The 57,671-nt window shown below is 59.7% G+C and carries 45 protein-coding genes, 4 tRNA genes, 1 pseudogene and 1 riboswitch; of the genes and pseudogenes, 21 read left to right on the top strand and 29 right to left on the bottom strand.

What is annotated here, in order from left to right; genetic code table 11:
• Together AC1RTP_RS25920 and AC1RTP_RS25925 are read left to right on the top strand one after the other, a co-directional pair.
• Nucleotides 1–1,320, top strand: a 1,320-nt coding sequence (locus tag AC1RTP_RS25920; protein ID WP_498611528.1) for a S8 family serine peptidase, incomplete at its 5' end; no start/stop codon positions are given.
• Nucleotides 1,321–1,589: 269 nt separating this feature from the next.
• A riboswitch (cyclic di-GMP riboswitch) is annotated at nucleotides 1,590–1,679 on the top strand.
• A gap of 104 nt (nucleotides 1,680–1,783) precedes the next feature.
• Nucleotides 1,784–3,571 carry a S8 family serine peptidase gene (locus AC1RTP_RS25925; protein ID WP_498611529.1) on the top strand — a complete coding sequence of 596 codons (1,788 nt, stop codon included), beginning with the start codon at nucleotides 1,784–1,786 and terminating at the stop codon, nucleotides 3,569–3,571.
• An 84-nt stretch (nucleotides 3,572–3,655) separates the two neighbouring features.
• On the opposite strand, the gene AC1RTP_RS25930 is transcribed toward AC1RTP_RS25925, so the two are convergent.
• Nucleotides 3,656–4,555, bottom strand: a complete 900-nt coding sequence (locus tag AC1RTP_RS25930) for a PEP-CTERM sorting domain-containing protein (protein WP_498611530.1) — start codon at nucleotides 4,553–4,555, stop codon at nucleotides 3,656–3,658.
• Between the two features lie 233 nt (nucleotides 4,556–4,788).
• Here AC1RTP_RS25930 and AC1RTP_RS25935 point away from each other — a divergent pair, with 233 nt between their 5' ends.
• The 8 genes from AC1RTP_RS25935 (at nucleotide 4,789) to AC1RTP_RS25970 (ending at nucleotide 10,822) form a co-directional block, all read left to right on the top strand.
• Nucleotides 4,789–6,252, top strand: coding sequence for a protein adenylyltransferase SelO (locus tag AC1RTP_RS25935; protein ID WP_498611531.1), 1,464 nt, complete (start codon nucleotides 4,789–4,791; stop codon nucleotides 6,250–6,252).
• Between the two features lie 9 nt (nucleotides 6,253–6,261).
• Nucleotides 6,262–6,657: a peptide-methionine (R)-S-oxide reductase MsrB gene (gene msrB, locus AC1RTP_RS25940; RefSeq protein WP_498611532.1), complete on the top strand. Its 396-nt coding sequence runs from the start codon at nucleotides 6,262–6,264 to the stop codon at nucleotides 6,655–6,657.
• Nucleotides 6,658–6,662: 5 nt separating this feature from the next.
• Nucleotides 6,663–7,292, top strand: coding sequence for a septation protein A (locus tag AC1RTP_RS25945; protein WP_498611533.1), 630 nt, complete (start codon nucleotides 6,663–6,665; stop codon nucleotides 7,290–7,292).
• Nucleotides 7,289–7,561, top strand: coding sequence for a BolA family protein (locus tag AC1RTP_RS25950; protein ID WP_498611534.1), 273 nt, complete (start codon nucleotides 7,289–7,291; stop codon nucleotides 7,559–7,561). Before AC1RTP_RS25945 ends, AC1RTP_RS25950 begins: the two co-directional genes overlap by 4 nt.
• A 124-nt stretch (nucleotides 7,562–7,685) precedes the next feature.
• Entirely contained in the window at nucleotides 7,686–8,465 is a 780-nt protein-coding gene (locus AC1RTP_RS25955; protein ID WP_498611535.1) for a peptidylprolyl isomerase, read from the top strand.
• Nucleotides 8,466–8,529: 64 nt separating this feature from the next.
• Entirely contained in the window at nucleotides 8,530–9,306 is a 777-nt protein-coding gene (locus AC1RTP_RS25960; RefSeq protein ID WP_498611536.1) for a peptidylprolyl isomerase, read from the top strand.
• A gap of 47 nt (nucleotides 9,307–9,353) precedes the next feature.
• Nucleotides 9,354–10,013, top strand: coding sequence for a DNA alkylation repair protein (locus AC1RTP_RS25965; RefSeq protein WP_498611537.1), 660 nt, complete (start codon nucleotides 9,354–9,356; stop codon nucleotides 10,011–10,013).
• A 128-nt stretch (nucleotides 10,014–10,141) separates the two neighbouring features.
• Nucleotides 10,142–10,822 carry a hypothetical protein gene (locus AC1RTP_RS25970; RefSeq protein WP_498611538.1) on the top strand — a complete coding sequence of 227 codons (681 nt, stop codon included), beginning with the start codon at nucleotides 10,142–10,144 and terminating at the stop codon, nucleotides 10,820–10,822.
• A gap of 9 nt (nucleotides 10,823–10,831) precedes the next feature.
• Here the strand turns inward: AC1RTP_RS25970 and purL are convergent, their stop codons facing one another.
• Nucleotides 10,832–14,875 (bottom strand): phosphoribosylformylglycinamidine synthase, encoded by a 4,044-nt coding sequence (purL, locus tag AC1RTP_RS25975; RefSeq protein WP_498611539.1) that lies wholly within the window; start codon nucleotides 14,873–14,875, stop codon nucleotides 10,832–10,834.
• A 207-nt stretch (nucleotides 14,876–15,082) separates the two neighbouring features.
• Between purL and AC1RTP_RS25980 the strand changes: the two genes are divergently transcribed.
• Both AC1RTP_RS25980 and AC1RTP_RS25985 read left to right on the top strand, forming a co-directional pair.
• A complete protein-coding gene (locus tag AC1RTP_RS25980; protein WP_498611540.1) occupies nucleotides 15,083–16,693 on the top strand; it encodes a response regulator in 1,611 nt (536 codons plus the stop codon).
• Between the two features lie 12 nt (nucleotides 16,694–16,705).
• Nucleotides 16,706–18,343, top strand: a complete 1,638-nt coding sequence (locus AC1RTP_RS25985) for a tetratricopeptide repeat protein (RefSeq protein WP_498611541.1) — start codon at nucleotides 16,706–16,708, stop codon at nucleotides 18,341–18,343.
• On the opposite strand, the gene AC1RTP_RS25990 is transcribed toward AC1RTP_RS25985, so the two are convergent.
• Entirely contained in the window at nucleotides 18,340–21,939 is a 3,600-nt protein-coding gene (locus AC1RTP_RS25990) for a hydantoinase B/oxoprolinase family protein (RefSeq protein WP_498611542.1), read from the bottom strand. The genes AC1RTP_RS25985 and AC1RTP_RS25990 overlap by 4 nt on opposite strands.
• Nucleotides 21,940–21,993: 54 nt before the next feature.
• Here AC1RTP_RS25990 and AC1RTP_RS25995 point away from each other — a divergent pair, with 54 nt between their 5' ends.
• Nucleotides 21,994–23,517: an NAD(P)H-hydrate dehydratase gene (locus AC1RTP_RS25995; RefSeq protein WP_498611543.1), complete on the top strand. Its 1,524-nt coding sequence runs from the start codon at nucleotides 21,994–21,996 to the stop codon at nucleotides 23,515–23,517.
• Here the strand turns inward: AC1RTP_RS25995 and AC1RTP_RS26000 are convergent.
• Nucleotides 23,514–24,212, bottom strand: coding sequence for an ABC transporter ATP-binding protein (locus AC1RTP_RS26000; protein ID WP_498611544.1), 699 nt, complete (start codon nucleotides 24,210–24,212; stop codon nucleotides 23,514–23,516). The genes AC1RTP_RS25995 and AC1RTP_RS26000 overlap by 4 nt on opposite strands.
• Here AC1RTP_RS26000 and AC1RTP_RS26005 point away from each other — a divergent pair.
• Together AC1RTP_RS26005 and mnmH are read left to right on the top strand one after the other, a co-directional pair.
• Nucleotides 24,211–24,846, top strand: coding sequence for an arylesterase (locus AC1RTP_RS26005; protein WP_498611545.1), 636 nt, complete (start codon nucleotides 24,211–24,213; stop codon nucleotides 24,844–24,846). The two genes, AC1RTP_RS26000 and AC1RTP_RS26005, sit on opposite strands and share 2 nt — an antisense overlap.
• Nucleotides 24,843–25,898 (top strand): tRNA 2-selenouridine(34) synthase MnmH, encoded by a 1,056-nt coding sequence (gene mnmH, locus AC1RTP_RS26010; protein WP_498611546.1) that lies wholly within the window; start codon nucleotides 24,843–24,845, stop codon nucleotides 25,896–25,898. The genes AC1RTP_RS26005 and mnmH overlap by 4 nt, the downstream gene beginning before the upstream one ends.
• 53 nt (nucleotides 25,899–25,951) lie before the next feature.
• Here the strand turns inward: mnmH and AC1RTP_RS26015 are convergent, their stop codons facing one another.
• The 12 genes from AC1RTP_RS26015 to AC1RTP_RS26070 all read right to left on the bottom strand — a co-directional run bounded on the left by AC1RTP_RS26015 (nucleotide 25,952) and on the right by AC1RTP_RS26070 (nucleotide 39,337).
• Nucleotides 25,952–27,853: a SurA N-terminal domain-containing protein gene (locus tag AC1RTP_RS26015; RefSeq protein WP_498611547.1), complete on the bottom strand. Its 1,902-nt coding sequence runs from the start codon at nucleotides 27,851–27,853 to the stop codon at nucleotides 25,952–25,954.
• A 125-nt stretch (nucleotides 27,854–27,978) separates the two neighbouring features.
• A tRNA-Asp gene (locus AC1RTP_RS26020) sits at nucleotides 27,979–28,055 on the bottom strand.
• Between the two features lie 23 nt (nucleotides 28,056–28,078).
• Nucleotides 28,079–28,155 (bottom strand) — tRNA-Asp (locus AC1RTP_RS26025).
• A gap of 38 nt (nucleotides 28,156–28,193) precedes the next feature.
• Nucleotides 28,194–28,269 (bottom strand) — tRNA-Val (locus AC1RTP_RS26030).
• 41 nt (nucleotides 28,270–28,310) lie between these two features.
• Entirely contained in the window at nucleotides 28,311–28,583 is a 273-nt protein-coding gene (locus tag AC1RTP_RS26035) for a non-specific DNA-binding protein Hbs (RefSeq protein WP_055927923.1), read from the bottom strand.
• Between the two features lie 165 nt (nucleotides 28,584–28,748).
• Nucleotides 28,749–31,157, bottom strand: a complete 2,409-nt coding sequence (lon, locus tag AC1RTP_RS26040) for an endopeptidase La (protein WP_498611548.1) — start codon at nucleotides 31,155–31,157, stop codon at nucleotides 28,749–28,751.
• 247 nt (nucleotides 31,158–31,404) lie between these two features.
• Nucleotides 31,405–32,673, bottom strand: coding sequence for an ATP-dependent Clp protease ATP-binding subunit ClpX (gene clpX, locus AC1RTP_RS26045; protein WP_498611549.1), 1,269 nt, complete (start codon nucleotides 32,671–32,673; stop codon nucleotides 31,405–31,407).
• A gap of 134 nt (nucleotides 32,674–32,807) precedes the next feature.
• Entirely contained in the window at nucleotides 32,808–33,425 is a 618-nt protein-coding gene (gene clpP, locus AC1RTP_RS26050) for an ATP-dependent Clp endopeptidase proteolytic subunit ClpP (protein WP_057263569.1), read from the bottom strand.
• A gap of 58 nt (nucleotides 33,426–33,483) precedes the next feature.
• Nucleotides 33,484–34,821: a trigger factor gene (gene tig, locus AC1RTP_RS26055; protein ID WP_498611550.1), complete on the bottom strand. Its 1,338-nt coding sequence runs from the start codon at nucleotides 34,819–34,821 to the stop codon at nucleotides 33,484–33,486.
• Nucleotides 34,822–34,855: 34 nt separating this feature from the next.
• Nucleotides 34,856–34,942 (bottom strand) — tRNA-Leu (locus AC1RTP_RS26060).
• 217 nt (nucleotides 34,943–35,159) lie between these two features.
• The gene (locus AC1RTP_RS26065; RefSeq protein ID WP_498611551.1) at nucleotides 35,160–38,267 is read right to left on the bottom strand and encodes an efflux RND transporter permease subunit; all 3,108 of its coding nucleotides are present in this window, start codon (nucleotides 38,265–38,267) and stop codon (nucleotides 35,160–35,162) included.
• Nucleotides 38,264–39,337 carry an efflux RND transporter periplasmic adaptor subunit gene (locus AC1RTP_RS26070; protein WP_498611552.1) on the bottom strand — a complete coding sequence of 358 codons (1,074 nt, stop codon included), beginning with the start codon at nucleotides 39,335–39,337 and terminating at the stop codon, nucleotides 38,264–38,266. The genes AC1RTP_RS26065 and AC1RTP_RS26070 overlap by 4 nt, the downstream gene beginning before the upstream one ends.
• A 163-nt stretch (nucleotides 39,338–39,500) precedes the next feature.
• Here AC1RTP_RS26070 and hpnC point away from each other — a divergent pair, with 163 nt between their 5' ends.
• The 5 genes from hpnC (at nucleotide 39,501) to AC1RTP_RS26095 (ending at nucleotide 44,284) form a co-directional block, all read left to right on the top strand.
• Nucleotides 39,501–40,325: a squalene synthase HpnC gene (gene hpnC, locus AC1RTP_RS26075; RefSeq protein ID WP_498611553.1), complete on the top strand. Its 825-nt coding sequence runs from the start codon at nucleotides 39,501–39,503 to the stop codon at nucleotides 40,323–40,325.
• Between the two features lie 38 nt (nucleotides 40,326–40,363).
• Nucleotides 40,364–41,197, top strand: a complete 834-nt coding sequence (gene hpnD / locus AC1RTP_RS26080; protein ID WP_498611554.1) for a presqualene diphosphate synthase HpnD — start codon at nucleotides 40,364–40,366, stop codon at nucleotides 41,195–41,197.
• Entirely contained in the window at nucleotides 41,190–42,536 is a 1,347-nt protein-coding gene (hpnE, locus tag AC1RTP_RS26085; protein WP_498611555.1) for a hydroxysqualene dehydroxylase HpnE, read from the top strand. Before hpnD ends, hpnE begins: the two co-directional genes overlap by 8 nt.
• Before the next feature lie 135 nt (nucleotides 42,537–42,671).
• Nucleotides 42,672–43,457, top strand: coding sequence for a DUF1700 domain-containing protein (locus tag AC1RTP_RS26090; protein WP_498611556.1), 786 nt, complete (start codon nucleotides 42,672–42,674; stop codon nucleotides 43,455–43,457).
• 11 nt (nucleotides 43,458–43,468) lie between these two features.
• The gene (locus AC1RTP_RS26095; protein WP_498611557.1) at nucleotides 43,469–44,284 is read left to right on the top strand and encodes a head GIN domain-containing protein; all 816 of its coding nucleotides are present in this window, start codon (nucleotides 43,469–43,471) and stop codon (nucleotides 44,282–44,284) included.
• Here AC1RTP_RS26095 and AC1RTP_RS26100 read toward each other — a convergent pair.
• The 9 genes from AC1RTP_RS26100 to kbl form a co-directional block, all read right to left on the bottom strand.
• A complete protein-coding gene (locus tag AC1RTP_RS26100) occupies nucleotides 44,258–45,478 on the bottom strand; it encodes a TIGR03862 family flavoprotein (RefSeq protein ID WP_498611558.1) in 1,221 nt (406 codons plus the stop codon). The two genes, AC1RTP_RS26095 and AC1RTP_RS26100, sit on opposite strands and share 27 nt — an antisense overlap.
• On the bottom strand, nucleotides 45,451–47,430 hold the full coding sequence (locus tag AC1RTP_RS26105) for a putative bifunctional diguanylate cyclase/phosphodiesterase (RefSeq protein ID WP_498611559.1): 1,980 nt from the start codon (nucleotides 47,428–47,430) through the stop codon (nucleotides 45,451–45,453). Before AC1RTP_RS26105 ends, AC1RTP_RS26100 begins: the two co-directional genes overlap by 28 nt.
• Before the next feature lie 4 nt (nucleotides 47,431–47,434).
• Nucleotides 47,435–48,253, bottom strand: a complete 819-nt coding sequence (locus AC1RTP_RS26110) for a substrate-binding domain-containing protein (RefSeq protein ID WP_498611560.1) — start codon at nucleotides 48,251–48,253, stop codon at nucleotides 47,435–47,437.
• Between the two features lie 168 nt (nucleotides 48,254–48,421).
• On the bottom strand, nucleotides 48,422–48,676 hold the full coding sequence (gene moaD / locus AC1RTP_RS26115) for a molybdopterin converting factor subunit 1 (RefSeq protein ID WP_498611561.1): 255 nt from the start codon (nucleotides 48,674–48,676) through the stop codon (nucleotides 48,422–48,424).
• 1 nt (nucleotide 48,677) lies between these two features.
• Entirely contained in the window at nucleotides 48,678–49,874 is a 1,197-nt protein-coding gene (locus AC1RTP_RS26120) for a molybdopterin molybdotransferase MoeA (RefSeq protein ID WP_498611562.1), read from the bottom strand.
• Between the two features lie 9 nt (nucleotides 49,875–49,883).
• Entirely contained in the window at nucleotides 49,884–51,359 is a 1,476-nt protein-coding gene (gene thrC, locus AC1RTP_RS26125) for a threonine synthase (RefSeq protein ID WP_498611563.1), read from the bottom strand.
• Nucleotides 51,360–51,559: 200 nt separating this feature from the next.
• Nucleotides 51,560–52,939, bottom strand: a complete 1,380-nt coding sequence (locus AC1RTP_RS26130) for an L-serine ammonia-lyase (protein ID WP_498611564.1) — start codon at nucleotides 52,937–52,939, stop codon at nucleotides 51,560–51,562.
• Between the two features lie 27 nt (nucleotides 52,940–52,966).
• The gene (locus AC1RTP_RS26135; RefSeq protein ID WP_498611565.1) at nucleotides 52,967–53,929 is read right to left on the bottom strand and encodes an NAD-dependent epimerase/dehydratase family protein; all 963 of its coding nucleotides are present in this window, start codon (nucleotides 53,927–53,929) and stop codon (nucleotides 52,967–52,969) included.
• Nucleotides 53,930–53,948: 19 nt separating this feature from the next.
• Nucleotides 53,949–55,151, bottom strand: a complete 1,203-nt coding sequence (gene kbl, locus AC1RTP_RS26140; protein ID WP_498611566.1) for a glycine C-acetyltransferase — start codon at nucleotides 55,149–55,151, stop codon at nucleotides 53,949–53,951.
• A 114-nt stretch (nucleotides 55,152–55,265) separates the two neighbouring features.
• Here kbl and AC1RTP_RS26145 point away from each other — a divergent pair, with 114 nt between their 5' ends.
• Nucleotides 55,266–55,841 carry a helix-turn-helix domain-containing protein gene (locus tag AC1RTP_RS26145; protein WP_498611567.1) on the top strand — a complete coding sequence of 192 codons (576 nt, stop codon included), beginning with the start codon at nucleotides 55,266–55,268 and terminating at the stop codon, nucleotides 55,839–55,841.
• Nucleotides 55,842–55,844: 3 nt separating this feature from the next.
• On the opposite strand, the gene AC1RTP_RS26150 is transcribed toward AC1RTP_RS26145, so the two are convergent.
• The 4 genes and pseudogenes from AC1RTP_RS26150 to AC1RTP_RS26165 all read right to left on the bottom strand — a co-directional run bounded on the left by AC1RTP_RS26150 (nucleotide 55,845) and on the right by AC1RTP_RS26165 (nucleotide 57,614).
• A complete protein-coding gene (locus tag AC1RTP_RS26150; RefSeq protein WP_498611599.1) occupies nucleotides 55,845–56,273 on the bottom strand; it encodes a GFA family protein in 429 nt (142 codons plus the stop codon).
• Nucleotides 56,253–56,621: pseudogene (locus AC1RTP_RS26155) on the bottom strand (VOC family protein); the annotation flags it as partial. The pseudogene AC1RTP_RS26155 and the gene AC1RTP_RS26150, both read right to left, overlap by 21 nt.
• Nucleotides 56,621–57,055 (bottom strand): GNAT family N-acetyltransferase, encoded by a 435-nt coding sequence (locus AC1RTP_RS26160; RefSeq protein ID WP_498611568.1) that lies wholly within the window; start codon nucleotides 57,053–57,055, stop codon nucleotides 56,621–56,623. The gene AC1RTP_RS26160 and the pseudogene AC1RTP_RS26155, both read right to left, overlap by 1 nt.
• Before the next feature lie 10 nt (nucleotides 57,056–57,065).
• The gene (locus AC1RTP_RS26165; protein ID WP_498611569.1) at nucleotides 57,066–57,614 is read right to left on the bottom strand and encodes a hypothetical protein; all 549 of its coding nucleotides are present in this window, start codon (nucleotides 57,612–57,614) and stop codon (nucleotides 57,066–57,068) included.
• Between the last annotated feature and the right edge of the window lie 57 nt (nucleotides 57,615–57,671).

Below are 57,671 nucleotides of genomic sequence, written 5' to 3' on the forward strand. Positions count from 1 at the left end.
ACCCACCCGGACCTGGCGCCAAACCTGGTCGCTGGCTTTAACGTCGCCGACAACAACACCAACACCAGCGACCTGTGTGGCCACGGCACCGAAGTCGCCGGCAGCGCTGGCGCCGTCATCAACAACGCCGTCGGCGTGAGCGGTATCGCCGGTGGCGCCAAGATCATGCCGGTGCGTATCGCTACCCTGGTCAACGGCGCTTGCTACGGCTACTACTCGACCATCGCCAGCGGCGTGACCTACGCAGCCGACCATGGCGCCCGTATCGCCAACATCAGCTACGCCGGCGTGCCAACCAGCTCGGCCGTGATCAGCGCCGCGAACTACATGAAGAGCAAGGGCGGCCTGGTGTTCGTCGCTGCCGGCAACTTCAACCGCGATGAAGGCTACACCCCGACCGATTCCATGATTGCCGTCTCGGGCACCGACAATAATGACAACCGTGCCAGCTGGTCCAGCTACGGCGCCTTTGTTTCCCTGTCGGCGCCAGGCACCGGTATCTACAGCACCATCGCCGGCGGCGGCTACGGCGGCGTCAGCGGCACCTCCATCTCCAGCCCGGTTGCCGCAGCAGTGGGCGCCCTGGTGATGGCAGCCAACCCAACCCTGACCTCGGCCCAGGTGCAAAACATCCTGTTCACCACCGCGACCGACCTGGGCGCCGCCGGCCGTGACCCATACTTCGGCTACGGCCGTGTCAACGCCGCCGCTGCCGTGGCTGCTGCCAAGGCCATGCCTGCCGCCGACACCACCAAGCCAACCGTCGCCATTGCCAACCCAGTGGGCGGCGCCACCGTCTCCGGCCTGGTGTCGATCGGCGTGAACGCCGCCGACAATGTGGGCGTGTCCCGCGTCGACCTGAAAGTCAACGGCACCGTGGTCGCTTCCGATGCCGCCGGTCCTTACACCTTCAGCTGGGATTCCACCGGTGTCGCCAACGGCATGAACAACCTGGTGGCGATCGCTTATGACGCCGCCGGCAATGTCGCCACCTCCTCCACCGTGCAAGTGAACGTGGCCAACGCCGTCCAGCCGCCAGTGGCCGACACCACCGCTCCCGTCGTTGCCATCGCCAACCCAGGCTCCGGCGCCGTCTCCGGCAACGTGGCGGTGAACGTGAGCGCTTCGGACAACAACGGCTCCGCCGGCATCAGCATGAGCGTCTACATCGACGGCCAGCTGAAGGCATCGGGTTCGGGCTCCTCCATGTCTTACACCTGGAACTCGCGCAAGGCCAGCGCCGGCACCCATACCATCCAGGCGGTCGCCCGCGATGCAGCCGGCAACACCTCCACCACCAGCGTGCAAGTAACCCGCTGATTAACTCAGAACCCTGTTTTAGCCCGGCTTCGGCCGGGCTTTTTTATTATCGATTAGAAATAATAATTAATACCGCGCCAAATGAAAATTGATTAATAACAATTGCTGCGCGCCATTAGTTAACTCTTTGATTTGACTGAATATTATTATTCGCTACAATCTTGCAAGCCAACTTTGCATAAACGCTCAGATTGATTTGTATCAGGATGTAATTTACGGGCAAATTCATTTGCCATGCGGTAAATCGGAAATTATTATCGTGACCTGATGTCTGACAAAGGCAAACCGCGCGAAAGCACGGGACGCAAAGTCAACGGTCTACCGACGCCCAAAGCGTCTATGACGGCTGGACTGCCAGATACACAGGTGACCCTGAAGTCCCCTGTGTGCTCTTCAACCACTCTTTGCGGGGTGGCCGGCAGTCCCTTTTTTTGAAACTTTGAAAAAACAGGACTAGCCCTGAATGAAGAACTCCACCTGCATCGCCCTCATCCTCGCCGCTGCAACTCCACTGGCCTTCGCAGCCCCAGGCAACACGGCAAATGAATTTGCGCCCGGCCGTATTCTGGTCGAACCGCTCGCCGGCCTGACTGCCGATGAATTTGCCAAGGATCTCAAGATCCACGGCGCTGGCAAGGCACGCAAGCTCGGCCAGAGCAATATCCACGTCATCGACGTGCCGCATGGCTCCGAAAAAGCTATCGCCAACAAGTTGAAACACAACCCGCATTTCAAGTACGCAGAACTGGACCAGCGTGTCGAGATTGCGGCGACCAGCAATGACCCATACCTGGGCAGCGAATGGCACATCAACAAGATCGGCGCGAATACCGCCTGGGACAAGTCGCAAGGCGCCGGCGTGACCATTGCCATCCTGGACTCAGGTGTCGACGCCTCGCACCCGGACCTGGCGCCGCACCTTGTCGCAGGCTATAACATTGCCGACAACAACAGCAACACCAGCGATATCTGCGGCCATGGCACCGAAGTGGCCGGCGCTGCTGCCGCCACCATGAACAATGGCGTAGGCGTCGCAGGCGTTGCCGGCGGCGCGAAGATCATGCCGGTGCGTATCGCCACACTGGTCAACGGCGCTTGCTACGGCTACTACTCCACCATCGCCAGCGGCGTGACCTACGCAGCTGACCACGGCGCCCGTATCGCCAACATCAGCTATGCCGGTGTGCCAACCAGCTCGGCCGTGATCAGCGCAGCGAACTATATGAAGAGCAAGGGCGGCCTGGTGTTCGTCGCCGCCGGCAACTTCAACCGCAATGAAGGGTACACCCCGACCGACTCCATGATTGCCGTGTCGGGCACCGACAATAATGACAACCGCGCCAGCTGGTCCAGCTACGGCACCTTTGTATCGCTGGCGGCGCCGGGTACCGGCATCTACAGCACCATCAAAGGCGGCGGTTACGGCGGCGTCAGCGGCACTTCCATTGCCAGCCCGGTTGCTGCAGCAGTGGGCGCCCTGGTAATGGCGGCGAACCCATCGCTGAGCGCTAGCCAGGTGCAGAACATCCTGTTCAGCACTGCTGTCGACTTGGGCAGCGCTGGCCGCGACATTTACTTCGGCTATGGCCGTGTGAACGCAGCAGCCGCAGTTGCAGCAGCCGGTGGCAAGACCACTACCACCCCGACTACTCCGACTACGCCGTCCGACACAACCAAACCGACCGTCGCGATCGCTAGCCCAAGCGCAAGCAGCACCGTTTCCAGCACCGCGACCGTGACTGTGAACGCGTCGGACAACGTCGGTGTTACCCGGGTTGACCTGAAAGTTGGCAGTACCGTGATTGCTTCGGACACGGCTGCGCCTTACAGCTTCGCCTGGGATACCAAAGGTGTGGCGAATGGCATGGCAACATTGACCGCCATCGCTTACGATGCGGCCGGCAACGTGCAATCGTCGTCGCCTGTTTCGGTGAACGTGGCCAACACCACAACCTCGACCACCCCGGGCGCTGATACTTCTGCACCGTCTGTCCGCGTAACCAATCCAGTTTCTGGCGGCGCCGTGAGCGGCAACGTGACCGTGACTGTCAACTCGTCCGACAACAGCGGCGCTGCCGGCATCACCAACACCCTGTCGATCGATAACGTGGTGGTGGCAACCGGGACCGGTTCGACCCTTTCCTACGTGTGGAATACCACCAGCATCGCGACCGGCAAGCACATCGTATCCGCCACCGCGCGTGACAAGGCCGGCAATGCCTCAACCTGGGCAGTGAGCGTTACCCGTTAAGGAGCGCCCCCCAAAAGGAAATGCCGTTCAGCGTTGACTGAACGGCATTTTTTCTACACGACTCTCAATCGGAGGGAGGCTTCTTTAAGACAGCTTCCTGCGTTTATAAGCCAGGCCAAAGAGGCCGGTGGCCAGTAGTGCCAGGGTACCCGGTTCAGGAATAGTCTGTGGAGGGCCGCCGCATGGGTTTTGCGGAGTAGGAATGCATTCCCCGTTAATCGGAGCGCCCTTGATATAAGTCCACTCTTCGTAACCGTCGTTATTCGGATACCGGTTTGGATCGAGGTTGGCGCTGGTGCCAAGCCGCGAATACAGATAGATGAAGGCGCCATTCTTCATGGCGTCTGTAGTCAGGCCCATGGAAGCGAAGATCGGATCAAAGGCGGTCGCAGGGATGTCCAGCGTCATGTCACCGGTACCACTACCGCTGTTCAGGTTGTAGTTAAGGTTCACGGTATTGTTTTGACCGCCGGCATCCAGCTGGTACACCAAACTGCCGAGTCCAGAGATAATGCCGCCTTGGGTCGCGGCAGGAGCGCCATTATTTACATTTGCGGTGGTGGACAGGAAGACCTGTACCTCGTCCAGGCTATGGAATGGATCTTTCGAGGTTTGATTGATGTCCAGCAGGAAGCGCATGACAGATACGCCATTTACCGTAACGAAGCCAACTTGACCAACGGTAATCTCGTGATTGAATGTATCCGAGCTATCATTGTTGTAGACGTTATTAGCCGTCGTGTTGTAGCCCTGAACCAGTGTTTCGTTCGTCGAGATGCGAACAAATGACTGGATCACGCCACTACCGGTTGGCTGGGTGAAGTTTTGCGTATATGTAGCGCCACCGATCGTCCCGCCAATCGGACTGTTCTGGTTGGGCGGTGCTGCGGTCAAGTCCAGCGTCGTGTCCGCAAGTGCTGCGCCACTAAACGACAATGCCAACAAACCTGCGATTGTCCCCAACGATTTCTTTACGATTTTCATGGCACCCCCTGCCTGGTTGTTGTACGCAAGTTGATGCATTAAGCGTGCCCAAGTTTTACTAACGAATGGAATCAAGCAGTTAACCTCAGCCATATTGACTGCGCATGCAAATACTGTAAAAATTTCCGACAGAAATCCAATTTAAATCAAGCACTTAACGATTCTTAAGGGATACTTAGGTTGCCTTGCGGCCAGCACCGAAGCCCTATACGCTGCGCTACAATGCAGCTGATATGACTGCAGCCACTTTTCCATTCGAGAATTCCTTCGCCGGCCTTCCGCCCGCATTCTATACACGTTTGATGCCGACCCCGCTGCCAGCGCCGCACCTGGTCGCAGTGAGTCCGTCAGCTGCACGACTGATCGGTCTTGATCCGGGCGACCTGTCCAGTGAGGCCGCAATCGCCACCCTGGTTGGCAACCGCGTTGCTGAGCTCTCTCAGCCGTTGGCCGCCGTATATTCAGGCCACCAGTTCGGGGTTTGGGCTGGACAACTGGGCGACGGACGCGCGATCCTGTTAGGCGATATTGCTAGCGCCGAAGGCCCGATGGAGCTCCAGCTCAAAGGCGCCGGCATGACGCCCTACTCCCGCATGGGCGATGGCCGCGCAGTACTGCGCTCATCAATCCGCGAGTTCCTGTGCTCCGAAGCGATGCACGGCCTCGGCATTCCGACGACGCGGGCTTTGTCTGTTGTGGCTTCAGACCAAGGTGTAGTGCGCGAATCGATTGAGACGGCAGCCGTCGTTGTGCGCATGGCGCCAACCTTCATCCGCTTCGGCTCGTTTGAACACTGGTACTACAACCGCAAGCAAGAAGAGCTTAAGCAGCTAGCCGATTACGTCATCGACCGTTTCTACCCAAGCCTGCGCGACGAAGAAAATCCATACGCGGCCTTGCTGGAAGAAGTCACCCGCCGCACCGCGCGCATGATTGCGCACTGGCAGGCAGTCGGCTTCATGCATGGCGTTATGAATACTGACAATATGTCGATCCTGGGCCAGACCCTCGACTACGGCCCATTTGGCTTCATGGATGGTTTCGACGCCAACCATATCTGTAACCACAGCGACGATCACGGCCGCTATTCCTATTCCAACCAGCCGCAGATCGGCCACTGGAACTGCTACGCCCTGGCGCAAGCCCTGCTCCCGCTGATTGGTGAAGTTGAACTGACGCAGGAAGCACTTGACGTGTATCAGCCTGAGTTCGCTCGCCACATTGACCAGCTCTTGCACGCCAAGCTTGGTTTGAACACCAGCCAGGAAGGTGATCGCGAGTTGCTGGACGCCCTGTTTGCGGTGTTGCAGTCCAATCACACCGACTTCACGATCTTCTTCCGCCGCCTCAGCGGCCTGCATGCCGCGGGACCAGAGGGCGACGAGCCCTTGCGCGACCTGTTCATCGACCGCCCAGCCTTCGACCAATGGGCAGAAGGCTACCGTGCGCGCCTGCGCGCAGAAAACAGCGACGATGCGGCGCGCAAGCTTGCGATGGATCAGGTCAATCCCAAGTATGTGCTGCGAAACTATATGGCACAGGTCGCCATTGAAAAGGCGCAGAATAAGGACTTCTCCGAAGTCGAGCGCCTGCTGGCCGTGCTCGAACGGCCGTTCGACGAACAGCCGGAAAATGAACAATACGCAGGCTTCCCGCCAGACTGGTCGAACCAGCTGTCGGTCAGCTGCTCATCTTGAGAGAAGAACATGGATAAAGTAGTCAAGACCGACGTTGAGTGGCGCGAGCAACTCGACCCGATGGAATACCAGGTCACGCGCCACGCAGCGACTGAGCGCGCTTTCACTGGAAAATTCTGGGACCATCACGAGCACGGCATTTACACCTGCGTGTGCTGCAACACGCCTTTGTTCGAATCGGATGCCAAATTCGATTCCGGCTGCGGCTGGCCAAGTTACTTCAAAGCGCTCGACCCGGCAAATGTCATCGAGAAAACGGACCGCTCGCATGGTATGCTGCGCACCGAAATCATCTGTGCAGTCTGTGACGCCCACCTGGGCCACGTCTTCCCGGATGGTCCGCCGCCGACCGGACTGCGCTATTGCATTAATTCGGCTTCGCTGCGCTTCGAACCAAAGCCCTGATTAATATGAAGATCCTTTTCGACTTATTCCCGCTAATCCTTTTCTTCGCCAGCTATAAACTTGCCCGCGGTGACCAGGAGGCAGCGCAAGCAATGCTGAACAACCTGCTCGGCAACATTGTGCCCGGCGGCGCGATTCCAGCTTCGCAAGCGCCCATTATCCTGGCGACCATTGTCGGTATTGTCGCAACGGCGGCCCAGGTCCTTTACCTGCTGGCGCGCCGCAGGAAAGTCGATGGGGTGTTGTGGGTGTCTCTTGCCGTGTTCGTTATTTTCGGCGGCATGACGATCTATTTCCACGACGATAACTTCATCAAGTGGAAGCCGACGATCATCTATTGGGCAATGGCCACGGCCATGCTGGTTGCTTACCGATTCTTCGACAAGAACCTGATTCGGGCAGCCATGGAGAAACAAGTTCAGCTGCCAGAGCATGTCTGGATCCGCCTGCACTTTATGTGGCTGACTTTTTGGCTGGTGCTGGGTTTCGTTAACCTCTTTGTCGCGTTTGTGCTCTTCAAATCGGACAATGACGCCTGGGTCAATTTCAAATTCTTTGGCGTTACGGGCTTGATGCTGGTCTTCTTTATTGTCCAGGGCATTTACCTTTCTAAACATATTAAAGATGAAGTATGAGTGATCCCCGTATTTCCAAAATTCGTGAACGCCTGCTAGCATCGCTGGCGCCATTAGAAATCGTGCTGGAAGATGAGTCGGCGATGCATGCCGGCCATGCCGGCGCCGCATCCGGTGGCGGTCATTACCGACTCAAGATTGTCTCCGCTAAATTCGAGGGTTTGAAACTCGTCATGCGCCATCGTCTGGTGTATGATTCCGTGCACGATATGATGCATAAAGAAATTCATGCATTGGCCATTACCGCATTGGCACCGTCCGAAGTATGATAGGCGCGGAGTTTTTGGGAAATCATCAAAGAAGAACCTCGATCGTTGAATAGTAGAGACATCTCGGCGAACAGCCCCAAAATCCCCGCACTTCAGTAAACTTTCCCGTTAGGAATATATCTAAATGACTTTCAAGCCAGCCCGCTTGCTGCTCGCACTTATCGCCGTTGCTGCCGCTCCAGTATTTGCCCAGAACGCTGCTGTCGTTAATGGCAAAGCCATCCCGTCCGCTAAGGTTGACGCCCTGGTCAAGCAAGTCGTTGCACAAGGCCAACAGCAAGACACCCCACAACTGCGCGACATGATCAAGAAGTCCCTGATTGGCCGCGAAGTCATGATTCAGGAAGCAGAAAAGCAAGGCCTGTCCAAGAACAAGGAAGTGACCGCTGCCCTGGACCAAGCTCGTCAGGACATCATGCTGCAAGCCCTGGCCGGTGAATTCATCAAGAAGAATCCGATCAGCGATGCCGAAATCAAGGCCGCCTATGACCGCGCCGTTGCTGAAGAAGGCGACAAGGAATACCACGTACGCCACATCCTGGTGGAAACCGAGAAAGAAGCTAACGAGATCATCGCTAAGCTGAAAGGCGGCGCCAAGTTTGAAGACCTGGCAAAGAACTCCAAGGACACCGGTTCCGCTGCCAACGGCGGCGACCTGGACTGGGGTACTCCAAAGAATTTCCCTAAAGTCTTCGCGGACGCTTTCACCACCCTGCAAAAAGGCCAGGTTACCGAGAAGGCAGTTCAGACCCCAAGCGGCTTCCACGTGATCAAGGTCGACGATACCCGTCCAGTCAAGCTGCCTAGCCTGGAAGAAGTAAAGAAAAACATCGCTGATTCGCTGGTACGCGAGAAACTGCAGGCCTACCAGGAAGCCCTGGTTAAGAAAGCCAAAGTACAATAATCCTTCACGGACCCGATCCGGCGCCCATGCGGCGCCGGATTTATTTTAACTAAGGAATTACTCGATGAAATTCAAACCAGCCACCCTGCTGTTGGCTCTGATCGCAGTTGCTGCAACCCCTGCTTTCTCCCAAAACGTCGCTACCGTGAACGGCAAAGCCATCCCAGCCGCCCAAATGGACGCAGCTCTCAAACAAGCCGCCGCCCAAGGCCAGCCGGATTCGCCGCAGCTGCGCGAAATGATCAAGAAGTCCCTGATCGGTCGCGAAGTGCTGCTGCAGGAAGCCACCAAGCAAGGCGTTGCCGCCAACAAGGACGTCAAGGAAGCGCTGGAACAATCGCGCCAGGAAATCATCATTCGCGCCCTGCTGGTCGACTACGTGAAAAAGAATCCAGTGAGCGACGCTGAGATCAAGGCCGCGTACGACCAGTTCAAAGCCGGCAAAGGCGAGAAGGAATACCACGCGCGCCACATCCTGGTGAAGACCGAGAAAGAAGCGACCGACATCATCGCCAAGCTGAAAGGCGGCGCCAAGTTTGAAGAACTGGCAAAGGCCTCGCAAGACCCAGGCTCTGCTGCTAACGGCGGCGACCTGGACTGGGCAGCCCCAGGCAACTACGTGAAGCCATTCTCTGACGCAATGGTTGCACTGAAAGACGGCCAAGTCACCGACAAGCCAGTGCAATCGCAATTCGGCTACCACGTGATCAAGCTGGAAGGCACGCGCGCTGCCAAGGTTCCGACACTGGAAGAGATCAAATCCCAGATCGCTGAATCCCTGACCCAGCGTAAAGTTGCGGCTTACCGCGACCAGCTGGTTGCTAAGGCAAAAGTGCAATAATTCCGGGCATTCGCCTGCGAGAGCGCCCTGCGGGGCGCTTTTTTTATATGACCACGACCAAACACTTCATCGCGACCCTTGTCCCGTTGGCCGACGCCGATCGCGCCCCGGCCATGCGCGCCTATATGCGCGACCAGTTCCTTTTCCTCGGCATCGCCACACCGGCCCGTCGCGAAGCCGTCAGACCGCTGCTGCGTTCGTTTAAAGGTGCTTCCGCTGGCGAACTACTGGGCCAGGCCGGCGAGCTATGGGAGCAGACTGAGCGGGAATATCAATACGCTGCCATCGATTTGTTGGCGGCGCACTGGAAGCAGCTGTCCGCCGCTGATTTGCCCCTGCTGCAAGAGCTCGTGCTGCGCAAATCCTGGTGGGATTCAGTCGATGGCTTGGCTGGCGTTGTCGGCGATGTGTTGCGTTTCGAACACCATGGAATGGACGATGCGTTGAATCACAGCGATTTCTGGATGCGCCGTATCGCCCTGCTCCATCAATTAGGCTGGCGCCGGAAAACCGATGAAACCCGGCTTTTTGAATATTCACTTTCGCTTGGCCATGAAAATGAATTTTTCATTCAAAAAGCAATTGGCTGGGCATTGCGGGATTATGCGCGGCACGCCCCGAATAATGTCGCTCAATTTATAAATGAAAATAAGACCCGTTTGTCGAAGCTGAGTGTTCGAGAGGCGGGTAAGCACCTCTCACTCTAGTCTCAAGCCGAGTGCTGGCTTGTTCATGCCAACTTGGAGCACGAGAAAAAACAACAACGATAAAGCGCACAATTGCCGCTCTTTTTGTGCTCAAGTTAAAATCGTGACAACTAAAAGGAGGCTGGTAAATGAATCAACTCGCATTACGGAAGTTAATCCTCTGCGGCGCATTTATTACCGTGACGCCCGCAATGGCAGGCGTCATCGCGACTTTTGATGATCTGCCTTCGCCGCCGGCACTCGACAGCGCGTCAGGCTTGCAGTGGACCAATGGCGCGGATGGCCTTGTCTATCACGGCATCACCTGGGATAGCCGCTTCGGCGTAGTTGGCGACCAGTATCGCGTTGGCGGCCCCGGCGGCCCGCTCTTCGGCATTCCCCATTCCGGGCATTACTTCGTATCCAACGCCGATGGTTCGAGCGGCATGACGATCACCACGGACAAAGTGCTGACCGGCGCCTGGTTCGGGCGCAACCAATATTACGGCTTTGGAGAAGGCGGTGCGGACCAGGTGACCATCGTGGCGCTGAATGGCGCTGCTGAATTGGCATCTGTGATGTTTGACTTGCCGGAAAGCCATCCGGGCCTGCCGGAACCGCTCTCCTTTGTCGATACCAGCATCTTTGGTACCGTGGGTGCCATTACCGGATACCGCATTGACCGGCGTGAACTCGGCCAGCAGAACGGAAACTGGGTCGCCGACGACTTCACGTTCGCCGATGCGACCCAGGTGCCGGCCCCGGGCGGGACCGTCTTGATGCTGGGCGGCCTGGCTGCTTTGTTCGCAGCCCGCCGCCGTCGCGCTTAGTCCAGCCGATTAGCCGATGAACTTGCGCGCGTTGCCCCACATACGCGCCCAAGGCGATTCCTCGCCCCAGCCGTCCGGATGCCAGGAGTTCTGCACGGTACGGGATACGCGCTCAGGGTGCGGCATCATCACGGTGAAGCGGCCGTCAGCGGTGGTGACCGAGGTCAGGCCGCGCGGCGAACCGTTCGGGTTGTACGGATAGGCTTCGGTTGCGCCACCCTTGTTGTCGATGAAGCGAAGCGCGCCGATTGCCTGGTCGATATTGCCGGTCTGGCTGAAGTCGGCAAAGCCTTCGCCGTGCGCAATCGCGATCGGGGTCTGGGTGCCGGCCATGCCTTGCAGGAAGATCGAAGGCGAATCCAGCACTTCCACCATCGAGAAGCGTGCTTCGAACTTCTCGGACTTGTTGGTGGTGAACTTCGGCCATGCATGGGCGCCTGGAATCAGCGATTTCAGGTTCGACATCATCTGGCAACCGTTGCAAATACCCAGGCCGAAGGTGTCGGTGCGATGGAAGAACTTCTGGAACTGCTCAGCCATTTCCGGGTTGAACAGGATGGACTTGGCCCAGCCTTCGCCCGCACCCAGCACGTCGCCGTAGGAGAAGCCGCCCACCGCGATAATGCCCTGGAAATCGTCCAGCGAAACGCGGCGCGCGATCAGGTCGCTCATGTGCACGTCGACCGCTGCAAAGCCGGCGCGGTGCATTGCCCATGCGGTTTCAATGTGGGAGTTGACGCCCTGCTCGCGCAGGATCGCCACGCGAGGACGCACGCCGGTCGCCAGGAACGGCGCAGCGATGTTCTCAGCCATGTCGAAGCTGACCTTCGGCTGCATGCCTGGATCGGTTTCGTCCAGCAGGCGGTCGTATTCGGCATCGGCAGTGGCTGGATTCTCACGCACGCGGGAGATGCGCCAGCTAGTTTCGCTCCACAGGCGGTGCAGTTCGGCACGTGGCTTGGAGTAGATGATCTTGGCGTCGCGGGTGAACTCAACCACGCCGCGGTCGTTCAGCTTACCGAGGATGTGGCTGCACGCACCCAGGTTGAAGCTACGCAGCACGTCCATGACGGCCGATTTCTCGTCGGCGCGCACCTGGATCACGGCGCCCAGTTCTTCGTTGAACAGTGCGGACAGGGTCAGCTCATTGCGGCGCTCTGCCACCTGGCCGGCCCAGTTCTTGGCGTCGCCATGGTCCATGGTGCCTTCTTCGCCCAGGGTCAGCATGTCCAGGTTGACGGACAGGCCGGCGCGGCCGGCGAAAGCCATTTCCACCAGGGTGGCGTACAGGCCGCCGTCCGAACGGTCGTGGTAAGCCAGGATCTTGCCGTCTTTGTTCAGCTGCTGGATGGCGTTGAAGAAGCCTTTCAGGTCTTCCGGCGAATCCACATCCGGAGCTACATTGCCCAGTTGGCCCATGACTTGCGCCAAGGCGGATGCGCCCATACGGTTCTTGCCGCGGCCCAGGTCAATCACGATCAGCGAGGTTTCGCCCAGGTCGGTGCGGATTTGCGGGGTCAGCGACTTGCGTACGTCGTACACCGGCGAGAAGCCGGAAACGATCAGGGAAACCGGCGAAACAACCGCCTTGTCCGCGCCCTCGTCTTTCCAGGTGGTGCGCATGGACAGGGAATCCTTGCCGACCGGAATCGAAAGGCCCAGCGCCGGGCACAGTTCCATGCCGACCGCTTTCACGGTGTCGAACAGGGCTGCATCCTGGCCTGGTTGGCCGCAGGCAGCCATCCAGTTCGCCGACAGCTTGATGTCGGAAATATCGTTGATTGGCGCGGCGGCCATATTGGTGACGGTCTCGCCCACTGCCATGCGGCCGGAAGCCGGTGCGTCGATCACGGCCAGCGGAGTACGCTCGCCCATCGACATTGCCTCGCCCACGTAACCGTCGTAGCTCAGGGTGGTCACGGCGCAGTCGGCCACTGGCACCTGCCATGGACCAACCATCTGGTCGCGCACGGACATGCCGCCAACCGAACGGTCGCCGATGGTGATCAGGAAGCTCTTGTCGGCCACGGTAGGCAGCAGCAGCACGCGCTTGGCGGCTTCTTCCAGTTCGATGCCGGTCAGGTCGATCGCTGGCAGGTCGTTCTGCACGTGCTTCACGTCGCGGTGCATCTTAGGCGGTTTGCCAAGCAGGACTTCCATCGGCATATCGACCGGGTTGTTGCCCATTTCCTGGTCAATCACCTTCAACTGGCGCTCTTCGGTTGCCACGCCGACGACGGCGAATGGGCAACGCTCGCGTTCGCACAGCGCCTGGAACAACGCCAGGTCGCTTGGGGCGATGGCCAGGACGTAACGTTCCTGCGATTCATTGGACCAGATTTCTTTCGGGGCCATGCCGGACTCTTCCAGCGGAACTTTGCGCAGGTCGAAAATCGCGCCGCGCTTGGCGTCGTTGGTGATTTCCGGGAAAGCGTTGGACAGGCCGCCCGCACCCACGTCGTGAATCGAAATGATCGGGTTCTTGTCAGCCAGTTGCCAGCAGCCGTTGATGACTTCCTGGGCACGGCGCTCCATCTCTGGATTGCCGCGCTGGACGGAGTCGAAGTCCAGGTCCGCGGTGTTGGTGCCGGTCGCCATCGACGAAGCGGCCGAACCGCCCATGCCGATGCGCATGCCAGGACCGCCCAGCTGGATCAGCAGGCTGCCGACCGGGATGTCATTCTTGTGAGTGTGCGAGCCCGAGATATTGCCGATACCGCCGGCGATCATGATCGGCTTGTGATAGCCCATCACGGTGTCTTTGCCGCCGGCGAATTGCTGGCCGATGTTCTGCTCGTAAGTACGGAAGTAACCGCCCAGCACGCAACGGCCGAATTCATTGGAGAACGCGGCGCCGCCCAGCGGGCCGTCAATCATGATCTGCAGCGGCGAAGCGATACGCTCCGGCTTGCCGTACACCTGGCTTTCGTCGCGCTTGCCGACCGGAGCGGTCACGTTGGCGGCGTTTTCCCATGGCTGGACTGCGCCCGGGATCATCAGGTTGGACACGGTGAAGCCGGTCAGGCCTGCTTTTGGCTTGGAGCCGCGGCCGGTTGCGCCTTCGTCGCGGATTTCGCCGCCCGCGCCAGTGGAGGCGCCTGGGAATGGGGAAATCGCGGTCGGGTGGTTGTGGGTCTCCACCTTCATCAAGGTGTGCACCAGCTCGGTGGTAGGCGCGTATTCCTGGCCTTCGCGCGGGTAGAAACGGGTAACTTCAGCGCCTTCGATGATCGACGAGTTGTCCGAGTAGGCTACAACGGTGCCGCGCGGGTTCTTCTCGTGCGTGTTCTTGATCATCTTGAACAGCGACTTGTCCTGCGCCACGCCGTCGATGGTCCAGTCGGCGTTGAAGATCTTGTGGCGGCAGTGCTCCGAGTTCGCCTGGGCGAACATCATCAGCTCAACGTCGGTCGGGTTGCGCTTGGCGTTGGTGAAGGCTTCCAGCAGGTAGTCGATCTCGTCGTCCGACATCGCCAGGCCCAGGTCGGTATTCGCCTTTTCCAGCGCCATGCGGCCAGCACCCATCACGTCGATCGATTCCAGCGGCTTGGCTTCCAGGCTTGAGAACAGGCCGGCAGCCTGGTCCGGGTGGCGCAGCACCGACTCGGTCATGCGGTCGTGCAGCAGCGCCGCCACAGCTTGCGCCTGTTCGCTGTCCAGCTTTTTGGCTGCGCCGAGGCCTGTGCCCAGGATGCCGCCTTTCAGGTTGATGCGGTACGCAACGCCACGCTCAACGCGGTGGATATGCGCCATGCCGCAGTTGTGCACGATATCGGTGGCCTTGGAAGCCCACGGCGAAATGGTGCCGAAGCGAGGAATGACGACAAACTCTTCCACTACACCGTCAGCCTGCTCAGGCAGGGCCGGCTCGCCGTAGGTCAGCAGGCCGTTCATGCGGTTCAGGTCGTCTTGGGACAGCGCCGAGGCGGAGTCGACAAAGTGAATAAAGCGGGCTTGAACCGACGTGATCGACGGCAGAACTGCTTGAAGCTGGCTGAGGAGGCGTTGGCTACGGAAGGAAGACAGGGCGTTGGAACCCGGCAGAATCAACATAGTGGGGGCGTGAAGAATGCAGCGTAGCTGCGGTTTAAAGGAATACTGTGCACGAGCTGAATGGTCCTGCTGTATTTCGATTTGCCGACATTATACTTGTTTCGGGCACCACTTCCCACCCTTACGTGATTGGTTTGAAAGCAACATTTATAGCTTTTGCCCCCGTTTCCGCCTGTATTTTGTGCGGCCATGCGGTATTCTCGGTAAATGCACGAATATAGCGGCCTTTACGTCCTGATAATTGATCCCAACCAGCATATGCGCAGCGGCCTGCATAATATGCTGGGCCAGTTGGGAATCACCCGCATCGAGCATGGCGTCAGCGCAGCCACTGCCATCCGCCACCTCGAAAAGAAGGCGTTCGACCTGGTGCTGTGCGAATACGACTTGGGCAGTGACCAAGGCCAGGATGGGCAGCAGCTGCTGGAAGACCTGCGGCTCCACAAACTGATCTCCCCTTCCACCATCTTCATCATGCTGACCACGGAAGGCGTCTACAGCAAGGTGGTCAGCGCCGCCGAACTGACCCCTACCGACTATATCCTCAAGCCATTTACGGTCGAAGTGCTGGCCCAGCGCATTGCGCGCGCCGTTGACCGCCGCGCCGCCCTGCTCCCGGTGCACCAGGCGGTGGAACAAGGCCGTCTGCGTGGAGCGATCCTGGCCAGCGAGGTGGCGGGCGCCGCGAATCCTCGCTATGCTACCGAATGCACGCGGCTGCGGGCCGAGGCGCATACGGCGCTAGGCGAGGTCGCGCAGGCGGAAATCCTGTACCGCGAAATCCTGGCCATCCGCCCCCTCGGCTGGGCCCAGCTTGGGCTGGCGCGCTGCCAATACCAGCAAGCGTCGTATCACGATGCACTGGAAACGCTGCAGGGCCTGGTCGACGACAATCCCAAATTCATGGCGGCCTACGACCTGATGGCGCGGACCCATGAGGCAATCGGGCAGATTTCCGAGGCGCGCGCCGCGCTGGAGGCAGCGGTCGCCATCTCGCCCCATATGGTGCGGCGCCTGCGCCACCTGGGCCAGGTGGCGCTCGCCGGCGGCGATATTGAGGCGGCCGAAAAGAGCTTCAAACAAGTCGTCGCCAAGTCCAAATATTCTGAGTTCCGCGATCCGGAAGACCATGTGAACCTGGTTCGAACCCTGGTCCAGAAAGGCGATGCGGCCGGCGCGGCCAATGCCTTGCGCGACCTGGAGCGCTCAGCGCGCAGCGGTGCGGAGACCGACGCCTGTAAAGCTTATTCCGCAGCCTTGCTGCAGGAACTGAACGGAAACTCCGATGCAGCGCACTCGGAACTGGCCAACGCCGTGCGCGCCGCCGCCGACGCCAAGACTCTTTCCAGCGGCCTGAAACTGGGACTTGCGGAAAACTGCCTGCAACAAGGCATGGACGAACAAGGCATGCAATTGCTGGACGGCCTCGCCGGCGATCCAGCCAGTGGCCTTAGTGAATCCGACCTTACGGCAGTCTATGAGCGCGCAGGCCGCGCGGAACTGGCGGCAAGTGAGGGTGACAGCGTGGAACGCTACCTCGATGGCCTGGTAAGGCAAGCGGCCGCGCGCAGCGGCCAGGGCGACCAGCGCGGCGCAATCCAGGTGCTGCAAGTGGCTGTACGCCGCCGTCCGGAGAACGCAGGCCTGATTTCCGCCCTCGCCTCGGCAATCCTGCGCCTGATGCTCGATAGCGGCTGGGAAGCAGCCCTGGGCGAGCAATGTGCAACCCTGCTGGTGCGCATGCGCAAGGCCGACCCTCAACATCCGATGCTGGCTGCGCTATCATCACAATATGTCACCCTGCGGGGCAAACAATAAGAGACGAAGTCAATGCAATCGTATAGCGAACTGTCGGTCCTGATCATCGACCCCAACCCGGCCATGCGGGGCAACCTGCACAATATGCTGAACCAGGCCTCGATCACACGCATCGAGTATGCCGTCAGCTCGGGCACCGCAATCCGCCAGCTGACCAACAAGCGTTTCGACGTGATCCTGTGCGAATACGACCTTGGCAGCGGCAGCGAGGACAGCGGCCAGGATGGCCAGCAGTTGCTGGAGGACCTGCGCCATAACAAGCTGATCGACCGATCAACCATCTTCATCATGCTGACTTCGGAGGCGGTGCAGACCAAGGTGATCGGCGCCGCCGAACTGACGCCAACCGATTACGTGCTGAAGCCCTTCACTGTCGACGCGCTGATGCTGCGTATCGGCCGCGCCGTGGAACGCCGCGCCGTGTTCTTGCCCATCTACCAGTTGATCGCACAAGGCCAGCAACGCGAAGCCATCACCGCCGCGCACGAAGCGGAGCGCAACAATCCGCGCTATGCGACCGAATTTGCACGTTTGCGCGCCGAACTGCATTACGAACTGGGCGAATTGGGCGAAGCGGAGCTGATCTACCAGGCCACGATCATTGGCCGGCCAATGGGCTGGGCGCAACTGGGATTGGCGCGCTGCCAATTTGGCCTGGAACGCTATGGCGATGCCATGTCGACCCTGGAACGCCTGTTGGAGAGCAATCCCAATATGATGGGTGCCTATGATTTGCTGGCCCGTTCCTACCAGGCGTTGGGGCAATCGCAGCAAGCCAAGAAAATCCTGGAAGATGCCGTGGCGATCTCGCCCAATATGGTCGGGCGCTTGCGCCACCTGGGTGAGGTAGCCTATGGCACAGGCGACATCACAGCGGCCGAAAAAGCCTTCCGCCAGGTCGTGAGCAAGGCCCGCTATTCCGAGTTCCGCGATCCCGAAGATCACGTGAACCTGGTGCGCACATTGGTGCGCAAGGGCGATGTTACCCAGGCGTCCGGCGTAATCCGCGACATGGAACGCACGCTGCGCTCGAGTGCCAACACGGAGGTCTGCAAGCACATTTCGTCCGCCATGCTGCTGGACGTGACCGGCCATGCGACGGAAGCGGCCTCCGAATTATCAAATGCCGTGACGGCGGTCGGCATGGCGCGCGGCCTGTCGAACAGCCTGCGTATCGGCTTGGTGAACTCCTGCCTCAAGCATCGCCTGGACAAGGACGCCGCCGATGTCGTCATGCATATGATGAATGACAATGAAAAGCCGATCACGATGGAGGAAGCGGTAGGCGTGTTCGAGAAGGCTGGCCGCCACGACCTCGCGCGCGGCGTCGGTGAGAAAATCGACGGCGTCATGCAGGAATTGGTGACCGAGGCCGAAGCCATGGCGCGCCAGGGCGATCACCGTGCGGCAGTGGCGACCTTGCACCAGGCGCTGCGCCGTACGCCCGGCAACCTCAAAGTGCTCTATCCCGCGGTACAGGCCATCCTCCGCCAGCTCGACGAATTGGGATGGGAGGCGCCATTGGGCGACCAGGCGGCAACCCTGATCGACCGCATCCGCAACCTGGACGCTGGCAGCCCGGAGCTGGACGCCCTGATGAAACAATATTCGGGCACCCAGCGCAAGTACGGTATTTCGACAACGGCTTAAGCGCCAAAGCCGCCGCCGCCCGGCGTTTCGATTACGAACACATCACCGGGCTGCATAGTGGTTTTTCCAATGTGGCCCAGTTGCTCGCTGCTGCCGTCCGCGCGCAGCACCGTGTTTCGGCCCAGCGCGCCCGCCTGCCCGCCCGCCATGCCGAACGGGGCATGAATACGGTTGTTGGACAAGATCGCCGCCGTCATCGCCTCCAGGAAGCGCACCTTGCGCACACCGCCATTGCCGCCATGCCAGTGGCCTCCGCCGCCGGAACCTTTGCGGATCTCATAGCTTTCCAGCCGCACGGGGAAGCGGAATTCCAGGATTTCCGGGTCGGTAAGACGCGAGTTAGTCATATTGGTCTGTACGACATCGGTCCCGTTGAACCCTTCTCCAGCACCCGAGCCGCCGCTGATCGTTTCGTAATACTGGTACTTGGCGTTCCCGAAGGTGAAGTTATTCATTGTGCCTTGCGAAGCCCCCTGCACTCCCAGCGCGCCATACAGCGCATTGGTGATGCAGGTTGAAGTCTCCACATTGCCCGACACCACCGATGCAGGATAGTGCGGGTTCAGCATGGAGCCGGGTGGAATGATCACATGCAGCGGTTTCAGGCAGCCCGCGTTGAGCGGAATATCGTCGTTGACCAGGGTGCGGAACACATAGAGTACCGCCGCCATGCACACGGCGGATGGTGCGTTGAAGTTGTTATCCAGCTGGCCGGAGGTGCCGCTGAAATCGATCTCCGCGCTACGCTCGGCGGCGTTGACGCGCACCGCAACGTTGATGACGGCGCCATTATCAAGCTTGATTTCATAGCTGCCGTTACGCAGGGCGCTGATGACGCGGCGCACAGCTTCTTCAGCATTGTCTTGTACGTGGCCCATGTAGGCGCGTACAACGTCCAGGCCGAAATGCGCCACCATTTTGCGCAGTTCTTCCACGCCTTTCTGGTTGGCGGCCACTTGGGCGCGGAAATCGGCCATGTTCTGGTCGGGATTGCGCGCCGGGTAGCGCGCGCTGGCCAGCAAAGCGCGGGCTTCCGCGTCGCGCAACTGGCTGCCAGCGGCGCCGTCGACCAGCTTGAAATTGTTGATCAGGACGCCTTCTTCCTCGATCGTTCGGGAGTCGGGCGGCATCGAGCCTGGCGTGCTGCCGCCAATATCGGCATGGTGGCCGCGCGAGCCAACGTAGAACAGGATTTCCTGCCCCGCCTCGTCGAACACTGGCGTGATCACTGTGACATCCGGCAGGTGCGTGCCACCGTTGTACGGGTCGTTCAGCATGTAAACGTCGCCTGGATGCATGCTGCCGGCGTTTTCACGCATGACGGTTTTGATGCTCTCGCCCATGGAGCCAAGGTGCACCGGCATATGCGGGGCGTTGGCGATCAGGTTGCCTTCGGCGTCGAAGATTGCGCAGCTGAAGTCCAGGCGCTCCTTGATGTTGACCGAATACGCAGTATTCTGCAGGCGCAGGCCCATTTGCTCTGCGATCGACATGAACAGGTTGTTGAAGATCTCCAGCATCACCGGATCGGCCGTGGTGCCAATGGCGCGGCGTGCCGTGAGCGCTTCAATACGCGTCAGCACCAGATGGTCTTGCGGGGTCACTTCTGCCTGCCAGCCCGGTTCGACAATTGTGGTCGCGTTGGCTTCGGCGATGATGGCCGGGCCTTTGATAATGTCGCCAATGCGTGTGGTATCGCGCTTGAACAGGCCAGTGTCGTGCCATTGGCCGGCGCTGTACATGCGCACGGTTTGCGTCGGCGCCAATGGAGCATGGCGGGGCGCCTGTTGCGGAGCACCTTCTGGCGGCGCGTCGGACTTCCCGATGGCCTCCACGGAGACCGCTTCCACGATCAATGCCTTGGCGGGCATCAGGAAGGAGAAACGCTTACGATAAGCGGCCTCGAACTGGGCCTTCATGTTCTCGATGGTGTCGAAGAGGACGATCAGCGCCGAATCAGTGCCTTCATAACGCAGGTGCGCGCGGCGCACAACGCTGATTCGTTCATCGGCGACGGCTTGCGCGTGCAAGTCCGCCACTGCATGCCGGCCAAGCTCCAGCAAGCGCGCCTCCAGCGTCGCCAGCGCTTGCGGCGCCAGGCGAATTTCGACGGCACTTTCGCGCATAGCTGTCTGGTCCGCCAGGCCCATGCCGTATGCCGACAACACGCCGGCCAAGGAATGGATGAACACCGTTTTCATGCCCAAGGCATCAGCAACCAGGCAAGCGTGCTGGCCGCCCGCGCCGCCAAAGCTGGTCAATGCGTATTCGGTCACGTCGTGGCCGCGCTGAACGGAAATCTGCTTGATCGCGTTGGCCATGTTGCCGACGGCGATTTCAATAAAACCTTCCGCCACTTGCTCGGGCGAAGATGGCGCGCCAGTCGCAGCTTCGATTTCAGCCGCCATGGCGCTGAATTGCTGCTGCACTGTCGCGGCGTCGAGCGCTTGCGCGCCGTCGCTGCCGAACAGCTTGGGGAAGAATCCGGGCTGGATCTTGCCCAGCATGACGTTGCAATCGGTGACAGCCAACGGTCCGCCGCGGCGATAGCTGGCCGGGCCGGGATCGGCGCCCGCACTGTCCGGCCCCACACGGAAGCGGCTGCCGTCGAAATGCAGGATCGAACCGCCACCGGCAGCCACCGTGTGAATGCTCATCATCGGCGCGCGCATGCGCACACCTGCAACCTGGGTCTCGAACACTCTTTCGAACTCACCCGAGAAGTGCGAAACATCGGTCGAGGTACCACCCATATCGAAGCCGATGATCTTCTCAAAGCCCGCCGCGCGGCTGGCGCGCACCATGCCGACGATGCCGCCCGCCGGGCCGCTCAGGATCGAATCCTTGCCCTGGAAGGTGCGCGCATCGGTCAGGCCGCCGCTGGACTGCATGAATTGCAGGTTCACGCCCGGCAATTCGCCCGCCACCTGGTCGACATAGCGGCGCAGGATAGGCGACAGGTAAGCATCGACCACGGTCGTATCGCCGCGCGCGACCAGTTTCATCATCGGGCTAACCTCGTGCGAGACGGATACTTGCGTGTAGCCGATTTCGCGCGCAATGAGGGCAAGCGCAGCTTCGTGTGCGGTATAGCGGTAGCCGTGCATCAGCACAATGGCGATTGAACGCAATCCCTGGTCGTACCGCGCTTGAAGGCCAGCGCGCGCATCTTCCGCATCAAGCGCCTGAACGATTTCACCATGAGCGCCGATACGCTCGTCAATCTCGACGACATGGCGGTAGAGCAGCTCGGGCAGCACGATATGCCGGTCGAACAGGCGTGGGCGGTTCTGGTAGGCGATGCGCAGCGCATCGCGAAAACCGCGCGTTATCGCCAACACCGTTGGTTCGCCCTTTCGTTCAAGCAGGGCGTTGGTGGCGACGGTGGTGCCCATTTTGACGGCATCGACTTGCGCAACCGGAATCGGGCCGCCGGCAGCGACGCCCAGCAGGTGCCGAATCCCGGCCACGGCGGCATCACGATAGTGTTCGGGACTTTCCGACAGCAGCTTATGCGTTGTCAGGCTGCCGTCGGGGCGGCGCGCCACAATATCGGTAAAAGTGCCGCCACGGTCGATCCAGAATTGCCAGTCCATTGCGCTGCCTCGCTCTCGTCGTGAAGCAGATATTGTAGTGCTAGAATGGCCATCATGACGCCCCTCTTTACGGTTGCGGAAATACGCAACATCGAGCACGCCGCGGCACAGAGTTTGCCCGAGGGAGCACTGATGCAGCGCGCCGGCCAGGCTGGCGCCAACGAGGCCCTCGACCTGCTGCCTTTTACGACGAGCCGCGCCCGTGTGCTGGTCCTTGCGGGCCCTGGCAATAACGGTGGCGACGCACTCGAAACCGCGGCCCACCTTGCCCAGGCAGGCGCCCTTGTCACCGTGCTGCACTTCGCGCCCACTGCCGCCCCAGCCGGCGAGCGCGTGGCCGCACTCCAAAGGGCGCAAAACTCCCCTGCCCGCCTGATCACGGTTGCTGATGCTGCTGATGCGCAAGCAGCTGTAAGCAGCACCGAATGGACATTGGTTGTCGATGGACTCTTCGGCATCGGGCTCACACGCCCCATCACCGGCGGGCTCGCAGCACTGGTCACTGCCATCAACCATCTGCGATGCCAGGTCATCGCCCTGGATGTGCCAAGCGGGCTGGATGCGGACACCGGCGCCGTGGTCGGCGGCGATGCTGGCGCAGTTTTGCGCGCAACGCACACGGTCACCTTCATCGGCGACAAACCGGGACTTCACACCGCCGAAGGCCGCGACCACGCGGGTATCGTCATCGCCAGAAGCCTCGATATCGACAGCGGCCTGTTCCCGCCGGCACATGCAAGGCTGAACGATGTCTCGCTGTTTGCGCAGTGCGCACGCCGGCGCCGGCATAGCTCACATAAAGGGAGCAATGGCAGCGTGGCAGTCGTGGGCGGGGCTCGTGGCATGGCCGGCGCCCCTATCCTTGCGGCGCGCTCTGCGCTAAACGCAGGCGCCGGGCGGGTTTATGCGTGTTTTGTCGGCGAGCCACCGGCCTTCGATCCGGCGCAGCCGGAGCTGATGTGCCGCAGTGCGCAGGAATATGACTTCAACAGCGCAATCCTAGTGATTGGTCCCGGCATGGGCGGCACGGCGGCCGGCGCGGAAATGCTCGCCAGCGCACTGCATAGCCACAGCCCGGTCGTGCTGGATGCTGATGCGCTCAACCTCGTCGCTGGCTCAGAAGCACTGCAAAATCAGCTCGCCCAGCGCGGCGCCCCCTGCATCCTGACGCCCCATCCGCTTGAAGCGGCGCGCCTGCTTGGCATCAACACCGCGCTGGTACAGGCGGACCGCCCGGCTGTCGCGCGTGCGCTTGCGGCCAAGCTGTCCGCAACCGTGGTGCTGAAGGGGTCGGGAACCGTCATCGCCGCGCGCGACGGCGGGATTGTCATCAATAATACCGGCAATCCCGCCCTGGCCACTGCGGGCACCGGCGATGTCCTTTCGGGGCTATGCGGCAGCCTGCTTGCACAGGGCTGGCCCGAGTGGGAAGCAGCGCTGGCTGGCGTCTGGCTCCATGGCATGGCGGCCGACGTGCTTGTCAGCGAAGGCGCTGGGCCTATCGGCATTACGGCAAGCGAATTGATTCCGGCGATACGCACAGCTGTCAACCGCCTGGCAATGCACCACGGAAGTTAGACGATCCGCCCTGCTGCGATAGTGATGACACGACCGCAGCGGGCCGCAATATGCGCATCGTGGGTCACCAGCACCAAGGTGGAACCGTGTTCGCGATTGAGTTCGAACATCAGCTGAATGACCGACTCGCCCGTTGCCGCATCGAGGCTGCCGGTGGGTTCGTCGGCAAGCAGCAATGGCGGCTGCGTCACGAAAGCACGTGCCAGCGCAACACGCTGCTGTTCGCCGCCGGACAGGAATTTTGGATAGTGTTTCAAGCGGCTGGACAGGCCCACGCGGCCCAGCATGGCCTCGGCCTTTTCACGCGCCGCGCCGTCGCCGGCCAGTTCCAGCGGCAGCATGACGTTTTCGACTGCCGTCAAATGCGGCAGCAGCTGGAAGGACTGAAACACAAAGCCCAGCTTTTCCTTGCGCAGGGCGGCACGGCCATCCTCGTCCAAGGCGAAAATATCGACGCCGTCCAGCACCACCTTGCCCTCGGTTGGCGTATCGAGGCCAGCCAGCAGTCCGAGCAAGGTCGATTTACCGGAACCGGAGGCCCCTACAATGGCAAGCGTTTCAGCCTTTTGCACGGTAAAATCCACCCCATGCAGGATGGTCAGTTCGCCACTGGCGTCGGCCACCCGCTTACCAAGGCCGGCGACGGTAATCGCCGCTTGCGCCAGCTGCCTGGCAGATTGAGGAATATCACGCATGGTCATGTTCAAAAATATAGTCCGCTGCTTCGCGGTGCTGATCCTGATGTTCAGCGCCGCCACAAACGCCTATTCTGCATCAAAAACCGTCCTTGTGGTGGGTGACAGCCTGTCGGCAGAATATGGCATTTCGCGGGGCACTGGCTGGGTCGCCCTGCTCGACCAGCGGCTTAAGGACGAAAAAATCACGGCCAGCGTGGTCAACGCGAGCGTCAGCGGCGAAACCACCAGCGGTGGCCGCACCCGCCTGCCAACACTGCTGAGCAAACACAAGCCGGATATCGTGATCATTGAATTGGGCGCCAACGACGGCCTGCGCGGCCTGCCGGTGGCAGCCACAGAAGCCAACTTGCGCAGCATGGTCGAAGCCTCGCGCAAGGCTGGCGCCAGTGTGCTCCTGGTCGGCATGCGCATGCCGCCAAACTATGGCCGCGACTATGCGGAGAAATTCTTCGCGATGTACGCCATTTTGAGCAAGGATGAAAATGTGCCGCTGACGCCTTTCATGCTCGATGGCGTGGCACAAAAACCAGAACTATTCCAGCCAGATCGCCTGCATCCACTGGCGCAAGCGCACCCTATTATCCTGGGCAATATCTGGCCCCATCTCCAGACAATATTGAAAACAAAATGAAGTTCCCACAAATACTGCCAATCGAAGACGTCCTGTCACGCCTGGACGAATTCGACACCATCATCGACGCGCGCAGCCCTTCGGAATATGCACTGGACCACCTGCCGAACGCAATCAACTGCCCGGTTCTGGACGACGAACAGCGCATCACCGTCGGCACCATGTACAAGCAAGTCGGCTCTTTCGAGGCGAAGAAGGTCGGTGCGGCGATGGTGTCGAAAAATATCGGCTACCACATCGAGACGCTTTGGCTGGACAAGCCGAAGGAATGGAAGCCGCTAGTCTATTGCTGGCGCGGCGGCAACCGCAGCGGCTCAATGGCGACTGTGCTGGCCAAGATCGGCTGGCCTGTGGTGCAGCTGGATGGCGGCTACAAAGCCTTCCGCGCAGCGATCAATACGGACCTGGAAAGGACGCCTGAACTGGATTTCCGCGTCATATGCGGCACAACGGGCAGCGGCAAAACGCGCTTGCTCGATACCCTTGAAGCTGTTGGCGCCCAGATCCTCGACCTGGAGCAGCTAGCCGCACACCGTGGCTCGGTGCTGGGTAACATTCCTTGCCAACCGCAGCCTTCGCAGAAAGCTTTTGAGACATCGATCTGGGACCGTTTGCGACGTTTTGATCCCAAGCTGCCGGTGTTTGTGGAATCAGAGAGCCGCAAGGTCGGCAGCCTGCGTGTGCCAGGCGCGCTGATGGAGCGCATGCGGGCTTCGCCATGCGTTGCGATGCAGGTTTCGCGTGCGGATCGGGTCAAGCTGCTGATTGAGGATTACCAGCATTTTGCGTGCAATGCGCCGGCGCTGAATGCGCAGCTGGAATTCCTGGTGCAGCTGCATGGCCGCGAAAGGATCGAGCGCTGGCAGGCGATGGCGACGGCCGGTGAAATGCCGGAGCTGGTCGATGAACTGCTGGTGGATCATTATGATCCGGCCTATCTCAAGTCGATTCACCGCAATTTCCTGCAATTTGATAAAGCCGTTGAAGTGGCACTGCCTGATATTTCTCCCGAGTCCTTCGTCGCGGCTGCGCGCAAGCTGCACGGCGCATAAAAAAACCGGTGTCCGCTCTCACGGACACCGGTTTTTGTTTGAGCTTTTAGCCCTTATTCTGCCTGCTTCTTGATCGAAGCGACTGGGCGCAGGATCTTCACTTTGGCTTTCTGCTTCAGCGCGTCGATGTAGCCGTTCATTTCCTGCTGGGCGACCATCTGGTTGATGCGCTGGGCTTCCTGCTCGCGGCGATCTTTATTCACTTCAGCCGGCTGGCCTACTTTACCGATGCGGTAGACACCGTAGCCCTGGCCCGGGATCTCAACGCCAACGTAGGCTGGCAGTTTCGATACGTCAGCCTTCATCACGTCGGCTACTGCTGCCGGAGCGATGCCTTCAGCCTTTGCGCGGGAAATGGTTTTCACTTCGCCGAAACCTTCAGCGTCGCCAGTTTTCTTGGCTGCGGCCAGCTTCTCTTCGCCGGCTTTCTTGGCGGCTTTCACGGCTTCTTCAACCGCTACGCGTTGTTTGATTGCAGCTTCCACTTCAGCCAGCGGCTTACGGGAGGCAGGCTTGAATTCCACGACACGGCCGGCAACCAGGGTTTGCGGTGCGACTTCAACGGCTTCGGTATTGCGCTTGTTCTTCAGCACATCGTCCGTGAACAGAGCGGTCAGGAACTTGGCGTTGTTGAATGGCGCGGTGCCCAGGATCGGGTTAGGCTGGCGGCCAATGCCTTCAACGGTTTCGATCTTCAGCTTCAGTTTGTCGGCGGCTGGTTTCAGGCTCTCGTACTGGGTGTACACCAGGTCGGTGAAGTCACCGGACATGTCGGAGTACAGCTTACCGGCCTTCTGCTTCTTGATTTCAGCAGCGATATCGCCCTTCACTTCGTCCAGCGCTTTTACGTGGGTCGGCTTCAGTTCGGTCACGGTGATGATGTGGTAGCCGTAATCGGATTCCACCAGGCCGCTGATCTCGCCCTGCTTCAGCTTCAGGATTGCTTCTTCCACTGGCTTCACGAAGGCGCCCTTCTGCAGGATGCCCAGGTCACCGCCCTTGTCGGACGAGCCAGGATCTTCGGATTTGGCCTTGGCGATCTTCGCGAAATCGGCAGGGTTCTTGCGGACTTCAGCCAGCACTGCTTCGGCCTTCACCTTGGCGGCTGCTTTGTCTTTTTCACCCAGGATCAGGATGTGCGAAGAACGGCGGGATTCCGACTCAGTGAAGCGGCTGGTATTGCCCTTGTAATAGTCCGCAACTTCCTGGTCGCTAACGGCGGCCTGCGACGCGATGGCGTCAGCATTCAGCACAACGTATTCGATCTTGGTCGATTCCGGGATCTCGAACAGCTTGGCGTTCTTGTCGTAGAACGCCTTCACCATTTCATCGGTGACCTTCACCTCCGCCAGGAACTTCGATACCGGCAATGCGAGTTCCTGGACTTCGCGTTCCTGCGAACCGAAATCGGAAATGGACTTGGACACGGTACGCGGAACAAAAGCGCTCTGCTCGATGCCGGCCGAAACCTGGTTCAGCACCGCTTCGTTGCGCACCTGTTCGCGATGCATGCCCACGCTCAAACCTTGTGCCGCCAGGAGCTGGTTGTATTGCTCGGTGTCGTATTTGCCATCAGCCTTGAACAAAGGCAGTTGGGTCGCGATCGCGTTCGAGACGTTTTCTTCGCTCACGGTCAGGTGGGCATTGCGGATTTCAGCGCTCATTGCGCGCTGGGCGATCAGCTGGTCCAGGATGTTCTGTTTGAACTCTGGGGTATCGAACAGTTTCTGGTCGAACTGCTTGCCCATTTGCTGGCGCATGCGGTCCAGTTGGTTACGCTGTGCGTTTTCCCATTCTTGCTGCGTAAGCGGATGGCCATCCACTTTAGCGATGGTATTCGCGTCTTCGCCGAACAGCTTAACGCCGCTGACGCCGACCAGCACAAAGGACGGCACAATCAGGAGCGCCAGGATAATCTGCATCAGCTTTTGATGGGTACGTACGAAATCAAACATGTCAGCTATTGTTTTCCTAGAGTGGAGGCTTTAAAACTGCTCGCGCGATTTTACAGGGCAGTTGCTCCAATAGCAAATGAAAAAGCCCCACCGTCTTGAGGACTTGTGGGGCTTTCTCGGGATTCTGGCGGAGCGGACGGGGCTCGAACCCGCGACCCCCGGCGTGACAGGCCGGTATTCTAACCAACTGAACTACCGCTCCAGGTAGTGATCGTGTGTGTTTGCTGGCGGAGCGGACGGGGCTCGAACCCGCGACCCCCGGCGTGACAGGCCGGTATTCTAACCAACTGAACTACCGCTCCAGCATTCACAACACAGGTACTACGTTTTGTTTAAGCTTTGGTGGGCGCTGAGAGGCTCGAACTCCCGACCTAATCCTTGTAAGGGATCCGCTCTACCAACTGAGCTAAGCGCCCGCTTAAACTGCCCGGTAAGCATCACTGCTTACCGAAGGCCATTATTGTACAGCGTCTTTCAAAGCTTTACCAGCTTTAAATTTTGGAACTTTAGCTGCGTCGATTTTGATCTCTTCTTTGGTGCGCGGATTGCGGCCGGTACGGGCTGCGCGCTCGCTTACGGAGAAGGTGCCAAAGCCAACCAGGGTGACGCTGTCGTTCTTGGCCAGGGTGGTGGTTACGCCATCGATCACTGCATCCAGGGCGCGTGCTGCAGCGGCCTTAGAAATGTCAGCGGAAGTCGCGATGTGGTCGATCAGTTCGGTCTTGTTCATTACAGTCCCCGTCACAAAGGTTTATATCGTTTATACGGTTTTTTATGCTGCGTTTTGTTTGCATAAAAATCTCAGGGCCGTATTAAACAGGGGCGGGTTGCTTTGTGTCAAGGGTAAAAACAAAAAGGGCGCCATTTCTGGCGCCCTTTTCTACTGATTTTCAGCTCAGTGTTTAACTACTTCACTGCTCCCATCGGCTGCTGCGACTGCCGGCACTTCCACCGGAGCCACTGGCTCGACGATTGGTTCCGGCTGGCGCTCCAGCGCGACTTCCAGCACTTTGTCGATCCAGCGTACCGGCACAATCTCCAGCTTGTTCTTCACATTGTCCGGAATCTCGGCCAGGTCCTTCACGTTCTGCTCAGGAATCAGCACGGTCTTGATGCCGCCGCGATGCGCTGCCAGCAGCTTCTCTTTCAGGCCGCCGATCGGCAGCACTTCGCCGCGCAAGGTGATCTCGCCGGTCATCGCCACGTCCGCACGGACTGGAATGCCGGTGAAGGTCGACACCATCGCCGTGGTCATCGCAATACCTGCCGATGGACCGTCTTTTGGCGTTGCGCCTTCAGGCACGTGGATGTGGATGTCCTTCTTCTCAAAGGCCTCGTTCTTGATGCCCAGGCGTGCGGCACGGCTGCGCACCACGGTGCGGGCGGCTTCGATCGATTCCTTCATCACATCGCCCAGCGTACCGGTGCGGATGACGTTGCCCTTGCCAGGCATGCTGACCGATTCGATGGTCAGCAGGTCGCCGCCCACCTCGGTCCATGCCAGGCCGACCACCTGGCCAACCTGGTTGGTTTTCTCGGCCACGCCAAAGTCATAGCGGCGAACACCCAGGAACTTGTCCAGGTTTTTCGGCGTGACAGTGACCTTCTTGTCCGACTTCTTCAGCAGCAGCATCTTCACGACCTTGCGGCAGATCTTGGAGATTTCACGTTCCAGCGAACGCACGCCCGCTTCACGGGTGTAGTAGCGGATGATGTCGCGCACCGCGCCTTCGCTGACGGAGATTTCCTCTTCCTTCAGGCCATTGTTCTTCACCTGCTTAGGCAACAGGTAGCGCAAGGAGATGTTGGTCTTCTCGTCTTCCGTGTAGCCGGACAGGCGGATCACTTCCATGCGGTCCAGCAGTGCCGGCGGGATGTTGTACGAGTTCGAGGTCGCAACAAACATCACGTCGGACAGGTCGAAGTCGACTTCGATATAGTGGTCCGAGAAGGTGTGGTTCTGTTCAGGATCCAGCACCTCCAGCAGGGCCGACGAAGGATCGCCGCGGAAGTCCGCGCCCATCTTGTCGATCTCGTCCAGCAGGAACAGCGGGTTGCGCACGCCGACTTTCGACAGCGATTGCAGCACCTTGCCCGGCATGGAGCCGATGTAGGTACGACGGTGGCCGCGGATCTCGGCTTCGTCGCGCACACCACCCAGCGCCATGCGCACGTATTTGCGGTTGGTGGCTTTGGCGATCGACTGGCCCAGCGAGGTCTTACCAACACCAGGAGGACCAACGAAGCACAGGATCGGGGCCTTCAGCTTGTCCACGCGTTGCTGGACCGCCAGGTACTCGACGATGCGTTCCTTGATTTTTTCCAGGCCGTAGTGGTCGTGGTCGAGCACTTTCTCGGCGTTGGCCAGGTCGTTGTTGACCTTGGATTTTTTCTTCCATGGCAGCGAGACCAGGGTGTCGATATAGTTGCGCACCACGGTAGCCTCGGCCGACATCGGCGACATCAGCTTCAGTTTCTTCAGCTCGGCCTGGGCCTTTTCCAGCGCTTCCTTCGGCATCTTGGCGGAGACGACTTTCTTCTCGAGTTCGTCGATATCGGCGCCCTCTTCGCCCTCGCCCAGTTCCTTCTGGATGGCTTTGACTTGTTCGTTCAGGTAGTACTCGCGCTGCGACTTCTCCATCTGGCGCTTGACGCGGCCACGGATGCGCTTTTCAACCTGCAGGATATCGAGCTCGCCTTCCAGCTGGCCGAGCAGGTGCTCCAGGCGCTTCGAGACTTCGATGATTTCCAGGATCACCTGCTTCTGCTCAAGCTTGAGCGGCAGGTGGGCAGCCACGGTGTCGGCCAGGCGGCCGGCATCGTCGATACCCGACAGCGAAGCCAGGATCTCAGGCGGGATCTTCTTGTTCAGTTTGACGTACTGGTCGAACTGCTGGACGATCGCGCGGCGCATCGCCTCGATCTCCGACTCGTCGCCCTGCTCCGATTCCAGCGGCATCAGGTCGGCGATAAAGTGGGTTGGGCTATCGGTGATCTTTTTGATGCGTGCACGCTGTGCGCCTTCGACCAGCACCTTTACGGTGCCGTCAGGGAGCTTCAACATCTGCAGGATGTTGGCCACGCAGCCGATTTCATAGATATCCGAAGGCGAAGGTTCGTCCTTGGCAGCGGCTTTCTGTGCTGCCAGCATGATGCTCTTACCCTGCTCCATGGCAGCTTCGAGCGCCTTGATGGACTTTGGTCGGCCAACGAACAACGGAATTACCATGTGCGGGAAGACGACGACGTCACGCAGTGGCAACAGAGGCAGTTGAGTTTGCTCAGTTAATTTGGTAGTTGTCATGGCGTACCTTATTTTAAAAGCTTGGATCTGATATAAGCCCCAGCGGCCAATTCACAAGCCCTATGCTGCAATTATATTTGCTTTGAGAAAATGCAGTAGTACTCTAACTAAATGCCGACCTAAAGCCGAATTTGGAACAAAAAAAGCCACGCGCGACGCTGAATCGCGAGTGGCTTTTCGACTGAAGCCGGCGTTTTGGTTATTAAGACCGATTGTAACGCCTTGCCCCAGGGATTCAAAACCCTATTTAGTTTTCCCCTGCTGCCTTTGGGGATTCCTGGTAAATCAGGAGGGGTTTTGCGCCACTGGTGATCGTATTTTCATCAATTACGACTTTGGTGACGTTCTGTTGGTTTGGCAGGTCGAACATAATATCCAGCAGCGCATGTTCCAGGATGGAACGCAGGCCGCGGGCGCCGGTCTTGCGTGCCAAAGCCTTGCGGGCAATAGCGTGCAGTGCGGCTGGGCGGATTTCCAGTTCGGCGCCTTCCATTTCCAGCAGTTTCGAATACTGCTTGACCAGTGCATTCTTTGGCTCAACCAGGATTTCGATCAGGGCTTCCTCGGTCAGTTCGGCCAGGGTTGCCACGACCGGCAAGCGGCCTACCAGTTCAGGAATCAGGCCGAACTTGATCAGGTCCTCCGGTTCAGCTTCCATCATCAGGTCGCTGTTCGAACGCTGTTCCTTGCTCTTCACTTCCGCCGCGAAGCCGATGCCGGACTTTTCGGAACGGTTGGAGATGATCTTGGCCAGGCCGTCAAACGCGCCGCCGCAGATGAACATGATGTTCGTGGTGTCGATCTGCACGAAGTCCTGGTTCGGGTGCTTGCGGCCGCCTTGCGGAGGCACGGAAGCCATGGTGCCCTCGATCAGCTTCAGCAGGGCCTGTTGCACGCCCTCGCCCGACACGTCGCGGGTGATCGATGGATTGTCGGACTTACGGGAAATCTTATCGATTTCGTCGATGTAAACGATGCCGCGCTGTGCCTTCTCAACATCATAGTTGCAGCTTTGCAGCAGCTTTTGAATGATGTTTTCCACGTCCTCACCCACGTAACCGGCTTCGGTCAGGGTGGTTGCGTCGGCGATCACGAACGGCACATTCAGCATGCGCGCCAGGGTCTGGGCCAGCAGGGTCTTGCCGGAGCCGGTTGGGCCCACCAGCAGGATGTTGGACTTGGCCAGCTCGACGTCGTCCTTCTTGCCCAGGTGCTTCAGGCGCTTGTAATGGTTGTACACGGCCACGGACAGGATGCGCTTGGCAGTCTGCTGGCCGATGACGTACTGGTTCAGCAGGTCGGCGATTTCCTGCGGGGTTGGCAGGTCCGACTTGGCTCCCGTGACAGATTCGATGCTGGAGGTCTCGTCGCGGATGATGTCATTGCACAAGTCAATGCACTCGTCGCAAATGAAGACGGACGGACCGGCAATCAGTTTCTTCACCTCGTGCTGGCTTTTGCCGCAGAACGAGCAGTAAAGGAGTTTCTCACCGCTGGAGGATTTTTTCTCTGACATGGGACTAATCTTTAGTTTTGGTGCAAATTTGCCGTGCGCACAAGCAAGAAATCCTGCGCACAACCACATGCTACCCGAAATAAATGCAAAACGCCCGAACGTTGTAGCGTCCGGGCGTCGACTTGCATGGACGCTTATGCGCGGCTGGTCAACACTTTGTCGATCAGGCCATATTCCGCTGCCTCGTCCGAAGACATGAAGCGGTCACGGTCGGTGTCCTTGGCAATTTGCTCGATCGACTGACCGGTGCGCTCTGCCATGATGCTGTTCAGGCGGTGGCGCAGGTAGAGGATCTCTTTCGCCTGGATCTCGATGTCGGAAGCCATGCCCTGGGAACCACCGGAAGGCTGGTGGATCATGATGCGGCTGTTCGGCAGGGAGAAACGCTTGCCTTTGGCGCCAGCTGCCAGCAGGAAAGCGCCCATGGAGGCGGCCATGCCGGTGCACAGGGTCGACACGTCGGGCTTGATGAACTGCATGGTGTCGAAGATCGCCAGGCCCGCGGAAACGGAACCGCCTGGGGAATTGATGTACAGCGAGATGTCCTTGTCCGGGTTTTCGCTTTCCAGGAACAACAGCTGCGCGACGATCAGGTTGGCCATCTGGTCATTCACTGGACCGACCAGGAAGATCACGCGCTCCTTCAGCAGGCGCGAGTAGATATCGTACGAGCGCTCACCGCGGCCGCTTTGTTCGATCACCATCGGCACCAGGCCGAGCATTTCCGTATCGAGTGCGGGATTACGATTCATTCCAATTCCTTGTGAAAACAACGCCGGCTCGGGGCCGGCGTCGAATATTGTCAAGCTATTAAGCTTGTACGCTTCCCATGAGTTCGTCGAAAGGAACTTCTTTCGAGACGTTCTTGCACAGGCCCAGGACGTAAGTAACGACGTTTTCTTCCAATACAAGAGCTTCGACTTCAGCCAGGCGACGACGATCGGAGTAGTAGTACTTCAGTACTTCACGTGGATCTTCGTAGCTTTGTGCGAAATCTTCGATCTGTGCTTTCACCTGGTCAGGGGTAGCTGCCAGGTTCTGGTCGGCCACCAGCTTGGACAGGATCAGGCCCAGGCGTACGCGACGCTCAGCTTTGTCCTTGAACAGCTCTGGAGGGAATGGTACATCGTTTACGTTCATGCCGCGCTGAGCCATGTCTTGGCGGGTCATTTCAGCCAGGCGCTCGGTGTCTTGCGAAACCAGCGACTGTGGAACGTCCAGTTCGGCGGTCTTCACCAGGGTTTCCATCACGGATTCTTTATTGCGAGCCTTGACGCGGCCAGCAACTTCGCGCTCCAGGTTGACTTTGATGTCTTCGCGCATTTTGGCGATGTCGCCATCAGCCACGCCCAGGGATTTAGCGAACTCGCCGTCAACTTCCGGCAGGTGCGCCCATTCCAGGTTTTTCAGGGTGATGGTGAACGAAGCGGTTTTGCCGGCGACGTCCTTGCCGTGGTAGTCCTCTGGGAAGGACAGTGGGAAGGTCTTCGCTTCGCCCACTTTCAGGCCGACGGTAGCGGCTTCGAATTCTGGCAGCATGCGGCCTTCGCCCAGAACGAACGGATAGCCTTCAGCTTTGCCGCCTGGGAACTCAACGCCGTCGATGGAGCCGACGAAGTCCACGGTCACGCGGTCGCCGTTTGCAGCGATAGCTTCGCCGCCGTCGCCGTGTTCGCCCTTCTCGCCCTTCACGTGGAAGTGCACGCGCTGTTTGCGCAGGATGTCGATGGTCTTGTCGATTTCTGCGTCGGTCACGTTGGACTTGACGGTTTCGATCTCAACCTTAGTCAGGTCACCGATGGTGACTTCAGGGTAAACTTCGAAGGTAGCGTCGAAGGACAGCTGGCCTTCAGGAGCGTCTTGTTTTGGCTCGATACGTGGGAAACCGGCAACGCGCAGTTGGTTTTCGTTGGCTGCGTCGTTGAAAGCGCGGCCGACTTTGTCGTTCAGCACTTCGGTTTCGATCTGGTAGCCGTATTGTGCGGCAACCATCTTCATTGGCACTTTACCTGGACGGAAGCCAGGAGCACGTGCGGAGCGAGCCTGTACTTTCAGGCGCTTTTCCACTTCGGCACGCACGTCCGTCAGTGGGAAGGAAATCGTCATGCGGCGTTCGAGTTTGCCCAGGGTTTCAACTGCAGTGGCCATTGTAAAAATCGTCCAATAAAAATAAGTGTACTTATGGTGCGAGGAGGGGGACTCGAACCCCCACACCATTGCTGGCGTCAGGACCTAAACCTGGTGCGTCTACCAATTTCGCCATCCTCGCGGCATATTTGCACAAAAGCAAAGGGCGACCTTACAGTGAAAACGGGGTCGCCCGGGGCTTTCAACTTCAACCCGGCATTCTATACGGTGTTTCTGGAGTGCGGAAGTGGTTTTTTGCGTTATGCGCAACATTTGGGCAAAACCCGGCAAACCAGGGAATGACTCAAGCCGGATGGCCGTCCCGTCATACCCTGTCTGCGCCGCATTCTGTGGAAGGGTCAGACCCTCGGGTCTGTCCCAGGTTTGCCGGGTTTTGGCACGCGGAACCAGGCAGCATACAAAGCTGGCAAGAACAACAACGTCAGCGCAGTTGCCAGAATCAGCCCGCCCATAATCGCCACCGCCATCGGCCCCCAGAACACGGAGCGCGACAACGGAATCATCGCCAGCGCCGCCGCAGCAGCCGTCAGGATGATCGGGCGGCAGCGGCGAACCGCCGATTCCACGATGGCATCCCAGGCCGGAACACCCGCCTTGATATCCTGCTCGATCTGGTCCACCAGAATCACCGAGTTACGGATAATCATCCCGAACAGCGCAATAATTCCCAGGTTCGCCACAAAGCCCAGCGGACGCCCCATCACCAGTAACGCCATTGCCGCACCCGCCACACCCAGCGGTCCGGTCAGGAATACCAGCAGCGCCCGTGAGAAGCTATGCAGCTGCAACATCAGCAGAGTAAAGATGATGAACACCGCCAACGGCAAGTTGGCCGCAATCGACTCCTCCGCCGCACTGCTGTCCGAAGCAGCACCCTTCACGCGGATTTCGTAGCCAGGCGGCAGCTTGGCGCGCAATTCATCCAGCTTCGGATTGATCTGGTCCGACACCGTCGGACCCTGCACACCTTCCACCACGTCGGACTGCACGGTAATCGCCCATTCCCTGCCCTCGCGCCACACCACGCCCGGCTCCCACACGAAATGCACACGGGCCAGCTGCGAGATCGGCACCGAACGCCCGCTATTGGTCGGGATATAGGTATCGTTCAGCACGGAGATGGTATTGCGCTCATCCAGCGGCTGGCGCACCTGGATATCGATCAGGCGGATGCCCTCACGGAACTGCCCAATCGGCGTACCGGACAGGATCGTGTTTGCAGCGCGCATCACGGTCTGCGAGGTAACTCCAAGCGCGCGCATCTTGTCCTGGTCCAGGTCGAGGCGCAGCACCTTGACCGACTCGTTCCAGTTGTCGTTCACGCCCACCGCGTTTTTGTTTTCGCGCATGATGTCTTTGACCTTGTCCGCAATCGAGCGAACGGTGTCGACCTCGGTGCCCGTCACGCGGAACTGGACCGGGTATGGCACCGGCGGACCATTCGGCAGCAGCTGCACCCGGCCGCGTACTTCGGGGAAATCGGTCTTGAAGACATTGCTGATCTTCTTACGCAACTCCTCGCGAGCATGCAGGTCTTTTGCCAACACTACGGTCTGCGACACGTTCGTCTGCGGGAAAATCTGGTTCAGCGGCAGGTAGAAGCGCGGGCTGCCGGTGCCGACATAGGTCGTCACACTCGCCACACCAGGCTCCTTGCGGATGAATTCCTCGAACTTCTTCGCCTGGCGTTCAGTCTGGCTGAATGCCGTGCCTTCCGGCGACCACATCTCCACCATCAATTCGGGACGGCTCGAATCCGGGAAGAACTGCTTCTCGATGAACTTGAAACCGTACACGCCAAGCGCGAATACAACCATCGTCGCTACGATGGTGGTCTTGCGGTATTCGACGCACCAGTTCACGACCGCACGGAATTTGCGATAGCCCGGAGAGTCGAACAACTCGTGATGCTCGCCGCCTTCTGCATGCGGTTTCACGTTCAGCAGCAGGAAGCCAATGTAAGGCGTGAACACCACGGCGACGACCCACGACGTCACCAGCGCAATCGCGTTCACGGAGAACAGCGAGAAGGTGTACTCGCCAGCGGCCGACGCAGCCAGGCCGATAGGCAGGAAGCCCGCAACGGTGATCAATGTACCGGTCAGCATCGGCATCGCAGTGGAGGTGTAGGCGAAGGTCGCCGCTTCCAGCCGCGAATGCCCCTCCTCCATCTTGCGCACCATCATTTCAACGGCAATGATCGCGTCGTCAACCAGCAAGCCAAGCGCGATGATCAAGGCACCGAGCGATATCTTGTGCAAGTCGATGTCGAGGATGCGCATGAACAGGAAAGTCACCGCCAGCACCAGTGGAATGGTCAACGCCACCACCAGGCCTGGACGCGCATCGAGACGCAGCTTGGGCTTGGAATGCAGGCCCAGGGAAACAAAACTCACCGCCAGCACGATCAGCACCGCCTCAATCAAGGTATGCACGAATTCGCCGACGGATGCCTTTACCGCAGCAGGCTGGTTCGACACGCGCTCCAGCTCAATGCCGACCGGCAGTTTGGACTTCATGGCATCGACCGTCTTTTCCAGGTCATTGCCCATCAGGATGATGTTGCCGCCCTTCTCCATCGAGACGCCAAGGCCGATCACTTCCTTGCCATTAAAGCGCATCTTGTCGCGCGGCGGGTCCTGGTATTCGCGTTTAATGGTCGCGAAGTCGCCCAGGCGGAAGGTGGTGTTATTGGCACGCAGCTCCAGCTCTGCAAGGTCCTTGACCGTTCGCAGCGCGCCCGATACGCGAACTTGCAGGTTATCGGTCGGCGTGACCACAACACCGGTCGCCTCCACCACGTTCTGGGTGGTGATCTGGTTGGCGATCTGTTCGACCGTCAAGCCGAGCTGGGCGAATTTCTTGTGCGAGAACTCGATATTGATCTTCTCGTCCTGCACGCCGAACAGTTCGACCTTCGAGACTTTTTTCACGCCAAGCAGCTGTTGGCGCACAAGATCCGCGTAGTCCTTCAGCTCCGCGTAGGAGAAACCGTCGCCAGACAGCGCGAAGATCGAGCCGTAGGTATCGCCGAATTCGTCATTGAATACCGGCCCCTGTACGCCGGACGGCAGCGTCGCCCGGATATCGCCAATTTTTTTGCGCACCTGGTACCAGGCCTGCGACACTTCTTTCGGCGGCGTGGATTCACGCAGGCTGAGAATGATCAGGGTCTGGCCAGGCTTGGAATAGCTGGTGATTTCGTGGACAAAAGGCGTTTCCTGCAGCTTCTTTTCCAGCTTATCCGTGACCTGCTCGGCCATCTGCAACGCCGTGGCGCCAGGCCAGAACGCCTGCACGACCATCGAACGGAAGGTGAACGGCGGGTCTTCGTCCTGCCCCAGGTTTTTATACGCGAGCAGGCCGCCCAGAATCAGCACCGCCATCAGGTAGCGCGTGAGCGGAACGTGCTCCAGCGCCCATCGAGAAAGGTTGAAGCCCCTCATTTGGCGGCTCCGAGGATGGTCACTTTCTGGCCTTGCTTAAGCAGGTTCACCCCCGCGGTGACCACGGTCTGGCCAGGCTTGACGCCACTACCGAGAACCAGGTCATTGCCCGAAACGCCGCTCACGGTGACCGGCACCAGGCGCACTGCGCCGTTTTCAACGACCCACACGGAGGTAGCGGCTTTTTCATGGAACAGCGCCGTCAGCGGCACCTTGATCTGCGGCTGCGGCGTACGGGAGGCGAAGGCCACCAGCGCCGTCATGCCCAGCTTGGCTTCGGCCAGGCTGGCAGGAATCGAAACACGGAAGGCGTAGGTACGGGTCGAGGGGTCTGCCACCGGCGAAATTTCACGAATTTTGCCCAGCACCGACTTGTCAGGTGAGGCCCACAGGCGCACATGCACGTCCGAAATGGCGCGCAGCGTATCGACCTTATCCTCCGGCACGCCGAACACAATTTCTTTTTCGTCCGTCTTCGCAACGCGCACCACAGGCGTACCCGGCGCAACCACTTGACCCACTTCAGCGTCCACCGCGGTCACCACACCGTCGATATCCGATTCCAGGCTCGCGTATCCGGCCTGGTTCGACTGACCGCGATAGGCCGCCTGGGCCGAATCCACCTGGGCCTGAGCCGATTTGGCGGCCGACAGCTTGGCGTCGAGGATGGCCTGGCTGACGAAATTCTTGTCGCGCAGTTCCTGGTAGCGCTTCAACTCCGCGCTGGCCAGGTCGCGGTTGGTCTCCGCCGCACGCAAGGCGGCCATGGCCTGCGCCTGCGACAGCTTCAGGTCTTGCGGGTCGAGATCCATCAGCGCCTGGCCGCGTTTGACTACGCTGCCCACGTCGACTTTGCGGGACACGATCTTGCCGCCGACGCGGAATCCAAGGCGCGATTCAACGCGCGCGCGCACTTCGCCGGAGAACTCGGCATTCACATCGATGTCCGAGCTTTGCAGCACCATGGCGCGCACCGGACGGATATCTTCAGTCTTGGGGGCTTCTTTCGAACAGGCGGCGAGCAGCACGGCACAGGCTGCAACCACGGGTAGTTTTTTCGCGACGAACACGATGGAATTCCTTTTAAGTGTCTCTGGCAATTGCCGGGAGTGCATCTTTGCCATTATTATTTGCATTCCGGAACTAACTGACTTTCCGTTTAGTAAAAAATTATAGCCGGGTCAACCGTACTTGCAAATGACTTTCGCGTCATTAATTTAGAACAGCACCTCTATGTCCGTTGACCATTACGAGAATTTCCCTGTCGCTTCCGTCCTGATGCCGCGCCGATTGCGCCCGGCGGTGGAAGCGATTTATGCCTTTGCCCGCAGCGCCGACGATATCGCCGACGAAGGCGATGCCACGCCTGAGCAACGCCTGGCGGGCCTGACCGCCTATGAAGAAGCCCTGGGCCGCATTGAACGCGCCGAGGGTGGTCATGAACCTATGTTTGAGCGCCTGGCAGGCGCCATCGAGCGCCACCAACTGCCACTGCGTCCTTTCTACGACCTGCTGTCCGCCTTCAAACAGGACGTGGAAGTAAGCCGTTACCAGGATTACGCCACCCTGCTCGATTACTGCGCCCGCTCCGCCAACCCGGTCGGCCTCCTGATGCTGCACCTGTACGGCGCGGCTGAGGAAGAAAACATCCGCCAGTCGGACGCCATTTGCTCCGCCCTACAGATCATCAACTTCTTGCAAGATGTCGCCATCGACGAGCATAAAGAGCGCATTTACCTCCCGATGGAGGATTTGGCCCGCTATGCGCTGTCGCCGGCCCACCTGGCGCGCCCCGATAACAGGGCCAAATGGCGCGCCATGATGAAATTCCAGGTCGATCGCGCCCGCGCACTGATGCTGGAGGGCGCGCCGCTTGCCTGCCGCCTGAAAGGCCGCATTGGCCTGGAACTGCGCATGGTCGTACAGGGAGGCCTGCGTATTTTGGAGGCAATCGAAGAAGTCGAATACGACGTTTTCCTGCGCCGCCCCAAGCTCGAAAAGCGCGATTGGTTCAAGGTTTTCTGGCGCGCGCTTCGAATGAAGCCCTCTTCACTATAAAATAGCGCCTTTGTCAGCATTACCCAAGCCATAAGAACATGTCCCCCGACGAATACTGCCAGCAGAAGGCCGCCGCGAGCGGCTCCAGTTTCTACTACAGCTTCCTGTTCCTGCCGCCGGAGCGCCGCCGTGCCATCACGGCGCTGTACGCCTTCTGCCGCGAAGTGGACGACACCGTCGATGAGTGCACCGACGAGTCGCTGGCGCGCATCAAGCTGGCGTGGTGGCGCAACGAAATCGCCCAGATGTATGAGAACAAACAGTCGCACCCCGTGACCCTGGCACTCCAGCCGCATATCGCTACGTATGCCCTGAAGCAGGAGCATATGCAGGCGATTATCGATGGCATGGAGATGGACCTGAACCAGACTCGCTACCTCGATTACGCAGGCCTGACCAAGTACTGCTGGCACGTCGCCAGCGTGGTGGGTATCTTGTCTGCATCGATTTTTGGCGCTACCCGTCCGGAAACCCTGCAATACGCAGAAAAGCTGGGCCATGCCTTCCAGCTCACCAACATCATCCGCGACGTCGGCGAAGACGCGCGCAAGGGCCGCATCTACCTGCCCGTCAACGAGCTGCAGCAGTTCAATGTGACCGCAGCCGACCTGCTGAACGCACGCGAATCCGAGAACTTCTCGAAGCTGATGCAATTCCAGGTGGCGCGCGCGCAAAAGGCGTATGACGAAGCGTTTGCCCTGCTGCCGAAGGAAGACCGCCGCGCCCAGCGCCCTGGCCTGATCATGGCTGCGATCTACCGCACCCTGTTGAATGAAATTGAGGAAGACGGTTACCACGTCCTCAAGCAGCGCATTTCGCTGACGCCTATCCGCAAACTGTGGCTGGCCTGGAAGACCTGGGTCCGTGGCTAAGCAATTTGCCGTCGTTGGCGGCGGCTGGGCCGGTTTCAGCTCCGCCGTGGAACTGGCGCGCGCGGGCCATCAGGTAACCCTGTTCGAGGCTTCCCGGACGCTGGGCGGCCGCGCGCGCCGCGTAACCGTCGACGGACGTGAGCTTGATAACGGCCAGCACATCATGTTGGGCGCGTATTCCGAATCTTTGCGGCTCATGCGGGCGGTGGGCGTCGACCTCGATACCGCCGTTTTGACCCTGCCCCTGCAAATGCGCTATCCCGCCGGCACCGGCGGCATGGACTTTGTGGCGCCCCGCTTACCGGCGCCGCTGCACGTGGCGATTGCCCTGATTCGCGCCCGCGGCCTGGCGCGCGAAGACAAGATGGCCCTGGCCCGCTTTACCACCACAGCGCGCTGGATGGGCTGGTACCTGAACCATGATTGCAGCGTAGCCGAGCTGCTGGAACGCTTTGACCAGACGCCACGCATCGTGGCGTTGATGTGGCGCCCTTTGTGCCTGGCGGCCCTGAATACGCCACCGGAACGCGCTTCCGCGAATGTTTTCCTTGCGGTGCTGCGAGACAGCCTTGGCGCAAATCGCGCTGCGTCCGACATGCTGGTTCCGCGCGCCGATCTTTCCGCCCTCTTCCCGGATGCCGCCGCAGCCTGGCTGCAAGCGCAGGCGCGGGGACATGCCATCCACGTTGGCGCCAAAGTCACAGCAATCCGCCCTGCGGCAGGCAAATGGACGCTTGAAGCCAGCGGCGCCGGGGTTGGCGGCGCACTCGCGGCCGAATTCGACGGCGTGATCCTGGCTGCATCTCCAGCCGCCAGCGCCGCCCTCCTGTCGCAACGGCCGGAAACCGAGGCCCTGGCGAACCAGCTCAACGCTTTCGCACCCGAACCGATCACCACCTGCTACCTGCAGTATCCATCCGGTACCCGCCTGCAAGCGCCTTTCCTGGCGCTGATCGACGATGCGGCCAAGGCGCGCTGGGGCCAGTTCGTCTTCGATCGCGGCCAGTTGGATGAGCGCCAGGATGGCTTATTCGCCGTGGTAATCAGCGCATCGAGCGCGGCATCGGACCTGCCGCAGGACGAGCTAGCGGCCGCCATCGCAAAGCAACTGGCCGCCGATCTGGCGCAGCCCGCCCTTGCCAATCCGTCATGGTGTAAAGTCATTACCGAAAAACGCGCCACCTTCGCCTGCACGCCGGGCCTGCAGCGGCCAGCCAATGAAACGGCGCTGCCTGGACTGGTGCTGGCGGGCGACTACACAGCCGGCGAATACCCTGCCACGCTGGAAATGGCCGCACGCAGCGGCGCCCTGGCTGCCCGCGCCATGGCGAAAGCGTGATTCCCTGATGGTCCGCCTGTCCCCCGCCAAAGTCGCCTGCCCCCGCATTTCTGCATTCTGTCGTAAACAGCTGGAGAGCCTTCAGTGCGGGCGGTACAGTGCCACCATGGAGAAAAAGGGAGGCGATAGTTTCCAATGAGCAAGAATGAGTACCTCGACGCACTGAAGAAAGCCCTCACCGGCTTGCCGCCCGACGTGGCGGCAAAGACCATGGCTTACTACGAGCAGCGTTTCATTGACAGCCTCGCCGCCGGCCAGACCGAAGACGAAATCCTCGCCGACCTGGACGAGCCGCGCAAGATCGCCATGACCCTGCGCGCCAACGCCCACCGCAGCGCATTCGAACAAACCCGCAGCCCGGCCAGCCTGGCCCGTATGATGGTTTCCTTCATCGGCCTCGGCATCTTCAACCTCTTCATGGTGGTGCCGGCAGCAGTGTTTTCGGCCCTGCTTATTTCCGTGTATGCCAGCGCCTTTGCGCTTTACATCAGCGGAATTGCCATTACCGCAACTGGACTGGCCGGCGCCAATGAACTGGTATTGAGCGGCCCTTTGCGTCACCTCGTGATTGTCGACGACGAGGGCGGAAAAGTAGACTCCCGCATGCAAACCAAGATTGCGATCAGCGACCAGGGCATCGAAATGTTCCAGGAACCTTCACCGGGCCTGCGTAAGGAACTGGACGAAGCGGACAGCAAATCCGAAAAATGGCTCGAAGGCGCGGAAGCGATGGCCGAAAGCGGCGTGCGCATCACCTCCGACCTCGATAACGAATCACGCGCCACGCAAACGGCGGTAGGCATTGGCCTGGTATTGCTGGGCATCGTGCTCACCCTGGTCAGCGTCGTCGTCACCCGCTACTCCCTGATCGGCTTGAAGCGCTACATCCAGATGAACGCTTCGCTATTGCGCGGCCATTGAAAGGAAACGCCATGAACATTCGTTCCCTCATCAAGATTGGCCTGGGAATGGCCCTGGTGGCTGTGCTGCTAACTGGCGTTTCTTACAGCATGCTGCGCGCCCAGGGCGCCTCCAACCCTACCAGCGTGGCCGGCCGGGCAGCCCGCACGGAAATTCGCCAGGTCGGCGCAACTGTCTCCAGCGTTGAACTGGTGGGACCGATCGACCTGCGCCTGAAGCAAGGTGACGTCCCTTCCTTGAAAGTGCGCGGCGAGCAGCGCCTGCTGGGCAATATCGCTACCGAACAGGATGGCACGACCCTGCGCATCGGTTCCAAGGGTTTGCTGCTGCACCCTCGCCGTCCAATTGAAGTTGAGCTGGTGCTGCCGTCGCTGAACGAACTGGTGATCAACGGCAGTGGTGACAGCACGGTGGACGGCTTTAGCGGCGAGCACCTGAGCGTGGAGTTGCAAGGCTCGGGCAACCTGGCCTTCAATGGCCGCTATAAGAATGTTGAAGCAGGTGTGCACGGCAGCGGCGGCCTGAACCTGAATACCGGGCATGGTGAGACCGTGCAGCTGGAAATGGTCGGCACGGGCGCCATCAAATCCAGCGGTAACTGCAAGGAGCTGACGGCAGAACTGAGCGGCTCCGGAAAACTGGATGCGCAACACCTGGCTTCCGACAAGGTGACAGTGGTCTTGCAGGGCTCAGGCAATACCGACGTCTTTGCCCGCCAGTCAGCCGACCTGACGGTGCGCGGCAGCGGCGACATCAAAGTCTATGGCAACCCAAGCGACCGCAATGTCAGCCGCAATGGTTCAGGCGGCGTTAGCTGGGTCCATTAAATAACTCAGCAGGTCTTTGCCGGCGGCCTTGCCGCTGGCGAAACAGGCAGTCAACAGGTAGCCGCCGGTCGGCGCTTCCCAGTCCAGCATTTCACCGGCCACGAACACGCCCGGCGCCGCCTTCAGCATCGCCCCCTGCAACGCCTCGAAACGTACACCGCCGGCGGTACTGATCGCCTCATCGATAGGACGCGGCTGGCGCAGGGTTACCGGCAAGGCCTTCAACGTTGCAGCCACGCGCTGCGGATCGTGGAACGCATCTTTATCCAGAACCTCATGCAGCAATCCAGTCTTCACACCCTTGATGTGCAGGCGGCTTTGCAGGAAGCTCGACATCGAACGCGAACCGCGTGGATGCGCCAGTTCCTGTTGCACTTTTTCCAGCGACCAGTCGGGCAGCAGGTCCAGTTTGATGGTCGCGCTGCCATGCACCGCGATGCTGTCGCGGATACCGGCCGACAGCGCATAAATCAGGCTGCCTTCGACGCCCGTCGCCGTGACAACCATCTGGCCTTTGCGGCCGCCGATTGCAACCGTCGTCAGCGGTTGGCCAGCGTATCGCTCAGCAAAATGCGGGCTCCAGTCGGCATCAAAACCACAATTGGCCGGCACCAGGGGCGAGAGCTCGACACCGCGCGCAGCCAGCAAAGGCTGCCAGGCGCCATCCGACCCCAGGCGCGCCCAACTTGCCCCGCCCAGCGCGAGCAGGACCGCCGGGTGCTGCGCAGTGCACTCGCCGTCCGGTGTTTCAAAGCGCAGCGCGCCATCGGGCGACCAGCCCAGCCAGCGATGGCGCTGGTGGAAATGCACGCCGCTCTCGCGCAGGCGGTGCAGCCAAGCGCGCAGCATGGGCGCTGCTTTCATCTCCGTCGGGAAAACGCGGCCGGAGGTGCCGACAAAGGTATCGATGCCCAGGCCATGCACCCAGGCGCGCAGGTCGTCCGGCGTGAAGGCATCCAGCATGGGGCGCAGATCGTCCGCGCGGCTGCCGTAACGGCCAACAAAGGCGCCATACGGCTCCGAATGCGTGATATTCATGCCGCCACGCCCGGCCAGCAGGAATTTGCGGCCGACCGAAGGCATGGCGTCGTAAACGTCGACCCTTTGCCCGGCCGCCGCCAGGACTTCCGCCGCCATCAGGCCAGCGGGGCCGCCGCCGATGACTGCTACTCCTTGTGATTGAATGCTCTCCATAGGGGCAGCATTGTATTCGATCTCGGGCGCTCGACCGTCAGGAGTTGGCTGAACTCCTGCGGCGGCATGGGCCCCGCGCTGAAGCTGCCCTGGATCTCATCACAATGGTGGGCGCGCAGCCATTCCCGTTGCAGCAAGGTTTCCACACCCTCGCCCACTACCTGCATATTGAGGTTGTGCCCGACGTCGATGATGGCGCGGCAGATTGCCTCGGCAGATTGCTCACTGCCTAGCTCACCCACGACAGAGCGATCGATCACCACTTTATCCACCTGCAGCATACGCAAGCGGGCGAGAGACGAATGCCCTTTGCCGAAGTCGCACAGGGAGAGGCGGACCCCAATCACCCTCAATTCGGCTAGCCTTGCTACCGCTTCATCGAGTCTCTCGTCCAACTGCGATTCGCTGATTTCGATGGTAAGCATGGCGGCAGGAACGCCGTATTCTGCCAATGCCACCGAAATGTGCTCCACCAAACCTTCTTCCTGGAACTGCCGCGCCGAAAGGTGGATACACACCGGCGCCGCCGGCAAGCCTGCCTCCCGCCATGCCCCCAGTTGGCGGCAGACCTCACGCAAAGCCCATGCACCCAGGGGGACAACAAGGCCGCTGCTTTCCGCCAGCGCGATAAATTCTCCCGGCGGCACCAGGCCTCGAGTCGGGTGCTCCCAGTGCACCAGCGCTTCGGCGGTGGACAGGCCGCCATCGTTCAGCGCGACGCGCGGCTGGTAGTGAAGGACAAACTCTTTGTACAGCAAGGCACGGCGCAATTCCGCCTCCAACGCGAACATGCGCGCCACGCGCTCGTTCATTTCCGTCGCTACAAAGCGGAATCGGTTGCCGCCGAGGCCCAACGCTTGTGCCATGGCCGAATTGGCGGAACGCAGCATGTTGGATGCGTCACATCCCTCCCTATCCATTAACGAAATGCCGATGCTGGCAGTAGTCGTCACGATGGTATCGCGCCAGCGCATCGGCTCCTTGACAGCGCCAAGCAACCTGGCTGCCACCGGCAGCACATCCTCATCGTTTGCCATATCCCCGACGATGACCGCAAATTCGTTGCCGAGCAGATGGGCCACGGTATCGCCTTCATTCAGGCAGGATTTAATCAGGCTTGCCATGTGCGCCAACAGCGCATCGCAAGCCTCGTGTCCCAGGCTTGCCTTCACGCCACGATAGCGATCAAGGGTCAAAGCAAGTACCGCCACCTTGCGGCCACTGCGTTCGGCGGTTAGCAGGGCCTGACCCAGGCGGTCGTTAAACAAAGCCCGGTTAGCCAATCCAGTCGCTGGGACAAAATTGGCGTGGTAAGCCTGCGCTACTTCCGCGGCGCGGCGCTCGGTGGCTTCCCGCATGCCTTTGATTGCCAAGGCCAGTTCGCCCGCCAACCCCTCCAGAACGGCTAACTCTTCGCCCCCGAAGGCAGAAGGGTCGCTGGAACAAATACACAGGACGCCGGTTGGCGCGGAGCCCTCCACGGCGCCATGCAGCGGCAAGGCCAGGGCGCTCGGAAAACCATATTCGGCAGCGCCGCCACGACCCAGGATGGGGCGAGCCGCCTGCATCGCTTCACGAGCTATACCGCCACAGCTGTAGCCATACCGCCAGCCGCCTGCCGCTGCGGCAAACCGGCCGGCCACCGTACCATGCAATTCGGCCGCGACCGCTTCCCTGCCCCCGCCCGGAGCGGCCAGGCCGATGCAGGAAAGCGAATAACCGCCTTCTTCCGAAATTGCCCTGCATGCCGTCGCCATCATCTGCTCGGTACTGCCCGCCTGCAGCAAACCATGGCGAAAGCGTGCAGCCATGCGAAGGCTGCGATTGGAGCGCAATAGCTCCTCGTTCTCGCCAATGACCTGCCGATGTGCCGCCTGGCGCATCCGCCCCCATTTGATCGCCAGCAGCGCCGACGTCGCCAGAACTCCGGAAAGGATAAAGCTCATGTCCATGGCGTCAGTCCAGATAAGGGACAAAGTCGAAGGCCGACAGGATGCCGTTCACTTGCGCGGAAAGGCAGAACGCGAAGAAACTGCGCGCGACGCCTGTTGGCGCATCGCGGCTGGCCAGCGTCAGGACACGGCAAACCGGGTAGCTGCCATTGCGGATATTTGCGCTGCTGGCTGGAATTCCTGCTATTGGGAGCAGCCGCACAGGCACGCCTTGCGCGATTGCTTTCTCCGCCGTACCGACCGATACATAGGCAATCGCGTTTTCGCAGGCCGCAACAACTGCCAGCCTTTCAAGGTTCGACTCCACCGCAGCATTGAGGTTGAACGCATCCAGCGGCTGTTTGAGAAAACGTGCAAACAAAGCGCTCGAAGAGTCATCCCGCAAGCCGCCGAGAGCATAGACAGAGTCGCGCTTGCCGCCAAGTTCTTTCCATTCGCGCGCAACGCCAGTGAAAATGGACTGTAACTGTTCGACGCTTAGCTCATGCAGCGGATTATTGGCATGCACGATAACGCCGACGCCGTCACGCGCAATCGGAATGCCGTAAAAGTCCCGCTCGGCCGGCGCCAAGGCGCGCGAAAGCATGGCGATGTGCGCATGGCCTGCCCGCACATCCTCCAGGCCGCGCGCCGAGCCAGCCAGCTCAAGATCCACCGCGATATCCGGGTGCAGCATGTGATATTTGGCGGCGATCTCCTTCAACAACGGGCCCATGGCGATGGAACCGGCGATGTGAAGCTTTTGGGCGCGCTTGCGCGGGGGAACCGGGATAGCGCCTGGCGACGTGCGATTCAGGCTAAGTGCGGCGAAGACGAAACCCATTGCGACTCTCCTTGCATTGAAGGGAACAAGCCGCAGGGAGGAGGCGACGGGAAATTAGACAGCGAAGAATGCGGCGCAGGTTTTGGGCCGCATGTGCTCAAGTATAACGTGATGATGCGCGTGGTCAACATAACATGACCGTGTGTTGCGCGCTTACAGCAGAAAGGCTTACCCGCCTGTCACAGGTGGAAAAAAGGCAACCTCGTCACCCGCCGTGACAGCTGCGGCGCCATCGCACATGCGCTGATTGCAGGCCATGCGCAAAGCGCGTCCTTCTGCCAAGGTGCTGGCCCATGGTTCGCCGCGCGCCAGCAGCCAGGCGCGCACCTGGCCCACAGTTTCCACGCCGGCTGGCAGGGCTACTTGTTCGCCATTGCCCAGGGCTTCACGCACACTGGCAAAATATTTAAGATTGATCAGCATATCAGTACATCAGTTCACTGAATGGAATAAAGCGTACCACGTCGCCGGGTGCAATCGGGTTGCCCGGCGGGTTGTCGATCAGGCCATCGCCCCAAACGGTGGAAGTCAGCACGCCCGAGCCCTGGTTCGGGAACAGGTCCAGCCCACCTTGCGCATTCAGTTTCGCCCGGAGGAACTCGTTGCGGCGGTCCGCTTTCGGCCATGCAAAGTCGGCGCGCACCTGAATGCCGCGCGCTTGTGCAGGTGCCTCGGCGCCTTGCAGCCGCAGCAGGAATGGGCGCACGAACAGCAGGAAGGTCACGAAGCTCGATACCGGATTGCCCGGCAAGCCAAGGAAGAACGCCTGCCCTACTTCGCCAAACGCCAGCGGCTTGCCTGGCTTGACAGCGATCTGCCACATATTCAATTTGCCCTCGGCTTCGACCGCAGGCTTGATGTGATCTTCCTCGCCGACCGAAACGCCGCCGGAAGTGATGATCAGGTCATTGCCGTCCGCCGCCTGGCGCAGGACATTGCGCGTCGCTTCCAGCGAATCCGGGACGATGCCGAAATCACGGACTTCGCAGCCCAGGTTTTCCAGCAAGGCGCGCAAGGTGAAACGGTTGGAGTTGTAGATTGCGCCCGCTGCGAGCGGTTCGCCCGGCATCGTCAGCTCGTCGCCGGTGAAGAACACGGCCACGCGCAGCCTACGGCGCACGGCCAGTTCCGCCATGCCGATCGAAGCAGCGAGGCCCAGCTCCTGGCTGCGCAGACGGGTGCCCGCTGCCAGGATCACGCTGCCGACACTGATATCTTCACCAGCGCGGCGGATCCATTCGCCCGCCTTAGGGGTGTGCTTGATGGTGACCAGGCCTTCGTTCGCCTCGCACTGCTCCTGCATGACGACCGCGTCGGCGCCTTCCGGGATCAGGGCGCCGGTAAAGATGCGGGCGGCGCAGCCAGGCAGCAAAGGAGCGCCGACATGGCCGGCCGGAATGCGCTGCGTCACCGTCAGCGTCGCGTCACCGCTGGCGCAGTCGGCGGCGCGCACTGCGTAGCCGTCCATCTGCGTATTGTCGTGACCAGGCACATTCATGCCCGACACGACGGCTCGCGCGAGCACGCGGCCATTGGCTTCCAGGGTTGAGATGTTCTCCACCTCCGCCACCGGACGGACAGCGGAGAGCAGGAAATCAAGGGCTTCGCGAACGGCGAGCATGGCCATGTTTTACAGTCCCGTGTTAGCGGCGATGTAGGCCTTCATCTTGCTTACATCAGCCGGCATGACTTCGAAACGCTGCGGCAGCGCTTCGATGTTTTCGAAACCAGCTGGACGTTCGGCATCCTGTCCAAGCGCTTCCAAAATGGTTTCGTTGAATTTGGCGGCCAGTGCAGTTTCCAGCACGATCATCGGCACGCCAGGCTCCAGGTGCTCCTTCGCGACCTTGATGCCGTCAGCGGTGTGGGTGTCGATCACGATACCGTAATCGTCGGCCACATCGCGGATAGTCTGCACGCGTTCAGCATGGGTCGACTTGCCGGATTTGAAGCCGTAGTTGGCCACCAGCTTGAATTCATCTCCATCACTGCCCGGTGCGCCGGACAGGTCGAAGCCGCCTTCGGTTTCGACTTTCTTGAACAGATCGCGCACGCGCTTGCCGTCGCCCTTCACCAGGTCAAACACGAAGCGCTCGAAGTTCGAGGCTTTCGAGATGTCCATCGAAGGACTGGAGGTATGGTAAGTCTCGGCAGACTTGCGCACGCGGTAAATGCCGGTGCGGAAGAATTCGTCCAGCACGTCGTTTTCATTGGTGGCGACGATCAGCTTATCGATCGGCAGCCCCATTTGACGGGCGATATGGCCCGCGCAAATATTGCCGAAATTGCCCGACGGGACGGTGAAGGAAACCTTCTGCTCGTTGCTCTTGGTCGCAGCCAGGTAGCCGCGGAAGTAATACACTACTTGCGCCACCACGCGGGCCCAGTTGATCGAATTCACGGTGCCGATCTTCTGGCGGGATTTGAATTCCAGGTCGTTCGACACAGCCTTGACCATGTCCTGGCAGTCGTCGAATACGCCTTCCACGGCGATGTTGAAGATGTTCGGATCCTGCAGGGAGAACATCTGCGCGGTCTGGAATGCGCTCATCTTCTTGTGCGGCGACAGCATGAAGACCTTGATGCCTTGCTTGCCGCGCATCGCGTATTCGGCGGCGCTGCCGGTGTCGCCGGAGGTCGCGCCGAAGATATTCAGTTGCGCGTCCTTCTTGGCCAGCGCGTATTCGAACAGGTTGCCAAGCAGCTGCATCGCCATGTCCTTGAAGGCCAGGGTTGGGCCGTTGGACAGCGATTGCAGGACGAGCTTCTTGCCGTCGGTTTCTTCCAGCACGCGCAGCGGGGTGATGTCGGCGGCATTTTCGCCTTCGCGCACATTGCGGTATACGTCCGCGGTATAGGTCTTCTTGGCCAGGGCGCGCAGGTCCGCTTCAGGGATGTCGCCGGCGAATTTTTTCAGGATTTCGACCGCCAGGTCGGCGTACGACATGTGACGCCACTTGTTCAGCTCTTCGCCGTTGACTTGAGGGTATTCCACTGGCAGGTACAAGCCGCCGTCTGGCGCCAGACCACCCAGGAGGATGTCGGAGAATTGCTGGAGGGAGTGAGATGCAGCCGACGCGTCGGCCCGGGTAGACACGTATTGCATAGAGTAGAAAGTCCGGTGGCGGGTGAAAACGGACATCTATTATAGTCTGGCCGGCGTTTCTTTGCGGATTTAGCTAGATTTTGGAATTTTCTACTGAAACCCGGTAAACCGGTGCCTGACCCGCAGGGTCAGGCACCTCGGCCCGCGGCCGCCGCGTCTTAGTGTCTGACCCTGCGGGTCAGACACTGGTTTACCGGTTTTCAGCAGGCAGCGTGATTCACCGACACCACGTGGATCGCCAGTCCGCCCAGCGAAGTCTCTTTGTACTTCGCCTGCATATCCGCCCCCGTCTGCCGCATCGTCTCGATCACATTATCCAGCGACACAAAGTGCGTCCCATCGCCCTTCAAGGCCAGCGACGCGGCCGTAATTGCTTTCACCGCCCCCATGCCATTGCGTTCGATACAAGGAATCTGCACCAAGCCGCCGATCGGATCACAGGTCATGCCCAGGTGATGCTCGATCCCGATCTCCGCCGCATTCTCGATCTGCGCGTTGGAACCGCCCAGCGCAGCCACCAGACCAGCAGCAGCCATCGCACAAGCCACGCCCACCTCGCCCTGGCAGCCGACTTCGGCGCCCGAAATCGAAGCATTGCGCTTGCACAGCATGCCAATCGCCGCCGCAGTCAGCAGGAAGGCGCGCACCCCGGAAACCGGATCGACCGGTTTACAGTCTTCGGCATAATATTTCAGCACAGCGGGAATGATGCCGGCAGCACCATTTGTAGGCGCCGTTACAACACGTCCGCCTGCCGCGTTCTCTTCGTTGACCGCCATCGCGTACAAACTCACGCCGTTCAGCGCGTCATGCGGCAACTGGTTTGCGCGATCGCCCGATTGCGCCTGGCGCCACAGATCGGCGGCGCGGCGCTTCACATTCAGGCCGCCCGGCAGTTGGCCCTTGGTCTCCAGGCCGTGCTGGATGCAATCGCGCATGACGTGCCAGATACGGTCCATGCCCTCGTTCAGCTCTGCTTCGCTGATCCGCGTCAGTTCGTTTGCACGCAGCATTTGCGGGATGGTCTTGCCGCTGCTGACGCCATGGCCCAGCAGTTCCGCCATGGTATTGAAGGGGTATGGCAGGCGCACAGCAGGCTTGCCGTCGGTGCTGGCAGCCTCGCCTTCGGCGCGAATGAAGCCACCGCCGATGGAGTAATAAATCTTGGTGACCGAGCTACCGTCAGCGCGCTTCAGGGTGAAGCGCATGCCGTTCGGGTGCTCCGGCAAGTTCTCGGACATGTGGAACACCAGGTGTTCCTTGCGCATGAATGCAACAGTCTTTTCGCCCAGCAGGCGCAGCTCGCCGTCTACGTCGGCAGCGGCCAGCATATCGTCCACCGCGTCAGGATTGACGCCTTGCGGTGTCTCGCCCATCAAGCCGAGCAGCACAGCCTTATCGGTGCCGTGGCCAACGCCGGTCAGTGCCAGCGAGCCGTAAAGCTCAGCCGCCACAGAAGTGACATCGTCCAATGGACTGTTTTCGACCAGGAAGCGGCGTGCCGCCACCATTGGCCCCACCGTATGCGAACTCGATGGGCCGATGCCAATCTTGAATAAGTCGAAAACACTCATGTCCATTGTTGCTTGTCTCTCTCTGCTTTCTAGTTATGCGGCCTCGCTGAGGCTCACGTCGATATTTGCCAGCATGTCCTTCACCATCTCTTCCACGCCGATCTTCGCTTTCCAGTTCCAGTCCGCGGTGGCCTTGGAATCATCCAGGCTGCGCGGCCAGCTGTCGGCGATCGCCTGGCGGCTATCCGGAGTGTAGGCGATCTTGAAGTCTGGCAGTGCACGGGTAATCGCTGCGGCCAGTTCTTCCGGGTTGAAGGAAACGCCGGCGACATTGTACGACGAACGAATCTTAATTTGTGCAGCCGGAGCGTCCATCAATTCAATCGTTGCGCGAATCGCGTCGGGCATATAGATCATCGGCAAAGTGGTCTTTGGACCGAGGAAGCAATCGTAGCGTTCACCACGCAGCGCAGAGTGGAAAATCGCGATCGCGTAGTCGGTGGTGCCGCCGCCTGGAGGCGACTTGAAGCTGATAATGCCTGGGTAGCGGATCGAACGCACATCCACGCCATACTTCAGGAAGTAGTATTCGCACAGTCGTTCGCCTGCCAGCTTGGAAATGCCGTAGATCGTGGTCGGGTCCATCACGGTGTACTGCGGGGTGTTCTCGGCCGGGGTGTTCGGGCCGAAAGCCGCGATCGACGATGGCCAGAAGATGCGCAATGGCTTGCCCTGCTCGCCGCGCTCACGCGCCACTTCCAGGATGTTCAGCAGGCCGTCCATGTTCAGGTCCCAGGCCTTCAGCGGCGCCGCTTCGCCGGTGGCGGACAGCATGGCGGCCAGTTGGTACACCTGGGTGATTTCTTCGGCGGCCACCAGTTGTTCGAGGGCTGCCTTGTCCATCACGTTCAGCACCTGGTAGCGCGCTGCGTTGTACTTGTTGACCGGGCTGATGTCGGTGGCGATGACATTCTGTGCGCCGTGCTGTTTTGCCAGCGCTTCAACGAGTTCACTACCGATTTGGCCATTGGCGCCGATGACGAGGATACGTTCCATGATCTACCTATATTCCTGATTAGTTCTTGATGATGCCCAGCTCTTTGCCGGCTTGTTCGAATGCTGCGAGCACTGTGTCCAGCTGCTCGCGGGTGTGCGCAGCGGACAGCTGCACGCGAACGCGCGCCTGGCCCATCGGCACCACTGGATAGAAGAAGCCCGACAGCAGCACGCCCAGTTCATACATGCGGGCCGCGAATTTCTGCGCTACCGGCGCTTCGAACAGCATCACTGGCACGACAGGGTGGGTGCCGGGCTTGATAGTGAAGCCGATACGCTCGATCTCCTTACGGAAGTAAGCGGTGTTTTCGTGCAGGCGGTCGCGCAGTTCGGTCGAAGCGGACAGGCGTTTCAACACTTCCAGCGAGGCGCCGGCAATAGAAGGCGCCAGGGTGTTCGAGAACAGGTAAGGACGCGATTTCTGGCGCAGGGTGTCGATCACTTCCTTGCGGCCGGAGGTGAAACCGCCCATGGCGCCGCCCAGGGCCTTGCCCAGGGTGCCGGTGATGATGTCGATCTTGCCCAGCACGTTGTGGTGTTCGTGGGTGCCGCGGCCGGTCTTGCCCATGAAACCGGAAGCGTGGCATTCGTCGATCATGACCAGGGCGCCGTATTTCTCGGCCAGCTCAACCACCTTGTCCAGCTGGGCGATGGTGCCGTCCATCGAGAACACGCCGTCGGTCACGATGACTTTGTGGCGCTTGTCAGCGGCTGCCTGCAACTGCTTTTCCAGGTCGACCATATCGTTGTGGGCGTAGCGAAAACGTGCAGCCTTGCACAGGCGGATGCCATCGATGATGGAAGCATGGTTCAGCGCATCGGAAATGATGGCGTCGTTTTCGTCGAACAAAGGCTCAAATACGCCACCGTTGGCGTCGAAAGCTGCCGCATACAGGATGGTGTCTTCGGTGCCCAGGAATTCGGAGATGGCCTTTTCCAGTTGCTTGTGCACGGTCTGGGTGCCGCAAATGAAGCGCACCGACGACAGGCCGTAACCATATTTTTCAGTAGCGTCGATGGAGGCCTGCGCCACCCATTCCTGGCCCGACAGGCCCAGGTAGTTGTTGGCGCACATATTGATCAGGGTACGACCATCTTCCGATTGCACCTCGCTGCCCTGGCGGGAAGCAATCACACGTTCTGGCTTGTACAGGCCATCATCGCGCAGCTTTTCCAGGTTTTGTTGCAGGCCGGTGTAAAAAGCATTCGTCGCTTGGCTCATGGTCGTCCTCTGATGTAAAGTTTACTCTTATTTCATTATTCCGACTGGAATCCACTATATTGAACGTGGATTCAATATACCGGATCGTACTTTACTATATTGAACTCTGCAAGCGTGAAGCCGAACATTTCCACCAACGCCCCGCCGGAAGTCGGCGCCGCCCTTCAACGACTGCGCCTGGCGCGCGGCCTTACGCTGGAAGACCTGTCCCGGATTGCGGGCGTCTCCAAGTCCATGCTATCTCAGATTGAGCGGGAAAAAGCCAATCCGACCATCGCCATCACATGGCGGCTGGCCAACGCACTGGGCGTGCAAATTGGCGAGCTGCTGGCCGGCGTGGAAAAGGATGTTGAAGCGATAAAGTTGGTTGATGCGCACGAAACCCCTACCCTGCCCGGCGCCCATGCCGGCTACGTGCTGCGCATCCTGGGCCCGATGGAGTTGGCCGGTAAGTATGAGTGGTATGAGCTGACGCTGGCGCCGGGCGGCGAGTTGGTGTCGCAGCCGCACGACCCAGGCACGACCGAGCACCTGACCATCCTGCACGGATCGATGGAGCTGGAAGTTGGGAGCAACAAGAAGAAGATCAAGCTGGGCGGCACGGCGCGCTATTCCGCCGACCTGCATCACGCCATCCGCAACACCGGCAAGGCGGAAGCTAAGGCATTACTGGTGGTGATCCACCGCTAACGGCTAAGGCAAGCTCTCCGCTCCTGGGGGCGGCGCAACCCACTTATGCATGCGCTCTTCGTAGATGGAGATTCGCGGCGCAGGGAAACCTGGATCAGCAAATGCACCCACAGGAACGCCGATGAAGCCTTCGTGGCCATCCAGCTCATAAAAGACCGTAGAACCGCAGGCCGGACAAAAGTGGAACCTGGCCGTCCCCCCCGAATCCCCGACGCGAGCGTACACAGTCGATTCACCCGAAATCGCTACTTTCTCGCGCGGGAAACGTGCCTGCACACCAAAGACACTACCTGTGCGTCGCTGACATTCCAGGCAATGGCACATTGAAATACGAACGGGGTCGCCGATCACTTCCACCGTCAGCTTGCCGCAACTGCATGACGCAAGACGTTTGGATGGTCCGATGGCACCCTCAGGGTACTGGCAGACCATTTCGATATTGTGTCCGTCCGGGCCGATAACGAAGGCCGCAAAATAGTTCGCGTGATATTTCGGGCGTAAGCCCGGCGGCCCATTGTCCTTGCCACCCGCCTCCAATGCATTGCGATAGAAGGCTTCCACCTGCCGCCGGTTATCGGCGACAAAGGCGAGATGGAGATGAGCGGGCTTCTCGCTCGTCTCGAACAAAATCAGCGAAGTATTCCCTTGCGCGATTAATTCAATACCGTAGCTCGGCTCGCCCTCCGCCGCGACCGAAATCCCAATTGGCTCAAGCGCCTTTAGGAAGAAGGCCTTGCTCGCGGCGAAATCGCTGACACCAAATTTCACGTGATCAAACATCAATCCTCCTTGGCTTCATACATGCCGGGGAAATAACGCTCCATGAGCGACTGCGGAAAGCGCGGCGCCGTGAACCCATATTGCGCATAGAGCCCATGCGCATCGCCAGTGGCGAGCGTGAACCTGCGCAAGCCCTGCAATTGCGGGTGCGCGAAGACGGCTTCCATTAATGCTTTGCTATAGCCCTGTCCGCGATGTTCCGGCAAGACAAAGACATCCACCAGGTTGGCGAAAGTCGTGTAGTCGGTTATGACGCGCGCGAAAGCGATTTGCTCGTCGCTGAGAAAACCGCCAAAGCACAAGGAGTTGGCAATCGAACGCTGAACCACGTCAAACGAAATGCCTTTGGCCCAGCTGGATTGCTCCGAAAGGAATTGATGAACGAGCGGGATATCCAGTTCTGACTGATTGGTAGAGATGTGTAATTTGTTCATGGAACGATTCTCAACGTAATGCGTGGCACTGATTCACCCCCGTTTCTTGTGCACGGCGCATCGTAGCGTAAAGCGCCTTGCGCAAGCCGCCAGACTGGCAGAAGTCGCACGAGCCTCCCCTAACGATGTCGGTGATGCGCCAGCCGTTGTTGACGCGCTTCAAGTGGAACCGGTTAGTGTCTTTTCGTTGATCAGGCTCGTACGTAAAGCGAACATGGACTTCGGCCTGCGGCCCGCGCTCTTTTACTGACAGGATTTCACTTCCAGTCGGCCTCTCCCACGCATTTGGCAAAAACAGATTGCCTTCGATGAACGGAGGTTTATCCTCCGGCGCGTCACGCATGGAAAGTTCATTAGCCTTCTGAGCAGCATCAAGCAAACAAAGGAGCTCACCCGAGACCAATCCCTTGATCGGGGTCCTAGTGAGCTGCTTGTACGCACCGCTAGGCTGCTCCTTAGCTTCCCATTTCAAAAAATTCTCCACCACGCCTTTGGGAGAGTTAAGGTCCGCTGCATGGGACAAGACGGGAAACGCAAGCAAGCAAAGGAGCTTTTTCATGAAGGGTATTCAGAAATCGAAGGTGACGTTGGATGTAGGTTCAATTGCATGAACTCC

The sequence above is a fragment of the Pseudoduganella sp. GW821-FHT11H04 genome (genome assembly GCF_058807935.1).

Bases quoted from the DNA above. Each gene is read 5' to 3' on its own strand.
- AC1RTP_RS25995 (WP_498611543.1), top strand. From the start codon at position 21,994: ATGACGCCCCTCTTTACGGTTGCGGAAATACGCAACATCGAGCACGCC.
- AC1RTP_RS25930 (WP_498611530.1), bottom strand. From the start codon at position 4,555: ATGAAAATCGTAAAGAAATCGTTGGGGACAATCGCAGGTTTGTTGGCA.
- AC1RTP_RS25970 (WP_498611538.1), top strand. From the start codon at position 10,142: ATGAATCAACTCGCATTACGGAAGTTAATCCTCTGCGGCGCATTTATT.
- AC1RTP_RS26095 (WP_498611557.1), top strand. From the start codon at position 43,469: ATGAACATTCGTTCCCTCATCAAGATTGGCCTGGGAATGGCCCTGGTG.
- AC1RTP_RS26090 (WP_498611556.1), top strand. From the start codon at position 42,672: ATGAGCAAGAATGAGTACCTCGACGCACTGAAGAAAGCCCTCACCGGC.
- msrB (WP_498611532.1), top strand. From the start codon at position 6,262: ATGGATAAAGTAGTCAAGACCGACGTTGAGTGGCGCGAGCAACTCGAC.
- tig (WP_498611550.1), bottom strand. From the start codon at position 34,821: ATGGCCACTGCAGTTGAAACCCTGGGCAAACTCGAACGCCGCATGACG.
- AC1RTP_RS25965 (WP_498611537.1), top strand. From the start codon at position 9,354: ATGACCACGACCAAACACTTCATCGCGACCCTTGTCCCGTTGGCCGAC.
- AC1RTP_RS26150 (WP_498611599.1), bottom strand. From the start codon at position 56,273: ATGGTCTGCCAGTACCCTGAGGGTGCCATCGGACCATCCAAACGTCTT.
- AC1RTP_RS25960 (WP_498611536.1), top strand. From the start codon at position 8,530: ATGAAATTCAAACCAGCCACCCTGCTGTTGGCTCTGATCGCAGTTGCT.
- AC1RTP_RS26015 (WP_498611547.1), bottom strand. From the start codon at position 27,853: ATGTTTGATTTCGTACGTACCCATCAAAAGCTGATGCAGATTATCCTG.
- AC1RTP_RS25945 (WP_498611533.1), top strand. From the start codon at position 6,663: ATGAAGATCCTTTTCGACTTATTCCCGCTAATCCTTTTCTTCGCCAGC.
- moaD (WP_498611561.1), bottom strand. From the start codon at position 48,676: ATGCTGATCAATCTTAAATATTTTGCCAGTGTGCGTGAAGCCCTGGGC.
- AC1RTP_RS26100 (WP_498611558.1), bottom strand. From the start codon at position 45,478: ATGGAGAGCATTCAATCACAAGGAGTAGCAGTCATCGGCGGCGGCCCC.
- AC1RTP_RS25985 (WP_498611541.1), top strand. From the start codon at position 16,706: ATGCAATCGTATAGCGAACTGTCGGTCCTGATCATCGACCCCAACCCG.
- AC1RTP_RS26000 (WP_498611544.1), bottom strand. From the start codon at position 24,212: ATGCGTGATATTCCTCAATCTGCCAGGCAGCTGGCGCAAGCGGCGATT.
- AC1RTP_RS25990 (WP_498611542.1), bottom strand. From the start codon at position 21,939: ATGGACTGGCAATTCTGGATCGACCGTGGCGGCACTTTTACCGATATT.
- AC1RTP_RS26160 (WP_498611568.1), bottom strand. From the start codon at position 57,055: ATGAACAAATTACACATCTCTACCAATCAGTCAGAACTGGATATCCCG.
- AC1RTP_RS25935 (WP_498611531.1), top strand. From the start codon at position 4,789: ATGACTGCAGCCACTTTTCCATTCGAGAATTCCTTCGCCGGCCTTCCG.
- AC1RTP_RS26120 (WP_498611562.1), bottom strand. From the start codon at position 49,874: ATGCTCGCCGTTCGCGAAGCCCTTGATTTCCTGCTCTCCGCTGTCCGT.
- hpnD (WP_498611554.1), top strand. From the start codon at position 40,364: ATGTCCCCCGACGAATACTGCCAGCAGAAGGCCGCCGCGAGCGGCTCC.
- lon (WP_498611548.1), bottom strand. From the start codon at position 31,157: ATGACAACTACCAAATTAACTGAGCAAACTCAACTGCCTCTGTTGCCA.
- AC1RTP_RS26110 (WP_498611560.1), bottom strand. From the start codon at position 48,253: ATGGGTTTCGTCTTCGCCGCACTTAGCCTGAATCGCACGTCGCCAGGC.
- AC1RTP_RS26105 (WP_498611559.1), bottom strand. From the start codon at position 47,430: ATGGACATGAGCTTTATCCTTTCCGGAGTTCTGGCGACGTCGGCGCTG.
- AC1RTP_RS26165 (WP_498611569.1), bottom strand. From the start codon at position 57,614: ATGAAAAAGCTCCTTTGCTTGCTTGCGTTTCCCGTCTTGTCCCATGCA.
- hpnC (WP_498611553.1), top strand. From the start codon at position 39,501: ATGTCCGTTGACCATTACGAGAATTTCCCTGTCGCTTCCGTCCTGATG.
- mnmH (WP_498611546.1), top strand. From the start codon at position 24,843: ATGAAGTTCCCACAAATACTGCCAATCGAAGACGTCCTGTCACGCCTG.
- kbl (WP_498611566.1), bottom strand. From the start codon at position 55,151: ATGAGCCAAGCGACGAATGCTTTTTACACCGGCCTGCAACAAAACCTG.
- AC1RTP_RS26035 (WP_055927923.1), bottom strand. From the start codon at position 28,583: ATGAACAAGACCGAACTGATCGACCACATCGCGACTTCCGCTGACATT.
- thrC (WP_498611563.1), bottom strand. From the start codon at position 51,359: ATGCAATACGTGTCTACCCGGGCCGACGCGTCGGCTGCATCTCACTCC.
- AC1RTP_RS26065 (WP_498611551.1), bottom strand. From the start codon at position 38,267: ATGAGGGGCTTCAACCTTTCTCGATGGGCGCTGGAGCACGTTCCGCTC.
- AC1RTP_RS26130 (WP_498611564.1), bottom strand. From the start codon at position 52,939: ATGGACATGAGTGTTTTCGACTTATTCAAGATTGGCATCGGCCCATCG.
- AC1RTP_RS26135 (WP_498611565.1), bottom strand. From the start codon at position 53,929: ATGGAACGTATCCTCGTCATCGGCGCCAATGGCCAAATCGGTAGTGAA.
- purL (WP_498611539.1), bottom strand. From the start codon at position 14,875: ATGTTGATTCTGCCGGGTTCCAACGCCCTGTCTTCCTTCCGTAGCCAA.
- AC1RTP_RS26005 (WP_498611545.1), top strand. From the start codon at position 24,211: ATGGTCATGTTCAAAAATATAGTCCGCTGCTTCGCGGTGCTGATCCTG.
- AC1RTP_RS25955 (WP_498611535.1), top strand. From the start codon at position 7,686: ATGACTTTCAAGCCAGCCCGCTTGCTGCTCGCACTTATCGCCGTTGCT.
- AC1RTP_RS25980 (WP_498611540.1), top strand. From the start codon at position 15,083: ATGCACGAATATAGCGGCCTTTACGTCCTGATAATTGATCCCAACCAG.
- clpP (WP_057263569.1), bottom strand. From the start codon at position 33,425: ATGAATCGTAATCCCGCACTCGATACGGAAATGCTCGGCCTGGTGCCG.
- clpX (WP_498611549.1), bottom strand. From the start codon at position 32,673: ATGTCAGAGAAAAAATCCTCCAGCGGTGAGAAACTCCTTTACTGCTCG.
- AC1RTP_RS25950 (WP_498611534.1), top strand. From the start codon at position 7,289: ATGAGTGATCCCCGTATTTCCAAAATTCGTGAACGCCTGCTAGCATCG.
- AC1RTP_RS25925 (WP_498611529.1), top strand. From the start codon at position 1,784: ATGAAGAACTCCACCTGCATCGCCCTCATCCTCGCCGCTGCAACTCCA.